The sequence below is a fragment of the Microbacterium sp. B35-30 genome, assembly GCF_010634855.1.
GTDB lineage: Bacteria > Actinomycetota > Actinomycetes > Actinomycetales > Microbacteriaceae > Microbacterium.
Genome location: NZ_MWLQ01000012.1, coordinates 57,106 through 113,705 on the forward strand (window position 1 = coordinate 57,106; position 56,600 = coordinate 113,705).

Below are 56,600 nucleotides of genomic sequence, written 5' to 3' on the forward strand. Positions count from 1 at the left end.
CGCCTGCGGCGCATCCTCGACGAGCTCGTGCTGCCCGACACCGTCGACGAGTGGTTCCTCTGCGGACCGTTCGAGCTGGTGCAGCTCTGCCGCGACACCCTCGCCGACATAGGGATCGACCCCGCGCACGTGCGCTACGAGCTGTTCACCACCGGTGAGGGCGAGCGCGCCGAGCCGTCGGCCGGTCGCCCGGTGGTCGTCGCCCCGGACGAGCCCGTGCGTCGCATCGAGTTCACCCTCGACGGCCAGTCGCAGGCGGTCGACAGCCCGGTCGCCGCGCACGAGTCGATCCTCAACGCGGCGCTGCGCGTGCGGCCAGATGTTCCCTTCGCCTGCGCGGGCGGGGTCTGCGGCACGTGCCGCGCCAGGCTGCTGGAGGGGTCGGTCACGATGACCGAGAACTACGCGCTCGAGCCCGAAGAACTCGAACGCGGGTACGTGCTCACCTGCCAATCCCACCCGACGACCGATACCGTCGTCGTCGACTACGACGTCTAGCCTTTTCGAACGCGGAGGATCGAGATGATCGAGCTGTCCATCACCGGCGATGTCGCCGAGGTCGTGCTGAACGCCCCCGAGAAGCTCAACGCCCTCTCGCTGCGGGCGCTGGGCGAGATGGATGCCGCCTACCGCAGCGCCGAGGAGTCCGGCGTGCGGGCGCTGCTGCTGCGGGCCGAAGGCCGGGCCTTCTGCGCCGGGCGCGACATCGCCGGCGTCGACCCCGAGACCGACGATGTGCCCCAGTATCTTGCCGGCGTCGAGACGCTCATGCGGCGGATCGCCGCGTTCCCCGCTCCGACGTTCGCCGCCGTTCACGGCGCATGCCTCGGAGTGGGGCTGGGGCTCGCCATCGCGACCGATGTGGTCTACGTCGCCGACGACGCCAAGATCGGGTCGCCGTTCGCGAGCCTCGGAGCGATGCTCGATTCCGGCGGCCACGCCCTGCTCTACGAGCGACTGGGTGCCCACCGGGCGCTCGACCTCATCTACACCGGCGACATGCTGAGCGGCGCCGAGGCGGTCGCGGCGGGTCTGTTCAGCCGCGCCCTGCCCGTCGAGGAGGTCTTCGACTTCGCGTGGCAGCGGGCGGTGGTGGCGGCATCCGGTCCGACCGCCGCGTTCCTGGCCTCGAAGCGCCTCATCGCCGGCCTCCGCGACGAGAGACTGTGGGATGCCGTCGCGCAGGAGGCCCGTGGACAGGAGGCGCTGCGCGCCACCGCCGACTACCGCGAGGGCTTCGCCGCGTTCCAGCAGAAGCGCAAGCCCGACTTCACGGGGGAGTGACGCGCACGGAGCGGTCGGCTTCTCGCCGAGGTCAGGAGTTCACGCGGATGATCTCGCGCTGATACGGCGCGACGATCTCGCCCGAGATGCGGCAGTCGAGTACCAGGAACGCGCGGGATGCCTCGGGCTCGGTCACCCACGTCGCGAGGCGTTCGAGGTCCTCGAGGCCGCGCACGACGACCCCCTCGGCGCCGACGCCCGCCGCGAGGGCGGCGAAGTCCACCTCTGGGATGCGCATGGGCGCCTCGGCGAGTCCCTTGAGGCCGTACAGGTGCACCTCGGCACCGTATGCCGCGTCGTTCCACACCACGGCGAGCCCGCGGCCGCGCGCGACACGGACGGCTGTCTCGAGGTCGGCGAGCGCCATGAGCCCGCCGCCGTCGCCCGTCGTCAGCACGACCGTGGCCGAGGGCTTCGCCAGTGCGGCACCGGGCACGGAGGGCCAGCCGAGTCCGATCGACTGGAAGGCCGTGCCGACCATCATCATGCGGTCGGGCGACGCGACGGGCCAGAACATGTTCGCCCAGCCGATGAAGTGACCGCCGTCCGATACCACGACGCGGTCCTTCGGCAGGAGCTCGCCGATGCGCGCGGCGACCGAGCGCGGGTCGAGCCGGCCGTCGGGGGCTATCCCGTCACCGACGTCGTGCCCGCGTGCCGCGGCCACGTCGACCGCCTCGCGCCAGTCGGTCGGCTCGGCCGCGATCTTCCGCACTTCGTGCGTGATCGCCTGGGCGACCAGGCGCGCGTCGCCGCGCACATACCCGCCGACGTGCGGGTGGGTGGCCGTCGGCGCGATGTCCACCTGGAAGATGCGCGTGCCGGGCGAGAACAGATCTCCGAAGCGCATCGTGAACTGGTTGAGAGACGCCCCGAACACCACCGCGACGTCGGCCTCGCGCACGTGTTCCATCGCGCTCTCCGCCCCGAAGCCGCCGGTCACCCCGAGGTCGAAGTCGCTGTTCGGAAAGACGCCGCGCCCGAGCGCCGTCGAGGCGGTGAGAGCTCCGGTGGCGTCGGCGAGGGCGCCGAGCGCCTCGCCGGCGCCCGAGATCCACGCCCCGCGGCCCGCGAGCAGGAACGGCCGACGGGCGCCGGCGAGCGCCTCGGCGATCTCGCGCACCGCGGCGCGCGCGAACTCTCCGGTCGGGGCGACGGGATCGGGAAGCCGCGGCTCCGGCGCCCCGGGCACCGGGCCGGCGTCGCGGGCGGCGACGTCGTAGGGGATCGCGAGCACCGTCGGCACCCGGTAGGTGAGGGCGTGCTCGATGGCGATCACGGTCGTGGCCGCGGCATCCGCTCGCCCGACGGTATACGTGCGCGCACCGACGGCCGACGCGAGGGCGATCTGGTCGACGTCCCACGGGCGCGGGCCCGACGTCGGCTCGTCGCCGACCACGAGCACGAGCGGCACGTGCGCCTGCACGGCCTCGGCGAGAGCCGTGATGGTGTTGGTGAAGCCGGCGCCGTACGTCGCCGTTGCGGCCGCGAGACGCCCCGAGGCGCGGTGGTACGCGTCCGCGGCGACGACGCCGCCGGCCTCATGCCGCACCGCGGTGAACTGCACCTCGGTGGACCGCTCGAGCGCGTCGAGGAAATACGCGTTGCCGTTGCCCATCACGCCGAAGACGTGGTCGATGTGGCGGGCGAGGGTGAGGGCGACGTGCGCGGAGACGGTGCTCATAGCCGGATTGGCGGGCATGGCGAAGCCTTTCGAGACAGGGACGGATGCTGAGGCCGTGTGTGTCTCGCGCGTGCGCGCTGCGTGCCCATTTTTCGAGCACCGGCGGGGTCATTCCCGTCGGACAGTCCGAGTATAGGACTTCCGCCAAGATGGGAGTCATGAAGACGATCCAGCTGCGCCGGTACACGCTCGTCGAGGGGGAGTACGACGCGTTCGTCTCCTGGTGGGGCGAATGGATGCCGAAGGTGCGGCCGGCGGCGGGCTTCGCGATCGAGTTCGCCTACGGCCTCCGCGAGACGAGCGAGTTCGTGTGGGCGGTCAGCGCCGAGGGCGACGAAGCGGCCTTCCTCGCGCTGGAGAAGGTGTACATGGCGTCGGACGCACGCGCCGAGGCCTTCGCCGGCGTCCCGCAGCGGGTGGCCGAGCACAACATCCGCTTCGTGCAGGAGTTCTTCCCCGGTCGTTGAGCGAGCGAAGCGAGACGAAACGCCACGAGCCTGGCGCAGAGCAGGGCTCGTCGTCAGTTCGCTGCGTTTCGTCTCGCTCTTTCCTCGCTCGCTCAACGACCGGCAGACCGACGCCCGTCCTTGAGTGAGCAAAGCGAGACCTGATGCCTCATCCGCCGAGCGCGTCGCGGATCGCGGTGGCCGACTCCCTCAGGCGCGCGGCGATCGCCTCGTCCGTGTGCGCGCTGGCGACGAACACGACGGCGATCGCCGCCGGCCCGCGCCCGCGCACGACCAGCGGCACGGCGACGGCCCGCAGGCTGGGGATCACCTCGTCGTGGCTCGTCGCGAAACCGCGGGCCGCGGCATCCCTCACCTCCGCCGCGAGCCCTTCCGACACCTCGTCCGGCCACGAGGATTCCGGCAGCAGCGACAGGATCGCCTTGCCCGGTGCGCCGCGCGTGATCGGATGCCGCGTACCGGGCCGCTGCGCGACGGGGTTCACGGCGTGACGCGGCTCCACGCTCGAGAGCGTCACGCACTCGTCGTGGTCGAGCACGGCGAGGAAGCACGTCACACCCAGGTCGCCGGCGACCGCGGTGAGCTCGGGGAGGGCCTCGGCCTGCAGATCGTGCGCCACGCCCGCGGCGAGGGCGGCCATCCGCGCACCGAGTTCGACACGACCGGCGGGGTCTCGCTCGACCAGCCCGTGATCCTCGAGCGTGCGCAGCAGCCGATAGGCGACCGAGCGGTGCACGTCGAGGCGCAGGGCGATCTCGTCGATCGACAGTGGGCCGCGCGCCTCGGCGAGCACTTCGAGGATCCGGATGCCGCGGCTCAGCGTCTGCGAGGCGGGAGCGATGCGGCCCCCCGTCCCCTGCCGAGACTTCACATATGTCATCGTGCGGGGTCCTTTCGCGGACATTCGTGAAGTATCGCGCCCCAGGGACAGGGCGGCCTTGCCGCGTCGACGCGGGTCGTATACGATCTGTTCAATAGTAGAACGGCGTGTTCGAATATAGAACACGACACCCCTGACCACAAGCCCTCGACACCGTCGTCCGAGGAGGACACCGATGCAGTTCCACCACCACGGCTACGTCTCGGGCGACCCGCGCGTGCAGGATGCCGCCGGGACCGGCATGGACCGCCCCGCCGACCTGCCCGACGAGATGGACGTGCTCGTCGTCGGCTCCGGTCCCGCGGGCATGCTGCTCGCCGCGCAGATGTCGCAGTTCCCCGGTGTCACGACGCGGATCATCGAGCGTCGCGACGGCAGGCTCGTGCTGGGCCAGGCCGACGGCATCCAGCCGCGCAGCGTCGAGACTTTCCAGGCGTTCGGGTTCGCGGAACGCATCGTCGCGGAGGCCTACAACATCGCCTGGATGAACTTCTGGGGGCCCGACCCCGAGAACCCGCGCAACATCGTGCGCACCGCGCGCACCGAGGACTACGCGTTCAAGATCAGCGAGTTCCCGCACCTCATCGTCAACCAGGCGCGCGTGCTCGACTACTTCGCCGAGGCGGCGGCCAAGGGGCCCGGGCGGATCGTGCCCGACTACGGCATCGAGTTCGTCGGCCTCACCGTGGATGAAGAGCGCGAGCACCCGGTCGAGGTGCGCGTCAAGTACGTGACGGGGGAGCGCGCCGGCGAGGAGCGCACCGTGCGCGCCAAGTACGTCGTCGGCTCCGACGGGGCTCGCAGCGGTGTGCGCGAGGCGATCGGCCGCAAGCACGTCGGGCAGTTCGCGGCCCACGCGTGGGGGGTCATGGACGTGCTCGTCAACACCGACTTCCCCGACTGGCGCACCAAGTGCGCGATCAACTCCACCGCCGGGAACATCCTGCACATCCCGCGGGAGGGCGGCTACCTCAGCCGCATGTACATCGATCTGGGAGAGGTGGCCGCCGACGACGACCACCGCGTGCGCCAGACCCCGATCGACGAGATCATCCGCCGGGCGAACGAGATCCTCCACCCGTACTCGCTCGACGTGAAGCAGGTCGCCTGGCACAGCGTGTACGAGGTCGGCCATCGCGTCACCGACAAGTTCGACGACGTCGACCCCGACCAGAGCCACGCCCCGCGAGTCTTCCTCACCGGCGACGCCTGCCACACGCACAGCGCGAAGGCCGGGCAGGGCATGAACGTCTCGATGCAGGACGGCTTCAACCTCGGCTGGAAACTCGGGCACGTTCTCACCGGCCTCAGTCCCGCGTCACTGCTCGAGACGTACTCCGCCGAGCGGCAGCCGGTGGCGCAGCAGCTCATCGACTTCGACCGGGAGTGGTCGGCCCTCATGGCACGCAAGCCCGAGGAGATCTCCGACCCGCAGGAGCTCGCCACGTTCTACCTCGGCACGGCCGAGTTCCCGTCCGGCTTCATGACGCAGTACGGCCCGTCGATGATCGTGACGGATGCCGCGCACCAGCAGCTCGCCGAAGGCTTCCCGCTGGGCAAGCGCTTCAAGTCCGTCGAGGTGGTGCGCGTATGCGACGGGAACCCGATCCACCTCGGGCACCACGCGCGCGCAGACGGGCGCTGGCGGGTCTATGCCTTTGCGGACACCGCGGCCGGGGCCTTCGCCGACGCGCCGAGCGCGGGCGAGGCATCCGTCCTCTCGGACTGGGCCGCCTTCATGGCGTCGCCCGAGTCGCCCGTCCTCCGGTTCACGCCGGAAGGCGCCGACATCGACGCGGTGCTCGACGTGAAGGTCGTCTATCAGCAGCGCCACGAAGATGTGGATCTCACGCGGGTGCCCCAGCTCTTCCTGCCGAAGACGGGACCGCTCGGACTCACCGACTGGGAGAAGGTCTATGCGGCCGCCCCGAGCGCGTGGACGACCGACGACATCTTCGAGGAGCGCGGGCTGTCGCGCGACGGCGTGGTCGTGGTCGTGCGCCCCGATCAGTACGTCGCCGGGGTCTTCCCGCTCGAGGCGACGGACGAGCTGTCCGCCTTCTTCGCGCGGTCGTTCCTGCCTCAGCGGCAGCCGGCGACCATCGCCGGCTGAGCGCCCTCCGCGACGGCGAAAGAACCTCTTCCGCTGTACATGACGTATATCGGCCGCCGCGGCGGCGACGGGCAGAATTGGCCCGGTAGACATCGACACAAACGGATGCCGCAGGCAGCCCGCATCCGGAACCGACAAGGGAGTCCCCGTGACCACGACGATCACCGAAACCCGTGAGAGCGAACTGCTCGCGTCCGTGCCCGACGGTCTGTTCATCGGCGGCCAGTGGCGCCCGGCATCCGGCGACAAGACGCTGAAGGTCTACGACCCCAGCAACGGCGAGGTCGTCAAAGAGATCGCGAACGCGTCGCCCGAGGACGGCAAAGCCGCGCTCGACGCGGCCGTGGAGGCGTTCCCGGCGTGGGCCGCGACGCCGGCGCGCGAGCGGGCCGAGATCCTGCGTCGCGCCTTCGACCTGCTGCAGGAGCGCAAGGAGGACTTCGCGCTGCTGATGACGATCGAGATGGGCAAGCCGCTGGCCGAGGCACGCGGCGAGGTCGCTTACGGCGGCGAGTTCCTGCGCTGGTTCAGCGAAGAGACCGCTCGCGTGCAGGGCCGCTACGGCGCGAACCCCGAGGGCACCGGCCGCATGATCGTGTCGCAGCATCCCGTCGGTCCGTGCTTCCTCATCACGCCCTGGAACTTCCCGCTCGCGATGGCCACGCGCAAGATCGCACCGGCGCTCGCCGCCGGCTGCACCGTGGTGATCAAGCCCGCTGAGCTGACGCCGCTGACGACCCTGTTCTTCGCGAAGCTCCTCGAGGATGCCGGCCTGCCGAAGGGCGTCGTCAACGTCTTCACCACGTCGACCTCGGGTGCGGTATCCGAGCCGATCATCCGCGACCCGCGCCTGCGCAAGCTGTCGTTCACCGGCTCGACGCAGGTCGGTCAGCGTCTGCTCGAGCAAGCCTCGCAGGGCGTGCTGCGCACCTCGATGGAGCTCGGCGGCAACGCCCCGTTCGTCGTCTTCGACGATGCCGACCTCGACAAGGCGGTCGACGGCGCGATGCTCGCGAAGTTCCGCAACATCGGTCAGGCCTGCACCGCGGCCAACCGCTTCATCGTGCACCGCTCCGTCGCCGACGAGTTCGCGCGGCGGGTGACCGAGCGCGTCAACGGCTTCACGATCGGTCGCGGCACCGAGGACGGCGTGACCATCGGCCCGCTCATCGACGACCGCGCCGTCGCCAAGGCGTCGCAGCTCGTGCAGGATGCCGTCGACCGTGGCGCCAAGGTCGCCACCGGCGGCAACGAGGTCGAGGGGCCGGGCACGTTCTACGAGCCCACCGTCGTCACCGACGTGCAGCCGGGCTCCGACATCCTGCGCGAGGAGATCTTCGGGCCGGTGCTCGCCATCATCCCGTTCGACACCGAGGACGACGCGGTGCGCCTCGCGAACGACACCGAGTACGGCCTCGTCTCGTACGTCTTCACCGAGAGCCTCTCTCGCGGGCAGCGGATGATCGAGCGCCTCGAGACCGGCATGATGGGCCTCAACATGGGGGTCGTCTCCAACGCCGCCGCTCCTTTCGGCGGCTGGAAGATGTCGGGCCTGGGGCGCGAGGGCGGCGCCGAGGGCATCCACGAATACCTGCAGACGAAGTACACCCTGACCCCGAACCCGTTCTGAGTCCCCGCCTGAATCGATGACATGAGATGAGCGGATGCCCGGGAGGGGGCATCCGCTCATCTTTTCTGCCGCGGGGAGATCGGCGTGAGGCTGGGCGTCGGCCCGGTCGGTGTGTGGAGTGGCTGCCGCGTTCGGCGGGCTGCGGTCGGCGCACACGGGATAATGGACGCATGTCCTCCTCCGTAGAACGCCGCTCCAATCCGACTGCATGGGCCGCGTTCTGGTTCGCCCTCGCCGGCCTCGTGCTCATGCCGATCCCACTGTTCATCGGGCTGATCGTGGGCGGCGGCCTTTCCATCGTCGCCGCGGTCCTCGCGGTGATCGGCCTCCTCAAGGGCCTCGCGCGGGGCGGCAAGGGCATCGCTCCTGTCGTGTTCGCTGCAATCTTCATCGCGCTCACGTGGGGCGGCATCTCACTCGGCGGCGGCACCATCTGGTAGGTCGGCCCCGCCACCCCGGTGAAGTTCGCTCTGCGGGCCCGGGGGCCCAGGGTGGTGCATCCATGGAGTCGATCCGTTCCGCGGGCCGATCCCAGCGATCAGCCGCGCGCGTGGCGTCAACGCACCAGAATCGTCGAGCTAACCCACAAACCGGATGATGTCCGCGGTGGCATCTGCCAGTGCAGGAAAATGCCGGTGTGAACCGCTCGGTGGGATCGAGCTGTTCACGCTCCAGACGGTCATCCCCGCGGCGATACCGGCCGATACTCCGGAGTCTGAGTCTTCGATGACGAGGCAGCGAGCGGGGTCGACCTGAAGTGCGGTCGCTGCTGCGAGGTACGGCTCAGGGTGGGGCTTACCGCGAGTCGTGGATTCCGCGTCGACGATCACCGGAGGGATGGGCAGCTTCAAACGCCGGAATCGGCCTTCCACCCGCCGACGGAGGTTGGCCGTGACCAGAGCCCAGCTGCCGGCCTCCATGTCTCGCAGCAACCGGCCGGCGCCGGCGAACGCCCGGTAGTCACCCCCACGAACGTCATCGTCCTCGAGCCGCTGGAACTGCTCGAGCGCTTCCGCGCGTTCCTGATGTGGCAGGAAGCGCGCAACTGTTTCGGCGGGACGCGATCGCAGCGCGAGTGCGTAGACCTGCTCGCCGTCCAGCCCGAACAGATCGGCCCAGCGCGCCCAGATCCGCCGCTGATTCGCGACGGCATCTACGAGCGTGCCATCGACGTCGAAGAGCACCGCAGTTCGGTCCGGACCTGGCATACCGCGCAACTCTAACGCCTAGATCTCGAACGGTGTGCAGTACTGTCGAGATCGCCTCTGGTGAAGGGAACCGACGTGGAGGTTGTCGACGGCCCGCATGTAGAACATCGGAATTCGCGCCCCACTTTGGGGATGCGAAAGCGCACCCCATTTCGCGGGATGCTCGCGGAACGCGATCGCCTACTCGCCGAGCTCATCGACTGGATGCAGGCTCGCGGTGTCCAGCCGGTCGGTTCGTTCTACCTGCGGCTGCACACCGTCGACATGGCCGGCGAGATGGACATCGAGGTCGGCGCCTTCGCGACAGCCCCGGGTGGCGAGAAGGTCATGCGAGGCGCGATGCCCGCCGGCGACTACGTCGTGCTGCGGTACATCAACCACTCGATGCGCGCGCACCGGCTCCTCTTCGAATGGGCCGAAGCGCAGCAGATCCGATTCGACGTCGACGAATCGGGTGCAGGCACCAGGTGGGCCGGGCGATTCGAGATGTATGTCACCGATCCGCGCACCGAGCCGCGCAAGACCCGCTGGGAGACAGAACTCGCCTTCCTCACACGCTGAGGTTCGCTGCTCGAAGAGGTCGGTAGACCTGCTCGCGAGCCTGTCGAACTGTCGGCTGTCGCGGTGACTCCCTAAGCGGAGGGGTCGTCGAGGAATCCGACGACCACATCGCGGACCAAGTCAGTTCGCGCCAGCCCGAAGAAATGGGTCGTGCCCGGAAACACCGCGAGCTGAGACGCCGGAACACCGACGAAATCGCCATTCACGTCGCCGCCGCGGAGGCGCAGAAACTCAACCGCATGCTCGAGAGAGACCATGTCGGCGTCGCCCACGGTGATGAGCGTCGGCGCCGCGATCGCGCGAAGCTCCGCTTCCGTGCGATCAGGGAACCCGCCCTCGTACGTCGCGCCGAGCTTGTCGAGCAGCACTTGGAGATGCTGCAGGTCGGGGTGTGGCGACTTCGCGAGATAGGCGGCTTCCATCGGCGTGCCGGCGATCATGTCAACGGTCATCGCGCCCACCGCATCCGCGTTCTCAGATCCGCGCATGCCGGATGCGGCGAACGACGTCGACGAGACGATGAGCCGCCTGACCCGTTCCGGGTGGTCGATGGCCAGGTCGAGCGCGACGGCCCCGCCGACACTGAAACCGAAGATGTCCGCACGCCCGATACCAAGGTGGTCGAGCACGCCCAGCACATCTTCGGCGAAAGCGGCGGCAGAGAACGGCCGGTCGATGTCGTTCGTGCGCCCGTGCCCCTGGAAGTCCACCGCCACAACTCCCCGCCCGACCGCGAGGTCGGGGATGAGCGCGCCGAACTGCTGCTCGATGTCGAACAGGCCGCCGTGCAGCAGCACCAGCGGTGTGCCGTCGGCGACATCGCCATGGACCTCGTAGTACATGCGAAGCTGACCGAGCTCTACGTAGCCGGTCTCGGGCCTGGGGGCGGAGGATGTCTGGTCCGTCATGCAAGTACCGTCGCAGAGACCGGCCGGCACATCAACTCCCGCTCGCCCTCGCGGTCACTTGTCGATGGAGACCATGTTGGCCTCGTCGTGTCGCTCACCAGCAGCGGGTTCGAGCGCGGTCAGGCGGTCGGCCTGGTCCGCCGTGAGTTCCACCGTGCCGGCGGCGGTGTTCTCCTCGACGCGCGCCACGCGCCGAGTGCCCGGGATGGGGGCGATGTCGTCGCCACGGGTGAGAATCCACGCCAGCGCCGTCTGCGCGGGAGTCGCGCCGATCTCAGCACCGATCGCACGGACCTCATCCACGAGGCGAAGATTGCGCTCGAAGTTCGCGCCCACGAACCGCGGGTTGGTCTTGCGCCAGTCATCGTCGGGAATGTCGGCTGCCGATCGGATCTGCCCCGTCAGCAGACCGTGTCCGAGAGGCGAGTAGGGGACGAAGCCGATGCCGAGCTCGCGGAGCACCGGCAGGATCTCCGCTTCCACGTCGCGAGTCCACAGCGAGTACTCGGTCTGCAGCGCCGAAACCCGCTGCACGGCGTGTGCCCGGCGAATGGTCTGGACGGATGCTTCGGAGAGACCGAAGTGCCGCACCTTGCCTTCGGCGATCAGGTCGGCGACCGCGCTCGCGGTCTCCTCGATGGGCGTGTTCGGGTCGACGCGGTGCTGGTAGTACAGATCGATATGGTCGGTGCCGAGACGCCGCAGGGAGCCCTCGACCGCGGCTTTCACGTTCGCAGGTGTGCTGTCGGTGACGCCCGGTCCGCCGCCGGAGTGGGAGACGAGCCCGAACTTGGTGGCGATCTTCACCTCATCGCGGCGGCCACGGATGGCCTGGCCGACGATCTCCTCACTGAGGTAGGGGCCGTAGATCTCGGCGGTGTCGATGTGGGTGACGCCCAGGTCGAGGGCGCGGTGGATGGCACGGATGGACTCGTCGTTGTCGAGACCGCCACCGGTCGTGTAGGTGCCGGCCATCGTCATAGCGCCGAGCCCGATGCGGGATACTTCGAGGCTGCCGAGGTGTGCGTTCTTCATGGGTGTTCTCCGTTCCGGACGGTCTAGGCCTGTGAGGTGGGCATGGCCCACAGTTCGTAGTGGTTCGAGTCAACGCTTCTTCGCCAGAGTGAGCGTGGCCCTACCTATGGGTGCCCCCACAGGGACCCCTTATGCGCCCGGGAGTCGGCGTAGTTTCGGTGGCATGGAAGCCTCGGACGCGATCAGCGAGTTTCTCACCACGCGGCGCGCGAGGCTCACGCCGGCGCAGGTGGGGCTCCCGGACTTCGGCGGTCGCCGACGGGTTCCGGGGCTGCGCCGTGAGGAAGTCGCGCTGGTGGCGGGAATGAGCGCGGAGTACTACAAACGCCTCGAAAGGGGCAACGCCGCAGGCGTCTCCGAAGCAGTCATCGACGGTGTCAGCCGCGCCCTGCAACTCGACGAAGCCGAACACGCCCACTTGTACGACCTGATCCGCGCCGCCAACGCGCGCGCTCACCCGCAGCAACGAGTGAGGACCACCCGCAAGACGCAGCTCACATCCGGCATGAGGCAGACCATCGACGCCATGTCGACGGTACCGGTCTTCATGCAGAACGGCCGTCTTGACGCTGTCGCCACCAACCGGCTCGGGGCAGCTCTCTTCTCGGAGATGCTCGACGGCGCCCGCCCGCCGGTCAACGCCGCGCGATTCATCTTCCTCGAACCGCGCGCTCAGACCTTCTACCGGGAATGGGAAGCGCAGGCCCGCCAGATCGTGGCGGTGCTTCGTGCCGAAGCGGGCCGCTCGCCCTACGACCGTCAGCTGACGGACCTTGTGGGCGAATTGTCCACGCGCAGCGATCTGTTCAGAAGGCTCTGGGGAGCCCACGACGTCCGCGACCACCGCACCGGCCTGAAACTCGTCCACCATCCCGCGGTCGGCGACCTGGACCTCACTTTCCAAGCAATGGACCTCGCGTCAGACCGCGGACTCCAGATGATCGTGTTCTCCGCCGAACCCGGATCGGCTACCCACGAACGCCTCCAACTACTCGCCAACATGGCCGAAACAGCCATACCGAACGCGCCCGTTTGAGTGGCGTCTGCCGAAACGTGCCCCGCGCGCTTCAGCGCCTGGTTATGGTTGCTCGAGTGATCAGTGATCGCCTGTTGCGAGAGATGGCAGCTGAGCTCGTGGGCGTGCCCGGCGTGCGGGCAGTGGCTCTCGGCGGGAGCCGTGCCCGCGGAACCCACCGTCCCGACTCCGACGTCGATCCCGGCCTCTACTACGACCGGGCACTGCTCGATGTCGATGCTCTCGCGGCTCTCGCGCGACGATGGGTCGGAGGTCGAGTCGACATCGCGCCGCCCGGGGGTTGGGGGCCGTGGGTCGACGGCGGCGGGTGGCTTTCGGTCGACGGCGTCGACGTGGACTGGATTCTTCGCGATGTCGACCGCGTCCGCGAACAGTGTGAGCGCGCACGGGCAGGGGAGTTCGCGTTCTTCGCACAACCCGGTCACCCTTTCGGGTTCCTCGACGTCGCTTACGCCGGCGAAGTCGCGAACGCCCTGCCACTCGAGGATCCCGACGGCATCCTGGCGGGCATGAGAGCGCTGCTCACGCCGTTCCCTGCGGCGCTGCAATCAGCGTTTCTCCGCAGCCTCTGGCAGGTGGACTTCCTGTTGGACGGCGCGGCGAAGGGAGCGAAGCGAGGTGACGTCGCGTACGTGGCGCTCTGCGCGTCTCACGCCGTCATGCTCATCGCGCACGCGTGGCATGCTGCGGCCGGTGAGTGGGCTGTCAACGAGAAGGGACTCGTCCTCGACGTCGCCCGTCTCGCCATAGACTCACGGGGATTCACGGGATCCGCAACGGACATCCTTCAGAAGCTGGGGAGTGAACCCGGGCAACTCAGCCTCGCCGTTCGTCTGCTCCGCGAGCTTCCCCGACCCGACTCCGCGGCCCGGTGACGGACCCGACTCCGTCAGAGAATTCACCCTTCGGATCCTCGCCAGCGCGTGGGCTGCGCAATAGGATCACAGCACCCTGACCCAGAGTCCGGAAGCGACCGGCCGGTCGCTTTCGGAGATCAACCGAAGGAGAGATCGATGGGTACGCAGAACCTCGCACTGGTAGTCGGCTCGTACGACGACACGGCCTCCGCGGCGGACGATTACCAAGCCCTCCGAAGCGGCCAGGACGCCGGCGGGTACGAGATCATCGGCGCCGTGGTGCTCGTCCGTGACAAGGACGGCAAGGTCCAAGTGAGGGAGCACGGCGACAAGTCCGTAGGACACGGTGTGGCGTGGGGCGCGGGTGCCGGAGTGGTGGTCGGCCTGTTCGCGCCGCCGCTGCTGGCGGCAACCGCGGTCGGGGCCGGCATCGGTGCGATCCTCGGAAAGATCAAGAAGAACCGCGAGGAGAAGCAGTTCGGCGTCGATGTCGACGAGTACCTCGCGCCCGGGACCTCCGCCGTCGTGGCGGTCGTCGACGACAAGTGGGCCGACAACGTCGAGAAGGCCCTGACCAGGGCCGACAAGCGCATCAGCAAGGCGATCGACTCCGACGATTACGAGAAGCTGCGCAAGGCGATCGAGGAGTCGGCGGACGACGTCGTCGAGCAGATCAACTCCTGAGCTGCTGATGGGCCCGGTGCGCGAGCGCCGGGCCCCTCTGCCGCCACCTCACGCGAGATCACGGCCGTGGCCACCAGCGGGCTCAGAGCCTCACGACGCCTGCTGTCGGGGGTGTGCGATTCACAACCAGCCGTTGTCGGTTGCGATCCGGACGGCCTCGGCGCGCGAGGCCGCACCGAGCTTGCCGATGGCCGCTGACAGGTGGTTGCGCACGGTGCCCTCGCTCAGGAAGGTGGCCGCGGCGATGACGGCCGATGACCCGCCCCCGGCGGCCGCTGCCAGTACCTCCGTCTCCCGCTCGGTGAGCGGTGAAGCGCCGATACTGAGGCTGGCAGCGGCCAGCATCGGGTCGACCACTCGCAGTCCCGCGGAGACACGCCGGATGGCGTCCACCAATCGGTCGGCCGAGGCGTCCTTCACCATGAACCCGACGGCTCCCGCCTCCATCGCGCGCCGCAGATAGCCAGGGCGACCGAAGGTCGTCAAGACGATCACCTTCGCCGCGGCGTCGGCGGCCACGATCGCCGCCGTGGCGTCGATGCCGTCTCTGCAGTCGTCGGCGCCGGGCATCTGCACGTCCATGAGCACGACGTCGGGAGCGAACTCGACGGCTCGGCGGACCGCGTCCGGCGCGCTGTGGGCCAGGGCGACCACCTCCAGGTCGCGCTCGGTGCGCAGCAGTGCGGCGAGCGCCTCGGCGATGATCGCCTGGTCGTCGGCGATGAGCACCCTGATCATGGCGCGCTCCGGTTCGGTTGTGGCGACGAAGTGAGGTCGGCGCGGACCGACGTGCCGCCCCCGGGTGCGGCCGCGATCTCGATCACGCCGCCGGCGGTGGCGACCCGTTCCGCCAGCCCCTTCAGCCCGTGCCCCGCCCGCTCCTTACCCGGTCCGACGCCGTCGTCGCGCACTTCGACGCGGTGCTCGTCCACGTCGATGACGCACCACGTCGCCTCCGCGTGCCGGACCACGTTGGTGACCGACTCGCGAACCACGTACCCGAACAGCTCGCTGACGGCATCGGATAACGCCGGAAGTGCCGCGGGCGTGCGGGCATCGATGCCGGCCGCGAGCAGCACCGACCGCGCGCTGGCGATCTCGGTGGCGAGCCGGATCTCATTCAGTCCCGACACGGTGGCGCGGACATCGCTCAGAGCCTGGCGGGCGATCGCCTCGACGGCAGCCATCTCCTCCTTCGCCGCGGAGGGTTCCGTGTCGGCGAGGCGGGCCGCCAGCGACGACTTGATCGTGATGGCCGTGAGCGAGTGGCCGAGGATGTCGTGCAGGTCGCGGCTGATACGGGCCCGTTCGGCGGCCACCGTGAGCATCGCCACCCTGGTCTGGCTGCGCTCCAGCATGCGTCTGATCCGGCTGCTCTCCAACCAACCCGCTATCCCGAGCCCCACGCCGAGGGACAGCGCGGCGATGAGGACCGGCATCCATAGCCCGCCCAGCAGCCCGGCCAGGCTGAGCGCCAGCGCCCAGCCGAGGAGGGCGAAGCGGGCCTGGTGCCACGGAATGAGGGTGGCCGTCAATATCGCGGGGTAGGCCCCGAAGTTGGCGAACTCCCATCCCCACAGCAGCGCCCCGCTGACCACGAAGCCCGTGAACCCGGCGACGTAGCACGAGCGGAGCCAGAGCGGGGCGTCGGTCGTCCAGGCTCCGCCGACATAGGCCGTGGCGAAGACGACGAGGTAGCCCGCCCGCAGGCCGAGCCCGACCGGACCCACCCCGACGGCGATGGTCGGGATTGCGAAGACGAGGAAGACGATGCCGACCAGGTAGGTCAGGAAGAGGTTCGGCCGCACCCGACGCCAGCGATACGGCAGGTCGGTCGGACCGCCGGGGAGCGCCCACGGCGCGGCCTCGGGATCGTCCCCCGGCCCGAAGGGCGCGGGCTGAAGCAGGCCGTTGAGGATGGATCGAGCCATGGCACCTCCTCGTGCTCAGCGCTTGCTGGTGGCCGCGGCTCGACGATAGCCGAGCGCACCCACGGCTGTCAGGACGATCGACCATGCCAGGAGCACCCAGATCGCACTCGAGGGGAAGTCGGCGTCGGGGAGGAAGGGGAAGCGGCCGAGTTCTCCCAGCCAGTATGTGGGGAGGACGGGCGCCACCGCCGCCATGACCGGCGGCATGGCATCGACCGGGAACCACAGGCCACCGAGCAGCGAAAGGGCGAGGAGCAGCATGGTCGTCACGCCCTGGACGGCCTCCGCCTTGACCCATACCCCGACCACCATGCCCAGCACCGTCATCGGCAGAAGGCCGATCCAGAGCAGGCCCAGCGAGGCGAGCCACTGGCCGGCGGTGGCGGAGACCCCGCCGATGGCTGCGCCGGCGATGAAGACGAGGAGCAGCGCGGGGAGAACGAGGAACATGGTCACGGCCGCTCGGGCCCACAGGAAGTCGCGCGGCGGCACGCTCGTGATCATCAATTGGCGAAACCAGCCGGACCGACGCTCGAGCGCGAGCTGTGCGCCCCCGCTCATCGCCGCGCCGAGGCTGCCGTACGCGGCCATCGAGACCATGATCATCGTCGAGGCGAGCCCGGCTTCGGACTCGCCGCCGTAGATGGTTGAGAAGATCAGATACAGCGTCACGGGCATGATGACGGTGAACACCACGAAGGTGACGTTCCTCGCTGTGAGCGAGGCACTGTGCAGCGCGTAATGGAGTGCCGGTGGCAGCCCGGTCGCGCGGCTGGTTCGGCGCCGGTCAGTGAACACGGTCATGAGATTGCTCCTCGGTCGGCGTCGGGCGTGGTGGTGAGTGCGAGGAAGGCGTCCTCGAGCGTGGCGGCGGTGACCTCGACGTCGCGGGCGCGATCATCGCGGAGGAGGGCGCGCAGCGTGCGATCGGATTCAGTGGTGTGCAGGTGCCATCGGGCCCCGACCCTCACGATCGCGACGACGCAGGGCAGCGCTCGCAGGGAGGCCGAGTCGATGCCGCCGGCTGCGAGCGTGATGGTGCGCCCCGCGACGCGCGAGCGGATCTGGTCAACGGTTCCCTGGGCCACGACCCGGCCGTGGGCGAGCACGATGATCCGATCGGCGAAGGCATCGGCTTCGTCGAGGTAGTGGGTTGTGAACAGGACCGTCCGCCCGGCGTCGGCGAATTCGCGCATCGAACGCCAGAAATCACGGCGCGCCTCGACATCCATCCCGACGGTGGGCTCGTCGAGGATCAGCAGGTCGGGGTCGGGCAGCAGTGCCAGCGCGTATCGCAGGCGCTGAGCCTGACCGCCGGACAGCCGGTCCGTCCTCGTCTTGAGAAATCCGCCGAGGCCGGCACGTTCGACGACCTCACGCACGGCGAGCGGCCGGGCGTGCAGACCGGACATCAATTCGAGGATGTCGATCACCCGGGTGTCGGCGAGCAGCGCGCCCACCTGAAGCATCGCCCCGACCCGACCCGTGCGAACCGCAGTGAGCGGGTCGAGGCCGAAGACCGTGGCGGAGCCGGCGTCCGGTTTCGCCAGACCGAGGATCAACTCGGCAGCAGTCGACTTGCCTGCGCCGTTGGGGCCCAGAACGGCGACGATCTCACCGCGCTCGACGCGCATGGTGAGATCGTCGACCGCCCGTACGGCACCGTAGGACTTCGCCAGGCTCGAAAGCTGAACGGCGGCGACCTGGTCGTTCGAACCGGGCGCCGAGCGGGTGAGCCGGGCCGGATGGATGAGGTGCGTCTCGTACATGCCACCAGCCTCGCCGTGGCCGCGTCGTACTGCCTCAGCCCCGCGTCACGACCTGACGATGACATCTGTCACCGATGCAGTGGCCGGCGACTCTCCCGGAAGGGACAGGGCGCCAAGTAGCGGGCGAGGTCCGCACCGAGCCGACCGCGTCACGGACCGACCGCGCGGCTCGATAGAGTGCGTTCCATGACAACGGACGTGAGCCTGTACATCGGCCCGGAGACGGTTTACAAGAAGTTCCGGTTCACCGATGAGAAGGCGTGGGAAGCCGTTCGTTCGCAGATCCTCACCGCCATGAACGCGGGCAAGGGCACGATCGAGATCCCGTGGAAGGGCGACAGGATCGTCTACGTGTACAGCCCCTACCTCATGGTGACGTGGGTCGAGAAGGATACGGAGTAGCAGCAGTAGCGGCGGCCGCAGCCGCTTCTACGCCGGCTCGGTGGCGCGGACGAGTCCGCAGTTCACACACGACCACGCAACGAGAAAGCGCTCATCGTCGAGGATCTCGAAGCGCAGGGGATCGCCGCAGGTCGGGCAGACTCTCGGGTCCACAGCATCCGACTTCATTCCGTCAGCTTACGGACGAGAGCCGCGGCCCGGGACGTCCAAGGCCGAAGCTCTCCCGGCCTAGCCGCAGTTCGGACGGCAGCCGCGCTGCGTGACGGCGTCCACCAGCACCGTGCCGATGTCGGTCGGCTGCAGCGCCTGATACGCCGCACCGTCGGTCGCAGCGGCGATCTGCTCCAGGGCGGCCTGGTCGGTGTCGGGCCCGTAGCCGATCGCGATGACGGCGACGGGTTTCGCCGGATCACGCAGCGCTTCGAGCTGCGTGAGCAGCGCCGGCAGGTCGAGGCCGTCATCGTCCTCGTTGTACCCGTCGGTGTTGAGCAGGACCAGGTTGATCTGACCGGGGACATACGTGTCGCGCATGTACTGCACCGCTGCCAGCACGCTGTCGTACAGCCCCGTCCCGCCGCCGACGAGGCTGTCGAGCCCGTTCGCCGTGTCGATCGTGCGCTGTTTATGAGCCGGATCGCCCAGCGGACCGAACGGGACGATCTCCTGCCAGTCCTGGCCGCCGATCCGCCGGCTGGAGAACACCCACGTGGCGAGCGACGAGTCGGCCGAGAGTGAGTTGACAGCGCGGACAGCGGCCTGTTCGAACAGGTCGATGCGCCGCATGTCGGCCGTCGCCGGCTGGAGCATGGATCCCGAGACGTCGTTGAGGGAGAGCATCCGCGACGGCGCAGTGAGAATCTGCCAGGTACGGAGCACCTCTGCCTGGTTCGCGCTGTCGCTCGGCTCGGCTGCCGCACCGGGGTCCTCGGCAGCCTCCGCGGTGGAGCCCGGAGCAGCGTTGCCCTCCGCATCGCGCAGCCCGTATTCGGCGAGTTGGTCGCCGGCGTCCGCGATCGCTGCGGCGAGCGCGTCCACGGCCATGAGCGTGTCACCCGAGGCGTCGGCGAGCGTCACGAGCGGCACGCTCACCGCCGGCTTCACGTCGGCGGGGTAGACCGGCACCAGGGGAGTCGCCGCGTCGTCGCCCTGCTCCAGCACCGCCTGTTCGGTCGTCATGGCGATGGTCGGCGTCGTTGAGACCGCTGCCGCGGCCAGCGCGTCGGCCGCGGTGGGAACGACGCCGGTGTCGAGGGCGAGTGCGAGCGCGGTGAACGTCCGTGCGTCTCCGCCGAGCGCGGTCTGCAGGGCGAGCAGCGCGGCAGAGCTCGCAGCGACTGTCGCCGGATCCGGCAGTACGGCGGCGACCGTGCGTCCGGCGAGGGTCGCGAAGCCCGCGCCCTCCGTCTGCAGCGCCGTCGCGGTGGGTTCGGTGGCCGCGAAGACGACCGGGGTGGTGGCTACGGTGGCGCCGACCACGAGGTCCGCTGCGTCGACGCCCGTCAGTTCCGCCTGGCCGGTCGCCCGCGCCGGCCACATCGCGGAGTCGGGGACCCAGACGTCGAAGTCCGGCGCCGACCCCGCAGCCAACGCGGCCGCCGTGACGGCGCTGTCCTCGGCGCGGACCGTGACGTCCGGGCAGTCGGACCCGGATCCCGGCAGGTCGGCGACGATCGCCTCGAGCGCTCCGGCGACCGCGGGATCCGAGGTGATGCGAAGGGCCGACGGCAGACACTCGCCCGCCGCCGGCGGCGCCGTCTCGGGTTCGTCCGCGGCGCCGCGCAGGAACAGGATGCCGAGCACGACCGCAATCGCGACGGCCAGCGTCAGGATGACGGCCAGGAGGATCAGCGAGCGCTTCCGGTGCTGCGCGGCACGCGCGGCCGCGCGCGTGGGGGCGTTGTCGCCGGCGGGCGTGTTCGGCTGCATTCGAACCACATGCACTCCGATGGACGGCGGGTGGGGGCCCGCGTGCGGGGATACGACGTCGTATCGAGAAATACGGCATCGTACGTTGGGGGGACTTCAGTGGAGTATAGGCGACGGCGGAGAAGAGCCGAAACGGACCGTGCGCCTGGTCGCCGGTGCTCCCGGCAAGACATTATCGGAGCTGTCTGCCCAGCGATTCGAGGAGGCCGCGGGTGCCTTCTTCGCGATTGGGGCCGTCGGCCCAGAACTGGTCGAAGAAGACACCGTGCTCGGCATGGGTGAGCCGGGTGCCATCGGGGATCTGCTCGAATTCGAACGCCGCCACCGAGGTCGACATGTGGGCGCCGTCCAGCCACATGTCGTAGGTCGTGACGATGCGGACGTGCTCGACGATGTCGGTGTAGACGGCCTCATACCGGGACACCGGGCCACCGTGGAACTTCGCCTCGTCGACATCGCGCCCGCCGACGCGGAAGTCGAACGCCCACTCGCGGGGCTCGAAGGTGTCGCCGTCTCCGATCCAGTTGCGCTTCTGCTCTTCGTCGGCGAACGCACGCCAGACTCTTTCGACGGGGACGGGATAGTCACGGGTGAGGGTGAACCCGGCGTGGGCGAGTCGGCGCTCGATCGTCATCGCTGCCCCTCTCGGGTGAAGGTGACGTGGATCGTCCCGCTTTCGGCGACCTCCGTGGTCACGCGGTGCGTGTGCTCGAGGCCGCGGAGGTCGTCCCACACGCGGTTGCCCCGGGCGAGCACGATCGGCGCGATCGTGACGTGCAGATCGTCGACGAGGCCGGCGCGCAGGAACTCCTGGGCGGTGCGCACACCGCCCCCGACCCGGACATCGAGTCCGCCGGCGGCGGCCGTGGCCTCCGCGAGCACGTCCTCGATGGCGCCGCCGCGGAAGTGGAACGTCGTGCCGCCGTCCATCGTGATCGACGGGCGGGGCGCCGAGTGGGTGAGCACGTAGACCGGGTAGCCGAACGGCGGTTCGTCCCCCCACCAGCCCTTCCAGTCCGGGTCGCCGGGGTTCGCGTGCAGGCCGAACATGGCCGCGCCCATGATCTCTGCGCCGACGCCTGAGAAATACGCCGAGGCATAAGAATCGTCGATGCCGGTCGTCCCCGCGCCGGTCGTGTCGCCGAGGACCTTCTGCCGGAACGTGCGAGTCGCTGCGTATGCCGTCGTGAGGGGTCCCCAATCCTCACCCATCGGATTGTCAGAGGACGGATCGGGCGCGGCGGTGTAGCCATCGAGCGATGCGAACAGGCCGATGCGGACGCGGGTCATGCGAGGTCTCCTTTGGTGATTGCGCGGGCGAGATGGATGCCGAGGCGGTCCGCCTGACGTTCGGCGGACGTTCGCTGGTCGCCGAGCCAGAGATGGAGGACGTCGAGCGCGCCGGGTCGCAGGCTCACGGTGCGCACTCGTCCCTGCTTGTTCGACGTCACCACTCGCGCGTCTTCGAGGACGCGCAGGTGCTGAAGCAGCGAGGGCAACGTCATCGAAACCAGTCCCAGGAGGTCCGACACGACCGCTGGGGACTTCGCGAGCCGCTCCACCACCATCCGTCGAGTGGGATCCGCGAGCGCGCGCAGCACCGCATCCAGCTCGTCGGAATAGTTAGGCATATGCCTAACTATTGCGCGTCTGGGGCGGCACGTCAAGAGAAGGAGATGAGCGGATGCGGCCGGCACCGGCATCCGCTCATCTCCTCGTCGGTCGGGTCAGAGAACGACCAGGAATCCGAGCACGGCGCTCGCCGCCGAGAGCACGGCGAGGACGATCGACGGCGTCGCCGACTCCTTGCGGCGGACGTGGACGGCGATCGCGCCGATCATCACGATGGCCAGTGCGGTGGCGGCGATCGGGGTGAGGATCGGGGCGATGCCCGTGAGGAGCGGGAGGATCAGGCCGATGCCGCCGATCACCTCCGCGGCGCCGATGAGCTTGACCGTCGGGTCGGTGAAGTCGTCGGCCCAGGCCATGCCGCTCGCAACGAGGGTGGGCCTCGGACGGGCGATCTTCATGGTGCCGGCGGCGATGAATGCGAGGGCGAGCAGGCCGTTGAGGATCCAGAGGGTGATGATCATCAGTACTCCAGGGGAAGAATCGTGGGGTCTGTTACTGTTTGTAAGCAACCTCATGATGCGTCACGCGAAGGACGGGTGCAAAAGGCACATGGGTGTGAGTAGGTGACATCGGATGGCGAAGACACTCACCGTCGAGGTCGCGGGCGATCCCGCCCCGACCGGATACGAGCGTTCGTGCGAGGGTGACCCGGCGGGCACAGACCACGGTCGCGCGATCCGCGACGTGCTCGACCGCATCGGAGACAAGTGGTCGCTGCTTGTGGTCAGCACCCTGCGCCGCGAGCGGCTGCGGTTCACCGAACTGCAGCGCCACATCCCGGGTATCTCGCAGCGCATGCTGACCCTGACGCTGCGCCAGCTCGAGCGCGACGGGCTCATCACGCGAACGGTGCACGCCGAGGTGCCCCCGCGGGTCGAGTACGAGCTGACCGAACTCGGCGGAACACTCATCCAGCTCGCGATGGCGCTCGCCGACTGGGCGATCGAGAACCAGCCCCGCGTCGAGGAGTCCCGCGCGGCATACGACGCGGCGCACCAGCGCTGACGCCGGCGATCGAGGCAGCCGACGTCCCCGGTCTGCGCCATGATGGGCGCATGATCCGCACGCCCCCTCCAGCGGCCGGAGCTTCCCGCAGCGCAGGCGCGGCCTCGACCATCCGCCACGAGCGCCTTCGCTCGCACCGCCTGAGCGCACCGGCGCCCACCATCGCGGAGGCCGCACGGCACATGCTCGCGACGCAGGCGCAGGAGTTCTGGGGCGGGCGGTGGGCGATCGCAGCGCGCACGACCGGCCGCACCACCATCCGCGACGTCGACGCCGCGTTCGACCGTGGTGAGATCGTGCGCTCGTGGACGATGCGGGGCACCATCCACCTCATCCCCGCCGAAGACCTCGCCTGGGTCCTGTCGATCACGGCCGATCGACAGCGCCGCCAGGCGGCGGCGGTGCACCGGGCCGAGGGCATCGACGACACGGAGCTGGACCGGGCCGAGGCGGCGGTGCGCGCCGCGCTCGGCGGCGGCAATCGCCTCACGCGCAAGGAGACGTTCGAGGTGCTCGAGCGGGCCGGCGTGTCGACGGTCAAGCAGCGCGGCTATCACCTGCTCGTCGCGCTCTCGCTGCGCGGCGTCATCTGCCAGGGGCCCGTCGTGGCGCGCGAGAGCGGCCCGACCCGCGAGCAGTACCTCGTGCTGACCGACGACTGGATCGTCGAGGTCGCCACACCTCACGACTCTCTCGCGGAGTTCTTCGCCCGCTTCATCCAGTCCCACGGGCCCGCGGGAGCACGGGACTTCGCCTGGTGGACGGGGCTGCCTCTGGGGGTGGCACGTTCCGCGGCGGAGGCGGCATCCGATCGGCTCACCCTCGTCGCGGACGAACCGGAGCCCCAGTATGTCGCCGCGACGGCGCCGCCCCGGCGCGTCGCCTCGGCACCCGAGGTCGTCGCCCTCCCGCCGTTCGAGGAGTACTACATCTCGTACGCCGATCGCACGGTGGCCTGCGCGCCGGAGTTCCTGAAGGCGATAGGTCCGTCGATGAACGGGATCGTGCGGCCCATCATCGTCGCGCGCGGCGAGATCGTAGGCGTGTGGACGCATTCGGTCGCCGTCGGCCGCCACGCCGACGACCCCATTCCCGAGCTGTTCACGACGGATGCCTCCACCGACGCGGAAGTCGCCGCCGCGCTGGACCGCTACCGCGACTTCATCACCGCTGACCCGCGCAGCTGAACCCGCTAACGCACAAAAAGGCACACATCGGCGCTGCGGCTGTTCTGGATAGGAGCCTGAAGGTGGGCTGATTCTCCGGGCGGTTTCCCGAGAAAGACGATCATCCGGCTCCCTGAACACCTGAACCGCACGGGTGATGTGTGGAATTGTGCGTTTGTGCCCCGATTCATTGCGTCTCCGGGCCGCGTCTTCTTCACTGGTCGCATCCACGCGTTCAACGGAGAGGCGTTCTCATGGACAGGCCACAGATCACCCGACGTGCTGCCCTTCTGGTCGGCGGAGTCATCGCTGTCGCAACCGTGCTGGGCAGCGTGCCCGCCACGGCGTCGGCGTCGCCGTTGCCCACGGCGGTATCCGCCCTGCCACAGATCGACGATCTCGGGCCCGCGGTCGTCCAGTTCTCGCTGATGAGCTCGGTGACCATCGGCGACACGCTGTATGTGGGATCGCGCAACGTGGAGCCCGCGCGGATCGTCGCCGTCCACGTGCCGACCGGCAAGGTGACCGCGGTCACCTACCTCGACACGGGCCACTCCCTGCAGGCCATGGCCGCCGACCCCACGGGGCGGTACGTCTACGCCGGGGTGCTGCAGAACGCCGCCGGGCCTCAGCCGAATCTCTACCGATGGGATGTCACCACGCCCCAGGAGCCAGCCGTCCCGATCGGTCGGATCGGCAACCGCAATGTGCGGGCCATCGCCGTCGCCCCCGATGGCCACGTGTTCGCGGTCGGAGACGGCGGTCCCACCCCGCCGCCACTGTGGGAGTACGATGCCGGAACCGGTCTGGTGACGGACCTCGGTTCCCCCGACCCGTCGGCGACCGGCGCGCGGGCGGTGGCCGCCACCGACACGACGGTCTTCTACGGAGGAGGAACGCTCTTCGGCGGCGGCGCCGCGAGGGCCGGCCTTTACGCCTACGATCGCGCGACCGGCGCCTCTACCAACATCACCCCGGCGGAGATGCAGAACGATCCGAGCATCCGCGAACTGGCGGTCTTCGACGACACGCTCATGGTGGGATCGGCTGCATCGACCGAGCAGTCGAAGGTCGCCGCGATGGACCTCGGCGACTTCACGAGCTATTCGATAGCGACCTCGATCGGCAAGACCGCCAAGAAGTTCGCGATGATCGGCGACACGGTGTACTTCGCCAACGAGGCCGGCGTGATGTCGTACGCCCCCGCTTCGGGGGCGATCGAACAGCTCTCGTTCGACGGACCCTCCCTCGGCGAGATCTGGGGGGTCGACGACAGGGGCGACAAGCTGGTCGTCACCTCCGCATTCGGTTTCGTGGCCGAGATCGATCCGGCCGCGGGAACGTCCGTCATCACCGATCTCGTCACGGCCGGCGCACCCACCTCGCCGCAGGCGGCCATGGGCTTGGCGGCCGGGCTCGGCTCGGTGTACGTCGGAGGGACCGGCGCCATCGCGCACCACGACCTCGCGGCCGGATCCGTCGACTACCTGCGCGCGCCGGGGGAGGCCAAAGACGCCATCTCCGTCGACGGCGTTCTCATCACGGGCCAGTACAGCTCGCAGGGCATCTGGCGATACGACCCCACCGACGGTCTTCCGCTCAGCCAGGTGGCCGACTTCCCGGGCGAGCAGAACCGCCCGCAGGACGTGCACTGGGACGACGTGAACAAGCTCGCGCTGGTCGGGGTGCAGTCCGACACCGTCGGAGGCGGCTCGCTGTGGACGTACGACCCGGCGACCGGCCAGTCCGACATGCTGCTCAACCCGATCGACGCCCAGCAGTACGTTCGCGCCGTCACCACGCGTGACGGCGTGGCGTACCTCGGTGGCGGCCTCCAGAACGCGGACGGTCCCGGCACCGTCGTCGCGGTCGACCCCGTCAGCGGCGAGGAGGCCTGGCGGATCGCCCCGCTCCCCGGCGCAGGCGTCTCTGCGCTCGCGGTGCAGGGGGATCACCTGTACGGATTGACCCGCAAGGGCGGCTTCTTCGTCGTCGACCTGGTGCAGCGCACCGTCGTGCACACCGCGGACGTCAGCTCGGTCAGCAGCGGGTTCGCGGCTCTCGTGACCAACCGCGGCGTCGTCTACGGCGTGTCTGACACGGACGTGTTCCGGTTCCACCCGGCCACCTTCGCGGTCACCGAGGTCGTCCCCGACATCAATGGCGCCTGGTACAGCGGTGCGCACATCACCAACGACGAGCTCGGCAACCTCTACACGCTGCAGGGTCGGAACCTGGTGCGGATCGACGATCGGCCGATCCCCGTGGACGTCGTGGCGGAGGCCCGCTGCCTCGGTTCGAAGGCGCACGTCATTGTGAGCGCGACGAACGACGGGCCGGAGCCGATCGCGCTGGCGATCACGACACCGTACGGCGAGAAGGCATTCGCCTCGGTGGCTCCCGGAAAGAGCGCCACGGCGACGTTCCACACGCGCGCGACGAGCGCGCCGTCCGGTGCGGTGACGGTGCGGGCGGCCCGCGCGTCGGACGGTTTGGAGACGTCCAACCCGGCGGTCTTCGAGGCCGTCATGTGCCGCTGATCGCTGTTCGAGGGGGACCCGACACGAGGAGAGTCCGCCACACAGGCGCGGTGGACGAGAGAGAGGATCATCGATGACCACCCAGCTCACTCGACGGCAGATGCTGATCGGCACCGCGTGCACCGTCGCGATCGCGATGACACTGCGGCCGGGCGATGCCGCCCTGGCGCAGCCACGCGCTGCGCTCGGACTCGGCGAGGTGCGCATCCGCGACCTCGGTCCGGGTGTGGTGCAGTTCCCGCTGATGAGCAGTCTCGTCGTGGGGAACACGCTCTACATCGGGTCGCGTAATCTGCAGCCGGCCCGCGTGATCGGCTTCGATCTGACCAGCCGCACGGTCACCAGCCGCACGGATCTCGACTCCGGGTACGCGGTCCAGGCGATGGTCGCCTCGCCGGACGGGACGGCGCTGTACATCGGCACTCTCCGCAAGGACGACGACACCGGCGCGAGCGTGCACAGGTGGGACCTCACCACGCCCGCCCTGCCCGCGACACCGCTGGCCACGACCGGCGACCGGGATGTGCGTGCCATCGCCGTCGCCCCGGACGGCAGGATCTACGTCGCCGGCGGCGGTGAGCCGCCGAAGGCGCCGTCGCTCTGGGAGGTCGACCCCGTGACCGGTGCGGCCACCAACTGGGGAACTCCCGACCCCGGGGCCACGATCTCCCAGGCCGTGGCAGCAACCGCGTCGACCGTGTACTTCGGAACCGGGTCCACGCTCGCCGGCGGCGCCGGCAGCACCGCGAAGCTCTTCGCCTTCGATCGCAGCACCCGTCTGTTCGCCGACGTCCTGCCGCGCGAGGTCGCGGCCGCCGTCTCGGTCACCTCGCTGTCGGTGCTGGACGATCTGCTCGGCGTCGGACTCAAGGGACCCGGCAAGTCGCTCCTGCTGAACCTTGCCGCACCGTCGACCTACGAGGTCATCCCGCAGACCGGGGTGCAGCTCCGCCGACGGGGAGACGACATCTACTACGTGAAGGCGCCGAGCGTCATGGCCTACTCCCGGGTCACCAAGAAGATCACCAACCTCCAGACGCGCGACCTCGCCATGCTCTGGGGTCTCGATCTCGCGGGTGATCGCCTGGTCGGGGCATCCGAGTATGGGTTCGTCGCCGAAGTGGACCCCGCGACGCGCACCAGCACGATCACGGAGCTGCTGGACGTCGGCGCTCCCGCTGACCCGCAGGCGGTGATGGGCATCGCCGCCGGTGCCGGCTCGGTGTACGTCGGCGGCACCGGCGCCATCAGCCGGCTCGATCTCGCAACGGGGACGGTCTCGCGCATACGACTGGCGGGTGAGGCGAAGGACGGCGTGATCGTCGACGGCGTCCTCTACACCGGGCAGTACAACTCCCAGGGGATCTGGCGATACGACCCCGCGTCGGGCCATCCGCCCGCACAGGTGGTCGCCCCCACGGCCGGCCAGAACCGCCCGCTGGATGTGTGCTGGGATGCCGTGAACGGGCTGGTTCTGCTCGGTGCGCAGAACGACACCGGGGGTGGTGGCTCCGTCACGACCTACGACCCCGTGAGCTCAGCTCACACCACCACGGTGAATCCGATCGACGCGCGGCAGATGGTGCGCGCCGTCGCGACGGCGGACGGGGTCGCCTACCTCGGCGGTGACAATCTCTACACGGGCGGCCCGCGAAGCACCGTCGTCGCGTGGGACCCCGTCGCCCATGCGGAGCTGTGGCGCGTCGATCCGGGGCTCCCCACGGGAATCGCCGCGCTCGCGACCGATGGCCGTCACCTGTTCGCTCTCGGGAGACGGGCGAGCGGACTCGTGGTCATCGACCTTCAGAGCCGGATGGTCGTGCGCGTGGTGGACGTCAGTGGCGTCGCGACCGACTTCGGCGCACTGAACTACTTCGACGGCACGGTCTATGGTGTGTCCGACACGACGCTCTTCCGGGTTGACGCCGGCACTCAGCAGCTGTCGACCGTCGTCGCCGACATCGACGGCGGCTGGTACAGCGGACCGCACCTCGACATCGACGAGAACGGCGTCATCTACACGATGCGAGGGCTCAACCTCGTCGCCGTCCAGGACGGTGCAAGGCCGGGCCTCATCGACGTCGATGTGCTCGTGGAGCCGCGCCCCCTCGGCACGACGGTGCACCTCCGGGTGAAGGTGGCGAATCGTGAGGAGGGTGCGCTCGCGGTGACGATCACGACGCCCTACGGCCAGAAGACGTTCCCGGACGTCGCCGCCGGCCGAAACGCCGTCGCGAGCTTCCCCTGCCGCACCGGTTCGATTCCCGCGGGTACCGTCCGCGTCGAGGCGACACGCGCCGCCGACGGGGCGAGCACCGTGCGCACGGTGCCCTATGACGCCACCAGCTCCGGGTGAGCACGAGCTCCGAGTGAGTCACGGCCGGGCCTCATCGACGATGAGGCCCGGCCGTCGATCTTGATCCCGCTCGGTCAGCGCGGATCGTCTGCGACGGCACGAAGGACCCGCAGGTGGTCGCGGGCAGTGATCGCCGCACCCACGACCCCGGCATCCTCTCCGCACCGTGCCGAGAGGACGAACGGGCGTCGATGGAACGAGAGCAGCTGATCCAGCTGCGACCGCAGCGGACCGATCAGAGCCTCACCGGCCTGCGCGAGGCCACCGCCCACGACGATCGCGTGCGGGGCGAACGCCGCAACCAGGCGGGCGATACCTTGCGCGAGCGCCGTCACCGCATCAGCCCAGACCGCCGCAGCGAGTCGGTCGCCGCGCTGCGCGGCGTCGAGCACCTCGCGCGCTCCGCGAACCGGGTGTCCGGAGGCGGCCGCGTAGCGGCGGACGATAGAGGATGCCGAGGCGATGGTCTCGAGGCATCCCACCGCTCCGCATGGGCAGCGCTCTCCCGCGGGGTCCGCGACGGCGTGTCCGATCTCACCGGCGTACCCGCCTCCCGAATAGGGGACTCCGTCGATGACGAGTGCGCCGCAGACCCCGGTGCCGATGGCGACGACGACCGCCGACGCGTGTCCGTACGCGGCGCCGATGCGACTCTCGGCGAGCGCCGCGGCTCGCACATCGTGCCGCACGGCGACCGGGAGGCCGAGCTCGTCCTCGAGGAGCTGCCGAAGGGGCACGTCCTGCCAGCCCAGGTTCGACGCGTACCGGACCACACCGCTCGACTCGTCGACGAGGCCCGGCACACCCACGCCGACGGACCGCAGCCGCAGTGCGAAGCCGTCTCTCCCGCCGTGCGCGCGTGCGAGCTCGGCGATCGTGGCGACCACCGCCTCAGCTCCTCGCGGGGTCGGGGTTCGTCGGACCGCATCGATGCGACCGTCACGGTCGACCGCCGTGGATTTGATGTGGGTGCCGCCGATGTCGAATGCGAGCACGGCGTCGCCCCCGCCGAGAAGTCGGACGGGCGGTGCGGAGCTGCGGGACATGGGGAGTCCTTCGTTCGGTGCCGCCGATCGACGCGCGACCGGGTGGCGGGGTCAGGCGGTGATGGCGAAGCGCTCGGGCGCGAGCTCGTGAGCGAGCGGGCGACCTGTGGTCAGCCGGCGCAGTTCTTCCAGGACCGAGCCGGCCAGCCGGCCGAGCTCGGTGCCGAGCGATCCCGCGATGTGTGGCGTCAGCAGCACGCGGTCGGACGTGTACAGCGGATGGCCGGGCGGAAGCACCTCGGGAACCGTGACGTCGAGCACGGCGTACAGTTCGCGATCGACGACGCGCGCGGTCAGCGCATCCTGATCGATGATCTCGCCGCGTGCCGTGTTGATGAGCGTCGCGCCGTGACGCAGCAGCGCGATGCGCCGTGCGTCGATCATGTTGTCGGTCGCCGGCAGCGACGGGGCATGGACGGACACGACATCCGAGCTGGCGAGGAGCTCGTCGAGCTCGAGGGATGCGACGCCCAGGGTCGCGGCATCCATCTCAGAGAGGAAGGGGTCGTACACGACGACCTCCAGGGAGTACGAACGCAGCAGTTCGAGTACCCGGCGTCCGATCGTCGAGGCGCCGACGATGCCCACGCGCTTGCGGAAGTTGCCCATGTCGGGGAAGTCGGCGTCCGGCTGCACGTCGTCCTGCAGCTCGCGATAGCGGGCGGCGACCGGAAGCACGGCCTTGTTGGCGAGGACGATCATCGCGACGGTGTACTCGGCGACGGGGATCGCGTTGGCGACGGCGGCCGAGCTCACTCGGATCCCGCGTGCCAGCACGTCCTCGGTGAGGTACGGCTTGACCGATCCGGCCGAGTGCAGGATCGCCTCCAGTTTCGGCGTGGCCGCGAGCATGTCGGCATCGATCTCGGGCGCTCCCCAGCCGGTCACCAGCACATCGACCTCCGCGAGCGTGCGGCGTGCGGCATCCGACCGGAACTCGTGCAGGAATCCGGCGACATCGGCGACCTCGGCGAACTCGGCCACGCGCTCCGGCGGGTACATGCGGGGCCGCACCGACTCTGACATCGCGAACGCGATCCGCTTGCGAGCGCTCACTTGACACTCCCCGCCGACAGGCCCGACCGCCAGAAGCGCTGCAGCAGGACGAACGCGATCACCAGAGGCAGGATCGAGATGAACGACCCGGCGATCACCAGCGTCGAGAACTCGGGGTTCTGCTGCACCTGGCTCTGCCACAGGGCGATGCCGACGCTCGAGGGGAAGAGGTCGCGGTTCTGCAGCATGATGAGCGGCAGCATGAAGTTGTTCCAGATGCCCACGAACTGGAAGAGGGCGATGGTCACGAAGCCCGGCGTCAGCATGGGCAGTCCGATCCGCAGGAACGTGCGCACCGTGCCGGCACCGTCGACGCGGGCCGCCTCGAGGGTCTCGTCGGGGATGTAGCCGGCGCTGAACACACGTGCGAGGTAGACGCTGAACGGGTTGCAGAGCGTGGGGATGACGACGGCCCAGATCGTGTTGGTGAGACCGACAGAGGCCGCGAGCAGGTACAGCGGGATCACCGTGGCGGTGTTCGGGATGAGCACGCCCACCAGCACCAGGCCGTACCACGTGCCCTTGCCGCGGAACTCGAACTTGTCGAACGCGTACCCGGCCATCAGGGCGATGAACCCGCCGACGACGGCGCCGACGCCGGCATAGAGGATGCTGTTGACGAGCCAGCGCACGAAGATGCCGCCGTCCTGCGTGAACAGCTGCTCCATGTTCGCCAGGAACGCGCCGCCGAACGCGAACACTTCGCCCGAGTAGAGGCCGGTCGCGTCCTTCGTCGCCGCGAACACGAGCCACAGCAGCGGCAGGATCATGTAGGCGCAGCCGACCAGCAGCAGCCCGTTGACCCCCGCGATCGCGGGGAGGCGGCGGAGGATCTTCTTGCGGGTCCGCGGCGGTTCGGCCTGCGCGCGGACGGGAGCGGATCCCGCGGTCTGTGCCGCCGGCGGCGTGGCGAGTACGGCGCTCATCGCGTGCGCTCCTTCGACGTGAATCGGGTGACGGCCCACGACAGCAGACCTGCCAGGAGCGCGAGGATGATCGAGGCAGCGGCGGCCTGCGGCAGGTTGTTGCGGTTGAAGGCGGCGTCGTAGGCCCACATGTTCGGGACCCACGTGCTCGTGACCGCGGTCGTCGCCGACGACAGGATCTTGGGCTCGGTGAACAGCTGCAGCGAGCCGATGACGGTGAACAGCAGCGCGACGCCGAGCGCCGGCCACACCAGCGGAGTCTTGATCGAGAAGGCGGTGCGGATCTCTCCGGCGCCGTCGACGCGGGCGGCTTCGAGAACCTCGCGCGGCACCGTCTGGAGGGCGGTGAACAGGATGATGACGTTGTAGCCCGCCCACTCCCACACCGCGATGTTCACCATCGAGGGGAGCACGAGCTGCACCGAGAGGAAGTCGATCTCTATCCCGCCGGCGGCGAGCGCCTTGACGATCGGGCTCACACCCGGGGTGTAGAGGTACGCCCAGATGAGGGCGGCGATCACTCCGGGAACGGCGTGGGGGAGGAAGAGCAGAAGCTGGAACGCCCGCCGGGCGTAGGTGACGGCGGCGTCCAGCAGCAGCGCGAGCACCAGCGCTGTGATCAGCAGCGTCGGCACGTAGAGCAGGCAGTAGATCGCGAGGCGTCCGAAGCCTTCGAGGAAGGCACGGTCCGACAGCACGGCGAGGTAGTTGCCGATGCCGACGAAGTCGACGGTCGCATCGCCGAAGCCGAGCCCGCTGCGCTTCTCGGCGAACAGGCTCAGGCCGATCGCGTAAACGACGGGGGCGATCATGGTGACCGCGAAGAGGGTGAAGAACGGGATCAGGAAGATCGCCGCGGATCGGCCGCCCGTACCCGGGATGCTGCGCCGGCGGGTCGCTGAGCGGCCGGAGCGAATCTGGAGCGACATGTGCGCAACCCTTCGAGAGGGGGCCCCGGCCGGGCGGGCTCGCCCGACCGGGGCCCTGCGGGACTACTCGGAGATCTCGAGGCCGAGCGACGTCAGACCGTCGACCGTCGCGGCCTGGGTCTGCTCGAGCGCGTCGGTGAGCGTCGGGGCGGTGGCCACGGCATCCTTCAGCGCGGTGCTGGTGATGTCGTAACTCGGTCCCCACGCCCACGGACCGAGGTTCTCGGACGCGTCGTCGAAGACGGCGTAGATGTCGTTCGCGTAGTAGTCGACCGGAGCGACGGATGCCGCGACCTCGTTGAGACCCGGATACGCGAGGTAGGCGGTGCCCACGGCGCCGCGCGCCTCGACAGCCTCCGGTGTCGTCGTCAGCCACTCCAGGAAGACGGCGGCGGCCGCGGCGTTCTCGGTGTTCTCGGTGATCGCGAAGCTCGTGCCGCCGCTCAGGGCGCCGCTGGGCTCGCCGTCCCATGTCGGGGGGACTGCGGCGATCCACTTGCCGGCCTGGCCCGCACCCTCGGTACGGGTCTTGAGTCCGGATGCGCTCCAGGAGCCGCCGACCCACCCGTTGATGACACCGCTGCCGAGATCGGCGGTCCACTCATCGCTGAAGCCGAGCTGCGCCTTGACGAGGTCCTCGTCGATGAGGCGCTGCCAGTAATCGGCCACCTCCACCGACGCGTCTCCGTCGATCGCGACCTTCCAGCGGTCGTCGTCGACGCTGAACCACTGGGCGCCGGCCTGCCATGACAAGGGCGCCAGCTGCGGCTCGTTGGTGAAGAAGCTCGTCAGGTATGCGTCCGGGTTCACGGCCTTGACGGCGCGCGCGGCGTCCTCGAACTCGTCCCACGTGGTCGGGACCTCGACACCCGCGGCGTCGAGCACGTCCTGGCGGTACCACATCACGAGCGGCGGTGCGTCGTACGGCAGCGCGTAGGACGCATCGGCGAAGCTGACGAGTTCGCGCACCTGCGGGTCGTACGCCTCGAGCACGTCCTTCGCGACGAGGTCGTCGACCGCGACGAGCTGGTCCGAGGCGACGAAGCCCGGGAGCCGGTCGTACTCGATGCCCGCGACGTCCGGGCCGGTGCCCGATTCGATCGCGGCGGAGAGCTTGGTGTATCCGCCGTTCGCGCCGTTCGGGATCTCTTCGAACGTGACGGTGATGTCCTCCTGGCTCGCGTTGAACGCCGCGGCCACGTCGGCCATGCCGCTCAGCGACGACCAGAACGTGACCTCGCCGGTGACGGGGCCGGAAGGAGTGGATGCCGAGGGCTCGGGGGCGGTGGACGAGCAGCCGGCGATGAGCGCGCCGGCGCTCAGCAGCGCGGCGGCGGCGACTGTGGTTCGACGCAGGGACATGATCGGGTTCTCCTTTGAATCTTCAAACCTGTGCGAACCGATCCTGCGCCGCTGCGGCGCCTCAGCCAAGCGAAATGCGCTCAAACGCACAAAGGCGCACATCTCTTCACGTGCGCACGGTGGAGTCCCGCACGACGAGGCTGGGCAGCAGAGTCATCCGCACGATCGTGTGCGGTGCGCCCTCCGGCTGACGGAGGCGGTCCACGCACAGCCGCACAGCCGCATGGCCGAGCTCATGCTTCGGAGGCGCGACAGCCGTAAGGGGTACGGCGGCCAGCGCCGAGATCTCGTCGTCGTAGGCGACGACCGCGAAGTCGTCGGGGATGCGCAGCCCTCGCTCGATGACCAGATCGGTGAGAGCCATCGAGTCCGCGTCACCCAGGATCACGGCGGCGGTGACCTCCTGCTCGATGCAGTCGTCGAGCAGGGCGTCCAGCTCGGCGATCGTCACGTTCTCGCCGATGCGCGGGGTGGTCAAGTCGCGGCGCAGCGCATAGCCGTCACCGTTCAGCCGACGCATCGCGCGGTCGAAGCCGTCGTGGAGGCTCGCCACCGTCGCCGCGGGCCTGGCGGCCAGCGCGATCCGCCGGTGGCCCTGATCCATGAGGTGGCGCACCGCCATCTCCGCGCCGTAGACGTGGTCGGAGCGCACCCACTCGAACCGCCCCGCGGTGCTCTCCTCGACGGAGCGCTCGACGAGCACGACCGGGATCCGCGCGGATTCCAGCAGGTCGCGCAGAGGCGAGACCTCGTCCCGGATGGAGTCGTGCGGCGTGATCATCAACGCGTCCACGCCCCCGGCGATCAGCCGCTCGGCCTGGCGCAGCTCCTCCGCCGGCGAATAGTTTGTCGCACCCACCACGAGCCGGCAGTTGAGCTCGCGCGCCGCTTGGCTGGCGCCCCGGATGACCTCCGGGAAGTAGTAGTTCGCGGTCGGCACGATCATGCCGATCGTCGCCACCGGCCGAGTGACTGCCGGTACCCGATCCGCTCCTGCGCGCTCCTGCTGCGCGGCCACCGCGGGTGAGGTGGCGCCGCCGTGGACGCGGACCACGAGGCCTCGCTGCTCGAGTTCGAGCAGGTCCCGGCGCAGCGTCATCGCCGAGACGCCGAGGCGTCGCGCGAATCCGGCGTTCTCGAGCGACCCGCGCAGCTCCAGTTCACGCAGGATCGCGTCGTGGCGTGCGGCTGCGACCATGTTCGGCTCCGGTCCATTTCTCATCGGTGCGAACGAACGAACGCACAAATGCGAACGTAGCAGATCGTGGTGCGCCGCCGAAGGGGCCCAGCTCGTACTCAGGCGTGGCGGTCGAGGAAGTCGTAGACCTCGTTGTCGTCCACGCCGGGGAAGGCGCCGCGGGGGAGTGGCGAGAACATCTGCATGTGCACGCGCGCGCTCGGCCAGGCCTTGCCCGACCAGCGCTCCGAGACGTCGGAGGCGACGCGGCGGCAGCATGACTCGTCGGGGCAGGTGGAGGTGGCGCGCTTCTGCGTCTCGCGTCCGCGGAACCACCGCGCGTCATCGAACGGCACGCCCACGGTGATGGAGAATTCGCCGTCGGACGTGCTGCCCGTCTGAGTGGAGCACCAGAACGTGCCGGCAGGGGTGTCGGTGTACTGGTAGTGCTCGGTGGTGCGGTTCTGCTCAGAGAAGGCGGCCCGCGCCGAGAACCTGCGGCAGGCGATCTGCCCGTCGACAGCGCCGGTCACGTCCATCGGCAGCGGCAGGTCGTCGTTCTCGTACACGCGGGTGATCGCGCCGGACCCGTCGACCCGGAGGAAGTGCAGACGGATGCCGAGATGCTGCGTGGCGAGGTTCGTCAGCCGCATCCCCGCCGCCTCGTGGGTCACGCCGAACGCGTCGCGGAAGTCCTCGACGGCGAGGTTGCGGTCCTTCTTCGCCTGCTGCAGGAACGCGACCGACGCGGTCTCGGGCATGAGGCAGCACGCGGCGTAGTAGTTGATCTCGAGGCGCTGCTGCAGGAAGTCGGCGTAGTCGGTGGGCCGCTTGTGGCCGAGCAGGCGGTGCGCCATCGCCTGCAGGGCCATCGACCGCAGGCCGTGACCGCCGGGGATGGATGCCGGGGGCAGATAGATGCGGCCGTGCTCGAGGTCGGTCACCGAGCGGGTCGAGTGCGGCAGGTCGTTGACGTAGAGGAGCTCGAAGCCCAGCTTCTCGGCCATGATGCTGACGGTGCGGTGCGTGAGGGCGCCCGAGACGTGCCCGGCCGCCTTCAGCTGCTTCTCGGCGAGCTTCTCGATGTCGGGCAGGTAGTTGTCGCGCTCGCGCATCATGAGCCGCAACTCGGTGTTGGCCCGACGCGCCTCTTCCGGAGTGGCTATCGCCTCGCGCTCTCGGCGCTGCAGCTCACGGTGCAGGCCCAGGATGGACTCGATCGTGTCGTCGCTCATGCCCTTCGACACCTTGATCGGCGGGACGCCGAGCTGACGGAAAACCGAGCTGGTCTGCGCCCGCTCGAGCTCGATCTCGAGCGCCGCACGACGATTGGGCGGCTCGGTCGACAGCAGGTCGCCGACATCCACGCCGGTCGCCGTCGCGATCCCCTGCAGGAGCGAGAGCTTCGGCTCGCGCTTGCCGTTCTCGATGAGGCTGAGCTGGCTCCCTGCGACGCCGACCACCGCTCCCAGCTCATCCAGCGTGTAGCCATGGGCGAGACGCTGATGACGGATGCGGTGGCCCAGGGTCGACAGTTCCAGGGAGGTCGGCGGCATTCCTTGATGCTAGCGAAAGAATCGCAACTCTTGACACCGGATTTCGTGGGAAGAGGCATCCATCACGGTCGAAAGTAGAGGAAGAGCACGAATCTGCATCGTCGAAACCATCTGACGGTCGAATCAACGAGGAGCGACACCATGGCCCTTGCCGACATCTTCACCCGGACCGAAGGCTCTGGACCCGCACGTCCCACCGCCGCCCCCAGCGGCACCGTGCGGACGTATGGCGAACTGCCGACCGTTCAGGGCGAGGGTATGGTCGCACTGCGCGCCTGGGTCGACGAGATCGCCGCGCTCACCCGTCCCGCGCGCGTGCACTGGGTGGAGGGCTCTCGCGCCGAGAACGACGCCCTGCTGCGCGAGATGGTCGACGAGGGCAAGCTCATCAAGCTCAACCCCGAGTGGCGCCCCGGCTCCTACCTCGCGCGCTCGCACCCCAGCGACGTCGCCCGCACCGAGGCGCGCACCTTCATCGCCTCCGAGCGCGAAGAGGACGCCGGCCCCACCAACAACTGGGCCGCGCCCGACGAGATCCGCGCCACGATCACGCCGCTGTTCGAGGGGTCGATGGTCGGCCGCACGATGTACGTCGTGCCGTTCTCGATGGGCCCGGTCGGCGGTCCGCTGTCGCACATCGGCGTTCAGGTCACCGACAGCGCCTACGCCGTCACCTCGATCGGCATCATGACGCGCGTGGGCACCGAGGTGCTGCGCGAGATCGCCGGCGGCGCCCCGTGGGTCAAGACGGTGCATTCCGTCGGCGCCCCGCTGCAGCCGGGGGAGAAGGATGTCGCGTGGCCGTGCAACGACGAGAAGTACATCGTGCACTTCCCCGACACCCTCGAGGTCTGGTCGTACGGATCGGGCTACGGGGGCAACGCGATCCTCGCCAAGAAGTGCTTCGCCCTGCGTATCGCGTCAGTGATCGGCCGCAACGAGGGGTGGTTGGCCGAGCACATGCTGCTCATCCGGGTGATCGACCCCGCTGGGCGCGCCTACCACCTCGCCGCGGCGTTCCCGTCGGCGTGCGGCAAGACGAACCTCGCGATGCTCCGCCCGACGATTCCCGGCTGGCGCGTCGAGACCCTCGGCGACGACATCGCGTGGCTTCGTCCGGGTGAGGACGGCCGCCTGTGGGCGATCAACCCCGAGGCGGGCTTCTTCGGCGTCGCGCCGGGCACCGGCGCCTCCACCAACGTGACGGCGGTCGAGACGCTCTGGGGCAACACGATCTTCACGAACGTCGCGCTCCGGCCCGACGGCGATGTCTGGTGGGAAGGGCTCACCGACGAGCCGCCGGCAGAGCTCACCGACTGGGAGGGCAAGCCGTGGACGCCGGCATCCGGTCGTCCCGCCGCCCACCCGAACTCGCGGTTCACCGTCGCCGCCGCGCAGTGCCCCCAGATCGCCGACGACTGGGACGCCCCGCAGGGCGTGCCGCTCGACGCCATCCTGTTCGGCGGGCGGCGCGCCACCAACGTGCCGCTCGTCGTCGAGGCGACCGACTGGACGCACGGCGTGTTCATGGGCTCGAACGTGTCGTCCGAGCGCACCGCCGCCGCCGAGGGCACCGTCGGAGAGCTCCGCCGCGACCCGTTCGCGATGCTGCCCTTCTGCGGCTACAACATGGCCGACTACTTCGCCCACTGGCTCAAGGTCGGGCAGAAGCTGCGGTTCGATCGTGCGCCCCGGGTCTTCCAGGTGAACTGGTTCCGCAAGGGCTCGGACGGGCGCTTCCTGTGGCCCGGCTTCGGCGACAACTCGCGCGTGATCGACTGGATCATCCGGCGCATCGAGGGCGAGGTCGGCGCCGTCGAGAGCCCGATCGGCCGCCTGCCGCGCACGGAGGACCTCGACATCTCGGACCTGGACGTCTCGCAGGACGACCTCGACGAGCTGTTCGCGGTCGACCCGCAGCTGTGGCTGCAGGAGGCCGACCTCACCGAGGAGTTCTACCGCACCTTCGAGGGACGCGTTCCGGCCCCGCTGTGGGCCGAGCTCGCCGCCCTGCGCTACCGCCTGCAGCGCGCCTGATCCCAGACCGGCGCTCGCTTCGTCTTCTTGGCAGAACGGGCGGGCGCCTGCACGACCCGCGGTTTCTTCACACCGACCGGTCGCACCGGATGCCCCGGCCCCACCTGTGCGGGGCCGGGGCATCCTTCATCCGTCTGCCTCTCAGACCAGCAGCTGGTGCTTCGCGAGGTCGCGATAGAGCGGCGTGGTCTGCACGAGCTCCGAATGCGTGCCCTGCCCCACGACCTGGCCGTGATCCATCACGACGATGTGGTCGCTGTCGACGACGGTCGAGAGGCGATGCGCGATCACGATGAGCGTGCGGCCGGCGGCGACCGCGTCGATCGCCTCGCGCATGCGCTGCTCGTTGAGCCCGTCGAGCGACGAGGTCGACTCGTCGAGCAGCAGGATGGGGGGAGCGGCCAGCAGGGCCCGCGCGATCGCGAGGCGCTGGCGCTCGCCGCCCGAGAGCATGACGCCGGCCTCCCCGACGGGCGCATCCACGCCGAGCGGGTTGCGGTCGAGGACGTCGCCGAGATTCACGGCGCGCAGCACCGCCTCGCACTCGGAGTCGGATGCCTCGGGCGACGCCAGACGCAGATTGTCGCCGATCGTGCCGGCCAGCGTCGGGGCGTCCTGCTCGACATAGCCGAGCTGCGCGCGCAGCGCGTCGCGGTCGAACGCCCGCACGTCGGTGCCGTCCAGCAGGATCGCTCCGCCCGTCGGATCGTAGAAGCGCTCGATGAGCGCCAGGGTGGTGCTCTTTCCGGCGCCCGAGGGGCCGACGAGCGCGACGCGCGCGCCGCGCGGCACCGAGAACGACACGCCCCGCAGCACGCCGGCATCGGCGGAGACGGATGCCGCGGCATCCGTCCGTCCGTCGCCGTCCGCCGTCGCACCGGCGTCGCTGACGACGATGGCGGAGGTGTCGACGTGGGCGCTCTCGAGCACCGCGCGCGCCTCGGACTCGGCCTTGCGGCGCGCCTCGACGACGTTCTCGGGGTAGCGGAACCGCACATCGCGGAACTCGATCGCCGCCGCCGTGGCGGCGCCTGCCGGTCGCTGAGCCTGTCCAAGGGCCGACACAGCGGCGACCCGCGCGGCGACGGCGGCGTCGTCCTGCGACTCGGTCGGAAGGTCGAGCACCTCCTGGATGCGACCGAGGGCACCGAGCGCCTGGCTCACCGACGTGATGGCGCCGAAGAACGAGCCGAGCGGGGCGATGAGCATGAAGAGGAACATGATGAAGGTCACGAGGCTCGCGATCGAGAGCGCCCCGGTCGCGACACGGAAGCCGCCGAGGCCGATCACGACGAGCAGCGAGACCTGCAGCGCGATGCCGGCGATCGGCACGACGAGCGCCGACACCTTGGCGATGCGGACGCCCACGGTGTAGGCATCCGTCGCCTGCGCAGTGACCGACTCGACCTCGCGCTCCGTCGCACCGGACGCGCGCACGGTGCGGATCGACCCCACCGCGCGCTCGACGCCCGAGGCGAGTGCGCCCACCTTCTCCTGCTGCTCAGTGGACGCGGTGCGGATGCGGCCGCTCAGGGTCACGACTCCGAGCACCGAGATGCCGATCACGAGCACGATGATGCCCAGCAGCACCGGATCGATGAGCGCCATCATCACCAGAGCGCCGGCGAACAGCAGCGCGTTGCCGATGGAGTCTGCGAGGCCCTGGGTGAGCGCGGCGTAGAGGAGGGTGGTGTCGCTGCCGACCCGCGACACGATGTCGCCGGTGCGACGCGCGTCGAACTCGCTGATCGGGAGATGCAGGATGCGGGCGATGAGCCGGCGTCGGCTGGAATACACGACGGCGGTGCCCGTGCGCTGCAGCAGGTAGTGCTGCCAGCCCGAGATGAGCGACGAGAGCAGCACGAACCCGACGAGCGCCCAGATCAGCAGGCCGAGATCGAGGTTCTCCTGCACCCGCGTGATGACCTCGCCGACGAGCAGCGGCTGCACCAGCGACGTAGCCGCGCTCAGGATGCTGAGCACGACCACCACCGCGAGCGTGCGCTTGTGCTCGAAGAGGTACGGCAGCAGCTGCCCGAAGCTGGCGCGCGGACCCTCGTCGGGCTTGCCGCGACGCCCGCGGCCGCGCGGGGCGCGAGGGGGGGACGCCGCAGGTGGTGCGGCGGCGGGGGCTTCGTCGAGTTCGGCGGAGGGCATGGGTGTACCTCGTTCGTGAAAAGGGCTTACCTTCGACCGTACTTCTTGTGGACGGCCTGTCTGCTCACGCCCAGGGCGCTCGCGATCGCCTGCCACGAGAAGCCGAGGTTGCGGGCCTTCCGCACCTGCACCTCTTCGGCGCGCGCGAGCTCGCGGCGCACCTCGGCGAGACGGTGGAGCTCGGCAAGCGGTTCGCGTGCGTCCGCGGCGCCGATCAGGGTGCGCAGGTCGTCTCCGCTCATCGCGTCGCCTCTCATGGTGGGCGGATGCCGCGGGTCGCGGCATCCGTCGTCAACCTTAGTTGACGGCTCTCACCTCGTCAACTCACGTTGACGTTTGCCGGCGCTCGACGTGGGCTGCGAGACTTCGCAAATGTCGCGCTGCAGGGCCGATTCGGTGACATATGCGAAGTCTCGCGGCCCGTGAGGGGGGATCCTGCGCCATGTCGGGACCGGGCGTTAGGGTGGTCCGGTGCCTGCGCCCGTCATCACCGCCGAGAACCTCGTCAAGGCCTACAAGGTCAAGGGGAAGCCCGACTTCCTCGCCGTCGACGGGCTGTCGTTCGAAGTGGCGCCCGGCGAGTCGTTCGGCCTGCTCGGTCCGAACGGCGCCGGCAAGTCCACGACCATGAAGATGGTCGGCGCCGTCTCGACCCGCACCAGCGGTGAGCTGTCCATCCTCGGACTCGACCCCGACCGGTACGGGCCCGAGATCCGCTCGCGCCTCGGGGTGGTGCCGCAGCAGGACAACCTCGACGGCGAGCTCAACGCGCGCGAGAACCTCTACATCTACGGGCGCTACTTCGGCCTTCCCGGCAAGGTGTGCCACCAGAAAGCCGACGAGCTGCTGGCGTTCGCCCAGCTCGAAGACAAGGCGAAGAGCAAGGTCGAGCAGCTCTCGGGCGGCATGAAGCGGCGCCTCACGATCGCGCGCGGGCTGATCAACGACCCGCGCATCCTGCTGCTCGACGAGCCGACCACGGGCCTCGACCCGCAGGCGCGCCACGTGCTGTGGGACCGCCTGTTCCGCCTCAAGGAGCGCGGCACGACGCTCGTGCTCACGACGCATTACATGGACGAGGCCGAGCAGTTGTGCGACCGGCTCATCGTCGTCGACAAGGGCCGCATCATGGCCGAGGGCACGCCTGCGTCCCTCATCCGGGAGCACTCCAGCCGCGAGGTGCTCGAGGTGCGGTTCGGCTCGGATCGCAACGAGCAGGTGGCGCCGCAGCTCGAGGGCATCGGCGAGCGCGTCGAGGTGCTGCCCGACCGCATCCTGGTCTACGCCCGCGACGGTGAGGCAGTGCTCGAAGCCGTGACTCAGCGCGGCCTCACCCCGATCACGTCGCTCGTGCGCCGCTCCAGCCTCGAGGACGTCTTCCTGCGCCTCACCGGAAGGTCGCTGATCGAATGACCGCGGTTCCGGAAGACGCTCACCCCTCGGGGGAGCCGGTCGAGTCAAGGATGCCGCTTCCCGGTGCGTCCGGCGGCCCCGGCGGGTCCGGCGGGCAGGCATCGGCGACCGTCACGCAGCTGTCGCTCGACGAGCTGCGCGCCGAGGCGATGCAGTGGGGCCGCAAGCCCCGTGCATTCGGCACGTTCTACGTCACCGAGCACATGGTGCGGGCGATGCGCGCGTACGGCTGGACCATCGTGGTCGGCGCCCTCGGGCAGCCGATCCTGTACCTGCTGGGTCTCGCCGTCGGCCTCGCCGCGCTCATCGACGCGCCCATCGTGCAGAACGGCGTCGAGGTGTCGTACCTCGTCTTCGTGGCGCCCGCCCTGCTCATGACCGCGGCGATCTCGGTGGCGTCCGAGGAGTTCTCGTACCCGGTGATCGCCGGGTTCAAGTGGCGCCGGTACTTCTTCGGCTTCAGCGCCACCGGGCTGTCGCCGGGCCAGATCGCGGGCGGCGTCGTGACCGGGGCGTCCGCGCGCATCGTGGTCGTCGTCCTGGCCTACTACCTGTTCCTCTGGCTGTTCCAGGCGGTGCCCGACCCCGCGACCGGCTGGCTCACCATCCCCATCGGCCTGCTCGCGGGGCTCGCCTTCGGCATCCCGTACATGGCGTACGCCGCGTCGATCACCGATGACAAGGGCCAGGTCGCGATGGTGCAGCGCTTCATCTTCATGCCCATGTTCCTGTTCTCGGGCACCTTCTACCCGCTGGCCACGCTGCCGCTGTGGCTGCAGTGGATCGGATGGGTCTCGCCGCTGTGGCACGCGACCGAGCTCGGGCGCATCGCCACCTACGGCATGCCGGCCGAGCCGTTCGCCATCATGATCCACATCACCTACCTGCTGGTGCTGTCGATCGGTGCGTACCTGATCGGTCGGCGGGTCTTCCAGAGAAGGCTCGGCGCATGAGCGTCGCGACCGGAGCCGAGACCACGGTCAGGCGCGCCGGCGGCGTGCGTGCGCTGTGGGCGGGCAACCCGCAAGCCGTCGTGCAGCGCGGGGTCATCGCGGCGCGCTCCTCGAGCTGGGGCGTGGTGCTGTCGGGCTTCTTCGAGCCGGTGTTCTATCTCGCCTCGATGGGGATCGGCCTGGGCGCCCTCATCGGCGACGTGCAGACCTCGAGCGGGATCGAGGTGCCGTACGCGGCCTTCATCGCCCCTGCCCTCCTCGCCGTCTCGGCGATGAACGGCGCGATCTACGACTCGACGTGGAACGTGTTCTTCCGGCTCAACTACGGCAAGCTCTACGAGGGCATGCTGGCCACCTCGCTCGGCCCGCTGGACGTCGCCCTCGGCGAGATCCTCTACGCGCTGCTGCGCGGCCTGCTCTACGCGACCGGGTTCATGGTCATCATGCAGATCCTCGGGCTCAACCTCGCGTGGACCGCGATCCTGGCGCTTCCGGCGGTGATGCTCATCGCCTTCGGCTTCGCCAGCGTCGGCATGGCGGTCACGAGCTACATGAAGACGTTCCAGCAGATGGACTGGATCAACTTCGTGCTGCTGCCGATGTTCCTCTTCTCAGCGACGCTCTACCCGATCACCATCTACCCCGAATGGGTGCAGCACATCATCATGGCGTTCCCGCTGTGGCACGGGGTCGAGCTGGTGCGCGGGTTGACCACCGGCATCCTGACTCCTGCGATGTGGTGGCACGTGCTCTACTACGTCGTCATGATCGCGATCGGCCTGGTGTTCACGACGAAGCGCCTGCGCGCGCTGTTCCTCGACTGACACCGGCCACGGACGACGGATGCCGCAGCCCACGCGGGCTGAGGCATCCGTGGTTCGTGCAGGGCCGAGGTCAGAGCGAGCCGGTCGCTCCCACCCCCAGGTCGGCGTCGTAGTCGATGTCCTTCGTCTCGGGCGCCAGGATCAGCGCGATGAAGGTCAGCACGCTCATCGCCGAGAGGTAGAGGCCCACCAGCACGGGGCTTCCGCCGGCGGAGGCCCACAGCCACACCGCGACGATCGGCGCGAGCGCGGCGCCGAGGATCGACGACACGTTGTACGAGATCGCCGAGCCGGAGTACCGCACGTTCGTCGGGAAGAGCTCCGGGAGCACCGCGCCCATCGGGCCGAAGGTCGAGCCCATCAGCATGAAACCGAACACGAGGAACGCCTGCACGAGTGCGCCGGTGAACTTCGGGTCGACCTGCGGCAGCAGGAAGATGTTGAACGTGAGACCGAACACGATGATGAGTCCGGTCACCCACAGCAGCAGGCGTCGGCGTCCGATCGCGTCGGCGATCGGTCCCGACAGCAGCGTGAAGATGCCGAAGAACACGACGCCGATGATCTGCATCACCACGAAGTCGGTGTAGCCGAAGCCGAGGCCCGGGTAGAACTGCGCGGCGAAGGCGGTGGCGTCGAACGGGTTGCCCGCGGCTTCTGCGGCGGCCTGCGCGGCGGCCGAAGCGGTCTCGAGGTCGGCGGCCTTGGTGCCGTAGGACAGCGTGAAGTTCGTCATCAGGTAGAACAGCACGTACGTCGCCAGCATGATGAACGTGCCCAGGATCAGGTGCCACCAGTGGTGGCGCAGGACGGTCGCGAGCGGGAACTTGCGGATCGCGCCCTTTTCCTCGGCCTTCACGAAGGTCTCGGACTCGACCAGGCGCAGTCGCACCCACAGGCCGATGATGACCATGACGGCCGAGAACAGGAACGGCACGCGCCAGCCCCACGCGAGGAACTCCTCCGACCGCTGCCCGGCACCGTCGGGGTGGGGGAGCAGGTAGTTGATGGCGAGGAACACCGAGTTCGCGATGATGAAGCCGAGCGGCGCACCGAGCTGGGGGAACGTGCCGTACCAGGCACGCTTGCCCTTCGGGGCGTTCTCGGTCGCGACGAGTGCCGCACCCGACCACTCGCCGCCGAGCGCGAAGCCCTGCGCGAGGCGCAGCACGAGCAGCAGCACGGCCGCCCACACGCCGATCTCGTTGTAGGTCGGAAGGCACCCGATGAGGAAGGTCGCGATGCCCATCGTGAGGAGCGAGGCGACCAGCGTCGCCTTGCGGCCGAAGCGATCGCCGAAGTGGCCGAAGACGATCGCGCCCAGCGGACGGGCGACCATCGCGGCACCGAACACGCTGAACGACAGCAGTAGCGACGTGGTGTCGTTGCCGGTGGGGAAGAACAGGATGGGGAAGACCAGGACGGCGGCGGTCGCGTAGACGTAGAAGTCGTAGAACTCGATCGTCGTGCCGACGAGGCTGGCCAGGATGACGCGGGAACGGGGATTGGCGGGGGCCGCGGGGGTGGCGGCCGTGGTCGGGGAGGAGGTCAATTTTCACCTGGGCATGCGCGGAGCGGGACATCCTGGTGGGATGCGGCGGTGGGCGTCCGCGTGGCGCAGGGTGACGCGTCAGGCGGCACTGCACTGGATCACCGTTGGCGCGGGCGTTGTCGCCCGGCACGAGCATCGAGTCTACTCCGGCGAATCGGCCGCGGCTCCGGATGCGGAAAGCGGATGCCGCGGCTCAGAGCCACGGCATCCGCTCGCACTTCTGCGGGGTGGTGTCAGCGCCAGATGACTGCGATGGCGGCGTTCGTGAGGGTCAGCACGCCGACCGCCCAGAACATCGCCGGCGGGAGCGCTCCGGTCTTGCGCTGGCGGCCCCGGCCGATGCCGAGGAGCGCGCCGATGATGAGCAGGATGACGAGCTTCACGCCGAGTTTGACGTAGTTGAGGTCGTACTCGATGCCCCACGGCGCGGCGAGGATGAGTCCGGCGACCGCGGCGAGGGCGAGACCCCAGTCCATCACGCGGGTGAAGCGCCGCTTGCCGTTCACCGCCTCCACCACCCAGGAGCCGAAGAGCACGGCGAAGCCGACCAGGTGAATGAGCACGACGACGTGACGGAGGGTTTCCATGCCATCAGTCTAGCTGAAGGTTCGCCGATCACCAGGGGCCCGGGTCGTTGATCGAGCGAGGAACGAGCGAGACGAAACGTCCGAGGCGTTTCGTCTCGCTTCGCTCGCTCAACGACCGACGAGCGTCAGCCGCGAAGCTCCCGCAGCACGACGGCGGTGCGGATCGCGGCATCCGCTGCTTCGTGACCCTTGTCTTCGATCGACCCGGGAAGGCCCGCGCGCGCGATGCCCTGCTCCTCGTCGTCCAGCGTCAGCACGCCGAAGCCGACGGGCTTGCCGGTGTCCAGCGCCACCCGCGTGAGGCCGTCGGTGGCCGCGTTCGAGACGAACTCGAAGTGGGGCGTGCCGCCGCGGATGATGACGCCCAGCGCCACCACCGCGTCGGCGCCGGCATCCAGCGCCGCCTTCGCGACGACGGGCAGCTCGAAGGATCCGGGCACCCGCACGATGCGGTGCGAGGCGCCCGCGGCCTTCACGGCGCGTTCGGCACCGGCGATGAGGCCGTCGGTGATGGTCTCGTGCCACGTCCCCGCGACCACGACGACGTCGAGTCCCGTGCCGTCGACGGTGCCGGTGGCCTGGGGTGAGCCCTTGCCGCTCATCGTTCTGCTCCCTCGTGCATGTGGGCGATCGCGTCGGCGAGGTCGGCCTCCGCGATGATGTGACCCATGCGGTCACGCTTCGTCGCCAGGTACTGGTGGTTGTTCGGGCCGACGCCGACCAGCAGGGGCACCTGCTCGACGATGTCGAGGCCGAGTTCGCGCAGCTGCTTCACCTTGTCGGTGTTGTTGGTCAGCAGGCGCACCCGCTCGATGCCGAGATCCGACAGGATGCCGGCGGCCGCCGCATAGTCCCGAGCGTCGGCGGGAAGGCCGAGCGCGAGGTTGGCGTCCACGGTGTCGAGTCCGCGCTCCTGCAGGGAGTACGCGCGCAGCTTGTTGATGAGCCCGATGCCGCGGCCCTCATGACCGCGCATATAGATGACGACGCCGCCGTCCTGCTCGATCGCGTCGAGCGCCGCCTCCAGCTGCGGACCGCACTCGCACTTGAGGGAGCCGAAGGCCTCGCCGGTCAGGCACTCGGAGTGCACCCGCACCAGCGGCGCGTCGCCCAGCTCGCCCGACACGACCGCGATGTGGTCGGTGCCCGTGACGCGGTCCTTGTACGCCAGGAACCGGAAGGCGCCGTGCGAGGTGGGCACGTTCGCCTCGGCACGCAGGCTCACGCGACGCTTGTGGGCGTTGCGGGTCGCGGGGTCGCAGGGGTCGTGCTCGTCCAGGTAGGCGGTGAGCAGCTCGATCGTGATGACCGGGATGTCGTACTCGGCGCCCAGCTCCTGGAGCCCCGGCAGCCGCATCATGCTGCCGTCGTCGGCGACGACCTCTCCGATCACGCCGACCGGCGCGAGTCCGGCGAGCTTCATGAGCTCGACGGCGGCCTCGGTGTGGCCGGCGCGCTCGCGCACGCCACCGTCGACGGCGCGCAGCGGCAGGATGTGGCCGGGACGGATCACGCTCGTGGGCTTCGACTCGGGATCGGCGAGCACGTTGAGCGTGTGCGCACGGTCGGTGGCGCTGATGCCGGTCGAGACCTTGTCCGCCGCGTCGACGCTGACCGTGTAGGCGGTGCCCCGCGCGTCTTCGTTGTTCTCGACCATCGGCGGCAGATCCAGGCGGTCAGCCCAGTCCGAGGGCATGGGGGCGCACAGGAACCCGCTCGTCCAGCGCACCGTCCACGCGACCCACTCGGGACTTGCGAGCTGAGCCGACAGGATGACGTCGCCCTCGTTCTCGCGGTTCTCATCGTCGGCGACGATGACCGGCCGTCCGGCGCGCAGCGCCTCGAGGGCCTCGGGGATCGTGGAAAGGCTCATTCCGAGCCTCCTTCCGTCGGTGCGGACGCGTCCGCGGGGAATGCGGTGTCGGCGGAGCCAGCCGCGGGCATGGCGGCCGGGAACGACAGCAGGCGCTGCACGTGGCGCGCGAGGATGTCGGTCTCGAGGTTGACGCGGTCGCCGGGCGCACGAGCGCCGAGGGTGGTGGCGGCGAGGGTCTCGGGGATGAGCGACACCTCGAACCATGCCTGCGCCGGGGTCCCGGAGCCTGTCGAAGGGGCGGGGCTCGCATCGCTGACCGTGAGCGAGACGCCGTCGACGGCGATCGACCCCTTGTCGACGACGAGCGGCGCCAGCTCCGCCGGAAGCGAGATGCGCAGCACCTGCCACTCAGCGCCGGGACGCACGTCGAGCACTTCGCCGGTGCCGTCGATGTGGCCCTGCACGATGTGCCCGCCGAGGCGGCCGTGGGCGGCCATCGCGCGCTCCAGGTTCACGACGCGACCGGGGGCGACGCCGTCGAGCGTCGACATGTCGAGCGTCTGCTTCATCACGTCTGCGGTGAACCAGTCGTCCCCCTGCCCGACGACGGTGAGGCACACACCGCTGACCGAGATCGAGTCGCCGTGTCCGGCATCCGACACCGACTTCGGTCCGCGAACCGTGAGGCGCACGCCGTCGCCCGACGGCTCCACGGCGGTGACCTCGCCGATCTCTTCGATGATTCCGGTGAACATCACTCGTCTCCTTCCGACGACGGGGTGCCCACGCGCCGGCGCTCTGCGCGCGGCGCGCCTGCGCCGGCGAGATCGGGCGTGGGATGGGCGACGAACAGCAGATCGTCGCCGAGTGGGGTGACGGATGCCACGGCCAGGCGCTGCGCTTCGCCGATGGTCGTGACGCCGATGTCGTGCAGCGCGAGTCGCTCGCCGCCGAGCAGAACGGGTGCGACGTAGACGAGCAGCTCGTCGGCGAGCCGCTCGCGCAGGAACGAGGCCGCGACGGTCGGACCGCCTTCGACGAACACCCGCTGCACGCCGCGTCTGCGCAGGTCTTCGAGTGCGGCGGCCAGGCCGCCTGACGCGGGGTCGCCCGGGTACTGGAGGAACGCGTGCGGGTGCCGGCGCAGCGCCGCGCCGGCGGGGACCGCCCGGGTGCCGACGACGACGGGCACCGGCTGGTGGGGCAGCAGGGATCCGTCGTCGTCCCGCGCGGTGAGCGCCGGGTCGTCGGCCAGCACGGTGCCGGTCCCCGCGATGATCGCATCGCTCTGGGCGCGCCGACGGTGCACGTCGGAGCGCGCCGCCGGTCCGGTGATCCACTGACTGGTGCCGTCGGAGGCCGCGGCCCGGCCGTCGAGGCTCTGGGCCCACTTGACGGTGACGTGGGGGCGTCCGAGCCGCTGGACGGTGAGCCACGAATCGAGGAGCGCCGTCGCCTCTTCGGCCAGGACTCCCGCCTCGACGTCGACGCCCGCGGCGCGCAGCCGACCGCCGCCACCCGAGGAGTGATCGCCCGGATCGGCGATGGCGTAGACGACCCGCGTCACGCCGGCTGCGATGAGGGCCTCGGAGCAGGGACCGGTGCGGCCGGTGTGGTTGCAGGGCTCGAGGGTCACGATCGCCGTCGCGCCGCGCGCCGCGCCCGGGGCGAGCTGCGACAGCGCGTCGACCTCGGCATGCGGCGTGCCGGCGCCCCGGTGCCAGCCCTCGGCGATGATCTCGCCGTCGGGCGTGAGCAGCACAGCGCCCACCTGCGGGTTGATACCGCGCGGACCGCGCAGCGCGTTCGCGAGCGCCCGACGCATCGCGTCCTGTTCCGCCGTGCCGGCCATCCGCCCCTCGTCTCGTGATCTCGAGGCTCCGGGGGCAGGGGAAGCGGCGACGCGCGCGGCGTCGCTGTGTGCTGCCTCCCATCCGGACTAGCGACCACGCTCCCGAAGGAACCACGTCGCATCACCGTCGGTTCCGGAATTCCACCGGATCGGCCAGGGCGTCATCCGAAACGGATGCTGAAGCCTTGGCTCGCGGACTGTCACCGCCGGTTCGGATTCTCACCGACCCCGGAGCACGTTGATGCTCTCGAGTGTAGTCAACGCGGCATCCGCCCAGACATTCCATGTCTGCGCATGAAGTGCCGGAGCGCGCATACGACCGGTGTCGCGCGTCCCGATGTCCCTGCGCGGACGTAGCCTGGGAGGGGATGGTGAGGCGATGAGCACGGTGGGTCCGATGCGGGCATTCGAAGAGCTGAAGGCGCGTCCGTATGCCGACGTGCTGATCATCGGCGGCGGCATCAACGGACTCGCCACCTTCCGCGATCTCGCACTGCAGGGCGTCGATGTCGCCCTCGTCGAGCGCGACGACTTCATCAGCGGCGCCTCCGCCGCGTCGTCGCACATGATCCACGGCGGCATCCGCTATCTCGAGAACGGCGAGTTCCGCCTCGTGCAGGAGGCCGTCACCGAGCGCAACGCCCTGCTGAAGACCGCGCCGCACTACGTGCGTCCGCTGCAGACGACCATCCCGATCTTCTCGATCTTCTCGGGTGTCCTCTCGGCGCCCCTGCGCTTCCTCCGTCACGGCGGGGGGAAGCACCGCGGGCGCGGAGCGGTGCTGATCAAGGTCGGGCTCGTGATCTACGACTCCTTCTCGCGCGGCGGCGGGCTGTTCGGAACGGCGACCGTGCCGCGGCACACGTTCCACGGACGCCGGCGATCGCTCGCTCAGCTGCCGCAGCTGAACCCCGACGTGAAGTACACCGCGACCTACTGGGACGCCTCGCTGCACGATCCCGAGCGCCTCGCGATCGACGTGCTGCGCGACGGGCGCTCGGCCGGCGGCGCCCGCGCCCGTGCGGCGAACTACACCGCAGCGGTGGGCGTCGAGGACGGCGGCGTGGTGCTGCGCGACGCCGTCACCGGCGAGAAGACGCGGTTCGCGGCATCCGTCATCGTCAACGCCAGCGGCCCGTGGACGGATGAGACCAATCTCGCACTGGGGGACCCCACCCGCTACATGGGCGGCACGAAGGGATCCCACATCGTGCTCGACCACCCGGAGCTGCTCGCGGCGACGGGCGGGAGAGAGCTGTTCTTCGAGAACGAAGACGGGCGCATCGTGCTCATCTACCCCCTCAAGGGGCGCGTGCTCGTCGGCACGACCGACCTCGAGCACGACATGGCGCAGCCGATCGTCTGCACTGAGGCCGAGGTCGACTACTTCATCGAGCTGATCGGGCAGGTGCTTCCCGCGATCCCGGTGGAGCGGGCGCAGATCGTCTACCGCTTCGCCGGGGTGCGGCCGCTGCCGGGCCACGGCGAGGTGTCGCCGGGCTTCGTCTCGCGCGACTACCGCGTCGAGTCGGCGCCGCTCGGCGACGGCGACGCCTCGGTGTCGGGGTCGTCAGCGTCACCGTCGGCTTCTCGCCGCACGAGCGCGACGGTGCTGAGCCTCGTCGGAGGCAAGTGGACGACGTTCCGGTCCTCGGCCGAGCACCTGGCCGACCGCGTCCTCGCGCTGCTGGCGATGCCGCGCCGCCGCTCGACCAGAGGTATGCCGATCGGCGGGGGCCGCGGCTATCCCACGACCGAACGCGCACGCCAGCAGTGGATCGCGGCGCACGCCATCGACGTGCCGACTGCGCGCGTCGCGACGCTGCTCGACCGCTACGGCACGGTGGCGGAGGCGGTGGTCGATGCCGTCGCCGCCGATCCCGATGACGCATCGCTGCGGTTCCTGCCCGACTACAGCTCGGGGGAGCTGCGCCACCTCGCGGCGACCGAGGATGTGGTCCATCTCGACGACATCCTGCTGCGGCGCACCAGCATCGCCTTCATCGGCGCGGCGACGGCCGAGGCGCTCGCCGAGGTGGCCGACGCGATCGCGCCGGTGCTCGGCTGGGATGCCGGCCGGGCGGCGGCGGAGGTCGTCCGTGCCCTCGACCGGGTCCACGCCGCGGACCCCGCGTGGTCCCCGGCGTCCGCGCGATAGCCTGACCGCACCCGCGCCCCGCGCGCGACCACCGCAGGCGCTGCCGCCCGCTGAGGAAGGAGACGACGGTGCCCGACCACGTGCTGTCCATCGATCAGGGCACGACATCCACCCGCGCGATCCTCTTCGATGCCGCAGGCGCCGTCGTCGCCGTCTCTCAGCGCGAGCACGAGCAGATCTTCCCCCGCGCGGGGCAGGTGGAGCACGACCCTGTGGAGATCTGGACGAACACCGAATGGGTGATCGCCTCATGTCTGTCGCGCGCCGGGATCAGCGCGGCCGACGTCGCCGGCATCGGCGTCACCAACCAGCGCGAGACGGCGATCGTGTGGGAGAAGCGCACCGGCCGGCCCGTGCACAACGCGCTCGTCTGGCAGGACACGCGCACTCAGCCGCGCATCGATGAGATGACCAAGGTCGGCGGCCCCGACCGGTTCGCGGACACGACGGGATTGCCGCTGGCGACGTACTTCTCGGCGTCGAAGGTCGAATGGATCCTCGACCACGTCCCCGGTGCGCGCGCGGCGGCCGAGGCCGGTGACCTGCTGTTCGGCACACCCGACACCTGGGTGGTGTGGAACCTCACGGGCGGCGCCCGCGGCGGGATCCACGTCACCGACGTCACGAACGCATCGCGCACGCTCCTGATGGACCTGCGCACGCTCGACTGGTCCGACGAGCTCCTGTCGACCTGGCGCATCCCGCGGGCGATGATGCCCGGCATCCGTTCCTCGTCCGACGTCGTCGGGCACTCGCAGCTGCCGTCGGTGCTCGACGGCGTGCCGATCGCGGGCATCCTCGGTGACCAGCAGGCGGCGACGTTCGGGCAGGCGGCGTTCGACGCGGGCGAGTCGAAGAACACGTACGGCACCGGCAACTTCCTCCTCGTGAACACCGGGACCGAGATCGTGCGCTCGCGCAGCGGCCTCATCACCACGGTCGGCTACCGGATCGGCGACGAGCCCGCGCGGTACGCGCTCGAGGGCTCGATCGCGGTGACCGGATCGCTCGTCCAGTGGCTGCGCGACAACCTCGGCATCATCCAGCGCTCGGAAGACGTCGAGACGCTGGCCGCGACGGTCGACGACAACGGCGGCGCCTACTTCGTGCCCGCGTTCTCGGGGCTGTTCGCCCCGTACTGGCGGCCGGACGCGCGCGGCGCGCTGGTCGGCCTCACGCGGTACGTGAACAAGGCGCACATCGCGCGCGCCGCCCTCGAATCCACGGCGTTCCAGACCCGCGACGTCATCGAGGCGGTCGTCGGCGACACCGGCCGCACGCTCGAGGAGCTGCGCGTCGACGGCGGCATGACGCGCGACGACCTGCTCATGCAGTTCCAGGCCGACATCCTCGGCATCCCCGTCGTGCGTCCGAAGGTCGTGGAGACGACCGCCCTCGGCGCGGCCTACGCGGCCGGGCTCGCGACGGGCGTGTGGAGCGGCCTCGACGAGCTGCGGACCCACTGGCAGGAGGACGTGCGCTTCGAACCGCGGATGCCGGAGGACGAGCGCGAGCGACGGTTCCGGCAGTGGCGCAAAGCCGTGTCGAAGTCCCTGGACTGGGTCGACGATGACGCGCGGATCCTCATGGACACGATCGGCGACTGAGTCTCCGGGGTGCGGCAGGCTGCGCGGGGGCAGGCTGCGAGCACCGCATGAGGGCGCAGTGGTAGCGTCGCGCGCGTGCAGCAGGAACCGCCGGAGAGGCTCGAGGGAGACCGGAGCCCCTCGAAACGGGCGACCGGCACGGCGGGCGACCGCGATACGTTCGATGACCTGCGCTCGCGCATCGTCGCGGGCGACTACCCGGTGGGGACGCGTCTGCCCAGCGAGCTCGAGCTCGCGGCGCACTACGGCGTCTCCCGCACGTCGGTGCGCACGGCGCTCGCCCTGCTCTCGCGCCGAGGACTCATCGAGTCGCGCCCGGGCACCGGCTGGTTCGTCCAGCCTGGACAGACCCAGGGCTTCGACCGGATGCGGTCGTTCACGCAATGGGCGACGAGCCGCGGCCGCAGTCCCGGCGGCATGATCTTCTCGCGTCGATGGCGGCGTGCGACGGCCCGCGAAGCGCGGATGCTCGACATCGGCACGGGAGTGGAGGTGCTCCATTTCACCCGCATCCGCACGCTCGACGGGCGGCCGGTGATGGTGGAGCGCTCCACGTGGGCACCGTGGGTCACCGGACTCATCGAGACGCTGCCGGACGACGTGGTCTCCACGACGCGTGCACTCGCGGACGGCGGTATCGCGGTCGCGTTCGGGAACCACCGCATCGAGGCCGTGGCGGCGTCGAGCGAGGACGCACGTCTGCTCCGCGTACGCCGGTCGAGTCCGCTCCTGCAGGTGCAGCGCGAGACGTTCGGTTCCAACGGGCGGCCCATCGAGTTCGGCGAAGACCGCTACGTACCCCACACGATCGCCTTCGAGGCCCAGGCGGCCGGCGTGGCGGAGCAGCCGCGCACCGCGCCCGGCCTCTGAGGCGGTGCCTGTTCGACCCACTGTGCGCAGTGGGTCGGCGAGATCGTCGCATCGGGGCGTGAGTCCGCCGGATTGTCCGAGGCCGTTCACCTCGCCGACACCTGGGGCCCGTTACGTGGCGTTGTTCCGCTTCCGGACTCTCGAAGGACGCCGCCGTGTCGAACTCACCCGCTTCCCACCGCTCGCACATCCATCCCTGGATGGCGCGGGTCGTCGCCACCGTCGCGACCGCCGCCGTGCTCGCTTCCGGGATGACGGTGCCCGCCCAGGCCGCCGTCGACCCGGAATCGCTCACGCTCGAGCAGCTGCGGGAGCCGCTTCCGGCTGCCGACCTGCTCGATGTCGAGTTCGCGGACGGCACGGCCGTCGACCGCTCGCCGCGGGCGCGGGCACTCACGGCCGGGGCGGCGGCGACCGTCGCCGACGACGAGGAGGTCGGTTCTCAGGTCGCGGTGGGCGCTGCCGGAGCGCAGTCGGCGTGGCAGACCCCGCTGTGGTCCGACGCGGACTACGCCGCTCTCGCCGACGACTTCGCCGTCGAGGCCACCTTCCGCATCGATACGCCGATTGCCGGCTCCGACGTGGTCGCCGTTGTGAGCGGCCAGGAGGAGGGCGGAATCGGCCTCGACGCGCACGCCGCGGACGATGCCGGGTACACGCTCCAGCTGGCGACGGCCGGTGGGCCCGCCGCGGATCTCGAGTACGGCCGTTGGTACCACGTCGTCGGCTTCTTCGACGGATCGCGGTCCGGTCTCTACGTGGACGGCGCGCTCGCAGCGGCCGTGGACACCGCCTCGTTCGACGTCACGCCGAGCGCCGACGGTGCGCACTCCGTGGTCATCGGAGGCGACGTCACCGCGGACGGCGCAGTCAGCAGCACGTTCGGCGGGCGCCTCAAGAGCACGGCGATCTACAGCCGGTCGCTCTCCGAGCTGGACGTCTACCGGCTGTCGAGGCTGAGCCTCACGTCGCTCGACACGGTGGCACCCCTCGTCGAGGTCGCCGGCGACGTTCCGGCGACGGCGACGCTCGGCGAGCTTCTCACCGTGCCCGGCGCCGAAGCTCTCGACGACACCGGCGCCGACGCCGAGGTGGTCGTCACGGTCGGCGGACCGGACGACATCGAATCCGCTATCACGCCCAACGGCGACGGCACGTACAGCTTCATCCCGTCGCTGGACGGCACGTACACGCTCTCCTATTCCGCGGTGGACGAGGCGGGACACATCGCTCGCGAGCCTTTCACCATCACGGTGGGCGACGGCAGCATGCCCCCGGCCGCAGAGGCTGAGGCTGAGCCCGAGGCGGGGCCGGCGACCGAGGCCGGTGCTCTTGCCACCGACCCGCAGACGTCGGCCGACGCCGACGCCGACGCCGATGTCACGTTCGCGGCGATCGGCGACATCCATGACAGCTGGAGCGAACTGGGCGAGGCCTACGACTTCTGGGACGCGCAGGGCGTCGACGCCACGCTCTTCGTCGGCGATCTCACCAACAGCGCCACCGCGTCGGAGTTCCAGGGACTCAAGGACACGATCGACTCGAAGGCCGGCTACGGCATCCAGCTCGTCGCCGCGCTCGGCAATCACGATGTGAGTTCGCTCGGCTCGTACGACCTCTTCACCAACTCGACCGGCGGCCAGGCGCC

Annotated in this window: 52 protein-coding genes (2 of these 52 only partly in view); 23 read left to right on the top strand and 29 right to left on the bottom strand. The window is 69.7% G+C overall.

The genetic code is table 11. The features are described 5' to 3' along the window. Both paaE and B2K11_RS07235 read left to right on the top strand, forming a co-directional pair. On the top strand, positions 1-498 hold the end of the coding sequence (gene paaE / locus B2K11_RS07230; protein ID WP_163617595.1) for a 1,2-phenylacetyl-CoA epoxidase subunit PaaE. Its footprint begins 723 nt before the window's first position; 498 of the gene's 1,221 nt are visible here — the last part of the coding sequence; the start codon falls outside the window, past its left edge; the stop codon is at positions 496-498. A 24-nt stretch (positions 499-522) separates the two neighbouring features. Beyond that, entirely contained in the window at positions 523-1,284 is a 762-nt protein-coding gene (locus B2K11_RS07235; RefSeq protein WP_163617596.1) for an enoyl-CoA hydratase-related protein, read from the top strand. A gap of 31 nt (positions 1,285-1,315) precedes the next feature. Here B2K11_RS07235 and B2K11_RS07240 read toward each other — a convergent pair whose 3' ends face one another. Beyond that, positions 1,316-2,968: a thiamine pyrophosphate-binding protein gene (locus B2K11_RS07240; protein ID WP_163617597.1), complete on the bottom strand. Its 1,653-nt coding sequence runs from the start codon at positions 2,966-2,968 to the stop codon at positions 1,316-1,318. Between the two features lie 158 nt (positions 2,969-3,126). Here B2K11_RS07240 and B2K11_RS07245 point away from each other — a divergent pair, with 158 nt between their 5' ends. Further along, positions 3,127-3,435 (top strand): hypothetical protein, encoded by a 309-nt coding sequence (locus tag B2K11_RS07245; RefSeq protein ID WP_163617598.1) that lies wholly within the window; start codon positions 3,127-3,129, stop codon positions 3,433-3,435. Between the two features lie 148 nt (positions 3,436-3,583). Here B2K11_RS07245 and B2K11_RS07250 read toward each other — a convergent pair whose 3' ends face one another. After that, positions 3,584-4,315, bottom strand: coding sequence for an IclR family transcriptional regulator (locus B2K11_RS07250; protein WP_163617599.1), 732 nt, complete (start codon positions 4,313-4,315; stop codon positions 3,584-3,586). 175 nt (positions 4,316-4,490) lie between these two features. On the opposite strand from B2K11_RS07250, the gene B2K11_RS07255 reads away from it, so the two are divergent. From B2K11_RS07255 to B2K11_RS07265, 3 genes are all read left to right on the top strand, one after another. Next, positions 4,491-6,428, top strand: a complete 1,938-nt coding sequence (locus B2K11_RS07255; protein ID WP_163617600.1) for an FAD-binding monooxygenase — start codon at positions 4,491-4,493, stop codon at positions 6,426-6,428. Between the two features lie 160 nt (positions 6,429-6,588). Beyond that, positions 6,589-8,058, top strand: coding sequence for an NAD-dependent succinate-semialdehyde dehydrogenase (locus B2K11_RS07260; RefSeq protein WP_163617652.1), 1,470 nt, complete (start codon positions 6,589-6,591; stop codon positions 8,056-8,058). Positions 8,059-8,228: 170 nt separating this feature from the next. Further along, positions 8,229-8,498, top strand: coding sequence for a hypothetical protein (locus tag B2K11_RS07265; protein ID WP_163617601.1), 270 nt, complete (start codon positions 8,229-8,231; stop codon positions 8,496-8,498). 138 nt (positions 8,499-8,636) lie between these two features. Here B2K11_RS07265 and B2K11_RS07270 read toward each other — a convergent pair whose 3' ends face one another. Beyond that, entirely contained in the window at positions 8,637-9,242 is a 606-nt protein-coding gene (locus tag B2K11_RS07270) for an HAD-IA family hydrolase (RefSeq protein WP_204260038.1), read from the bottom strand. A gap of 99 nt (positions 9,243-9,341) precedes the next feature. Here B2K11_RS07270 and B2K11_RS07275 point away from each other — a divergent pair, with 99 nt between their 5' ends. Next, entirely contained in the window at positions 9,342-9,827 is a 486-nt protein-coding gene (locus tag B2K11_RS07275) for a GyrI-like domain-containing protein (RefSeq protein ID WP_345770761.1), read from the top strand. 71 nt (positions 9,828-9,898) lie between these two features. Here the strand turns inward: B2K11_RS07275 and B2K11_RS07280 are convergent, their stop codons facing one another. Next, positions 9,899-10,735, bottom strand: coding sequence for an alpha/beta fold hydrolase (locus B2K11_RS07280; protein WP_163617604.1), 837 nt, complete (start codon positions 10,733-10,735; stop codon positions 9,899-9,901). A gap of 54 nt (positions 10,736-10,789) precedes the next feature. After that, positions 10,790-11,770, bottom strand: coding sequence for an aldo/keto reductase (locus B2K11_RS07285; protein ID WP_163617605.1), 981 nt, complete (start codon positions 11,768-11,770; stop codon positions 10,790-10,792). 163 nt (positions 11,771-11,933) lie between these two features. Between B2K11_RS07285 and B2K11_RS07290 the strand changes: the two genes are divergently transcribed. The 3 genes from B2K11_RS07290 (at position 11,934) to B2K11_RS07300 (ending at position 14,347) form a co-directional block, all read left to right on the top strand. After that, the gene (locus B2K11_RS07290; protein WP_163617606.1) at positions 11,934-12,806 is read left to right on the top strand and encodes a helix-turn-helix transcriptional regulator; all 873 of its coding nucleotides are present in this window, start codon (positions 11,934-11,936) and stop codon (positions 12,804-12,806) included. A gap of 83 nt (positions 12,807-12,889) precedes the next feature. Then, complete coding sequence (locus B2K11_RS07295; protein WP_239525820.1) at positions 12,890-13,681, top strand: nucleotidyltransferase domain-containing protein; 792 nt, start codon at positions 12,890-12,892, stop codon at positions 13,679-13,681. 138 nt (positions 13,682-13,819) lie between these two features. Continuing rightward, on the top strand, positions 13,820-14,347 hold the full coding sequence (locus B2K11_RS07300) for a DUF1269 domain-containing protein (protein ID WP_163617608.1): 528 nt from the start codon (positions 13,820-13,822) through the stop codon (positions 14,345-14,347). Positions 14,348-14,467: 120 nt separating this feature from the next. On the opposite strand, the gene B2K11_RS07305 is transcribed toward B2K11_RS07300, so the two are convergent. From B2K11_RS07305 to B2K11_RS07320, 4 genes are read right to left on the bottom strand one after another with little or no spacing between them, the layout of a single operon-like run. Beyond that, on the bottom strand, positions 14,468-15,085 hold the full coding sequence (locus B2K11_RS07305; protein ID WP_163617609.1) for a response regulator transcription factor: 618 nt from the start codon (positions 15,083-15,085) through the stop codon (positions 14,468-14,470). Then, positions 15,082-16,278, bottom strand: a complete 1,197-nt coding sequence (locus B2K11_RS07310) for a sensor histidine kinase (protein WP_163617610.1) — start codon at positions 16,276-16,278, stop codon at positions 15,082-15,084. Before B2K11_RS07310 ends, B2K11_RS07305 begins: the two co-directional genes overlap by 4 nt. Before the next feature lie 15 nt (positions 16,279-16,293). Continuing rightward, positions 16,294-17,082: an ABC transporter permease gene (locus B2K11_RS07315; protein ID WP_163617611.1), complete on the bottom strand. Its 789-nt coding sequence runs from the start codon at positions 17,080-17,082 to the stop codon at positions 16,294-16,296. Then, positions 17,079-18,047, bottom strand: coding sequence for an ABC transporter ATP-binding protein (locus B2K11_RS07320; RefSeq protein ID WP_163617612.1), 969 nt, complete (start codon positions 18,045-18,047; stop codon positions 17,079-17,081). Before B2K11_RS07320 ends, B2K11_RS07315 begins: the two co-directional genes overlap by 4 nt. A 186-nt stretch (positions 18,048-18,233) precedes the next feature. On the opposite strand from B2K11_RS07320, the gene B2K11_RS07325 reads away from it, so the two are divergent. Continuing rightward, on the top strand, positions 18,234-18,449 hold the full coding sequence (locus B2K11_RS07325; protein ID WP_163617613.1) for a hypothetical protein: 216 nt from the start codon (positions 18,234-18,236) through the stop codon (positions 18,447-18,449). Positions 18,450-18,677: 228 nt separating this feature from the next. Here the strand turns inward: B2K11_RS07325 and B2K11_RS07330 are convergent, their stop codons facing one another. The 5 genes from B2K11_RS07330 to B2K11_RS07350 form a co-directional block, all read right to left on the bottom strand. Then, a complete protein-coding gene (locus B2K11_RS07330; protein WP_163617614.1) occupies positions 18,678-20,375 on the bottom strand; it encodes a VWA domain-containing protein in 1,698 nt (565 codons plus the stop codon). 172 nt (positions 20,376-20,547) lie between these two features. Continuing rightward, positions 20,548-21,009: an SRPBCC domain-containing protein gene (locus B2K11_RS07335; protein WP_163617615.1), complete on the bottom strand. Its 462-nt coding sequence runs from the start codon at positions 21,007-21,009 to the stop codon at positions 20,548-20,550. After that, positions 21,006-21,665 carry a dihydrofolate reductase family protein gene (locus B2K11_RS07340; protein WP_163617616.1) on the bottom strand — a complete coding sequence of 220 codons (660 nt, stop codon included), beginning with the start codon at positions 21,663-21,665 and terminating at the stop codon, positions 21,006-21,008. Before B2K11_RS07340 ends, B2K11_RS07335 begins: the two co-directional genes overlap by 4 nt. After that, complete coding sequence (locus B2K11_RS07345) at positions 21,662-22,006, bottom strand: metalloregulator ArsR/SmtB family transcription factor (protein ID WP_163617617.1); 345 nt, start codon at positions 22,004-22,006, stop codon at positions 21,662-21,664. The genes B2K11_RS07340 and B2K11_RS07345 overlap by 4 nt, the downstream gene beginning before the upstream one ends. A 96-nt stretch (positions 22,007-22,102) precedes the next feature. Next, positions 22,103-22,468 carry a DoxX family protein gene (locus B2K11_RS07350; RefSeq protein WP_163617618.1) on the bottom strand — a complete coding sequence of 122 codons (366 nt, stop codon included), beginning with the start codon at positions 22,466-22,468 and terminating at the stop codon, positions 22,103-22,105. Between the two features lie 112 nt (positions 22,469-22,580). Here B2K11_RS07350 and B2K11_RS07355 point away from each other — a divergent pair, with 112 nt between their 5' ends. From B2K11_RS07355 to B2K11_RS07370, 4 genes are all read left to right on the top strand, one after another. Then, positions 22,581-23,012 (top strand): helix-turn-helix domain-containing protein, encoded by a 432-nt coding sequence (locus B2K11_RS07355; protein WP_163617619.1) that lies wholly within the window; start codon positions 22,581-22,583, stop codon positions 23,010-23,012. Positions 23,013-23,062: 50 nt separating this feature from the next. Further along, on the top strand, positions 23,063-24,199 hold the full coding sequence (locus B2K11_RS07360; RefSeq protein WP_163617620.1) for a winged helix DNA-binding domain-containing protein: 1,137 nt from the start codon (positions 23,063-23,065) through the stop codon (positions 24,197-24,199). Between the two features lie 233 nt (positions 24,200-24,432). Further along, the gene (locus B2K11_RS07365) at positions 24,433-26,718 is read left to right on the top strand and encodes a PQQ-binding-like beta-propeller repeat protein (protein ID WP_163617621.1); all 2,286 of its coding nucleotides are present in this window, start codon (positions 24,433-24,435) and stop codon (positions 26,716-26,718) included. Positions 26,719-26,791: 73 nt separating this feature from the next. Continuing rightward, positions 26,792-29,074, top strand: a complete 2,283-nt coding sequence (locus B2K11_RS07370) for a hypothetical protein (RefSeq protein ID WP_204260039.1) — start codon at positions 26,792-26,794, stop codon at positions 29,072-29,074. 74 nt (positions 29,075-29,148) lie between these two features. Here the strand turns inward: B2K11_RS07370 and B2K11_RS07375 are convergent, their stop codons facing one another. From B2K11_RS07375 to B2K11_RS07405, 7 genes are all read right to left on the bottom strand, one after another. Then, positions 29,149-30,120, bottom strand: a complete 972-nt coding sequence (locus B2K11_RS07375; protein ID WP_163617622.1) for an ROK family protein — start codon at positions 30,118-30,120, stop codon at positions 29,149-29,151. Positions 30,121-30,171: 51 nt separating this feature from the next. Then, positions 30,172-31,176: a hydroxyacid dehydrogenase gene (locus tag B2K11_RS07380; RefSeq protein ID WP_239525822.1), complete on the bottom strand. Its 1,005-nt coding sequence runs from the start codon at positions 31,174-31,176 to the stop codon at positions 30,172-30,174. Continuing rightward, complete coding sequence (locus B2K11_RS07385; protein WP_163617623.1) at positions 31,173-32,102, bottom strand: carbohydrate ABC transporter permease; 930 nt, start codon at positions 32,100-32,102, stop codon at positions 31,173-31,175. Before B2K11_RS07385 ends, B2K11_RS07380 begins: the two co-directional genes overlap by 4 nt. Further along, a complete protein-coding gene (locus tag B2K11_RS07390) occupies positions 32,099-33,031 on the bottom strand; it encodes a sugar ABC transporter permease (protein ID WP_163617624.1) in 933 nt (310 codons plus the stop codon). Before B2K11_RS07390 ends, B2K11_RS07385 begins: the two co-directional genes overlap by 4 nt. A 63-nt stretch (positions 33,032-33,094) precedes the next feature. Next, positions 33,095-34,393 (bottom strand): sugar ABC transporter substrate-binding protein, encoded by a 1,299-nt coding sequence (locus B2K11_RS07395; protein ID WP_163617625.1) that lies wholly within the window; start codon positions 34,391-34,393, stop codon positions 33,095-33,097. 106 nt (positions 34,394-34,499) lie between these two features. Then, positions 34,500-35,591 carry a substrate-binding domain-containing protein gene (locus B2K11_RS07400; RefSeq protein ID WP_163617626.1) on the bottom strand — a complete coding sequence of 364 codons (1,092 nt, stop codon included), beginning with the start codon at positions 35,589-35,591 and terminating at the stop codon, positions 34,500-34,502. A gap of 98 nt (positions 35,592-35,689) precedes the next feature. Then, positions 35,690-37,126, bottom strand: a complete 1,437-nt coding sequence (locus tag B2K11_RS07405; protein ID WP_163617627.1) for an XRE family transcriptional regulator — start codon at positions 37,124-37,126, stop codon at positions 35,690-35,692. Positions 37,127-37,267: 141 nt separating this feature from the next. Here B2K11_RS07405 and B2K11_RS07410 point away from each other — a divergent pair, with 141 nt between their 5' ends. Next, complete coding sequence (locus B2K11_RS07410; RefSeq protein WP_163617628.1) at positions 37,268-39,163, top strand: phosphoenolpyruvate carboxykinase (GTP); 1,896 nt, start codon at positions 37,268-37,270, stop codon at positions 39,161-39,163. A gap of 141 nt (positions 39,164-39,304) precedes the next feature. Here B2K11_RS07410 and B2K11_RS07415 read toward each other — a convergent pair whose 3' ends face one another. Together B2K11_RS07415 and B2K11_RS07420 are read right to left on the bottom strand one after the other, a co-directional pair. Then, a complete protein-coding gene (locus tag B2K11_RS07415; RefSeq protein WP_163617629.1) occupies positions 39,305-41,320 on the bottom strand; it encodes an ABC transporter ATP-binding protein in 2,016 nt (671 codons plus the stop codon). A gap of 26 nt (positions 41,321-41,346) precedes the next feature. Then, positions 41,347-41,562, bottom strand: coding sequence for an AsnC family protein (locus B2K11_RS07420; RefSeq protein ID WP_163617630.1), 216 nt, complete (start codon positions 41,560-41,562; stop codon positions 41,347-41,349). Positions 41,563-41,791: 229 nt separating this feature from the next. Between B2K11_RS07420 and B2K11_RS07425 the strand changes: the two genes are divergently transcribed. The 3 genes from B2K11_RS07425 to B2K11_RS07435 all read left to right on the top strand — a co-directional run bounded on the left by B2K11_RS07425 (position 41,792) and on the right by B2K11_RS07435 (position 44,510). Next, on the top strand, positions 41,792-42,733 hold the full coding sequence (locus tag B2K11_RS07425; RefSeq protein ID WP_163617631.1) for an ABC transporter ATP-binding protein: 942 nt from the start codon (positions 41,792-41,794) through the stop codon (positions 42,731-42,733). 149 nt (positions 42,734-42,882) lie between these two features. Beyond that, positions 42,883-43,686 carry an ABC transporter permease gene (locus B2K11_RS07430; RefSeq protein WP_239525837.1) on the top strand — a complete coding sequence of 268 codons (804 nt, stop codon included), beginning with the start codon at positions 42,883-42,885 and terminating at the stop codon, positions 43,684-43,686. Beyond that, a complete protein-coding gene (locus tag B2K11_RS07435; protein WP_163617632.1) occupies positions 43,683-44,510 on the top strand; it encodes an ABC transporter permease in 828 nt (275 codons plus the stop codon). The genes B2K11_RS07430 and B2K11_RS07435 overlap by 4 nt, the downstream gene beginning before the upstream one ends. Before the next feature lie 70 nt (positions 44,511-44,580). Here the strand turns inward: B2K11_RS07435 and B2K11_RS07440 are convergent, their stop codons facing one another. From B2K11_RS07440 to ribD, 6 genes are all read right to left on the bottom strand, one after another. Continuing rightward, complete coding sequence (locus B2K11_RS07440) at positions 44,581-46,062, bottom strand: MFS transporter (RefSeq protein WP_163617633.1); 1,482 nt, start codon at positions 46,060-46,062, stop codon at positions 44,581-44,583. Between the two features lie 233 nt (positions 46,063-46,295). Further along, positions 46,296-46,649, bottom strand: coding sequence for a Fe-S protein (locus tag B2K11_RS07445; protein ID WP_163617634.1), 354 nt, complete (start codon positions 46,647-46,649; stop codon positions 46,296-46,298). Between the two features lie 125 nt (positions 46,650-46,774). After that, on the bottom strand, positions 46,775-47,251 hold the full coding sequence (gene ribH / locus B2K11_RS07450) for a 6,7-dimethyl-8-ribityllumazine synthase (protein WP_163617635.1): 477 nt from the start codon (positions 47,249-47,251) through the stop codon (positions 46,775-46,777). Beyond that, positions 47,248-48,522: a GTP cyclohydrolase II gene (gene ribA / locus B2K11_RS07455; protein ID WP_163617636.1), complete on the bottom strand. Its 1,275-nt coding sequence runs from the start codon at positions 48,520-48,522 to the stop codon at positions 47,248-47,250. Before ribA ends, ribH begins: the two co-directional genes overlap by 4 nt. Next, a complete protein-coding gene (locus B2K11_RS07460) occupies positions 48,519-49,220 on the bottom strand; it encodes a riboflavin synthase (RefSeq protein WP_163617637.1) in 702 nt (233 codons plus the stop codon). Before B2K11_RS07460 ends, ribA begins: the two co-directional genes overlap by 4 nt. Then, entirely contained in the window at positions 49,220-50,317 is a 1,098-nt protein-coding gene (gene ribD, locus B2K11_RS07465) for a bifunctional diaminohydroxyphosphoribosylaminopyrimidine deaminase/5-amino-6-(5-phosphoribosylamino)uracil reductase RibD (protein WP_163617638.1), read from the bottom strand. Before ribD ends, B2K11_RS07460 begins: the two co-directional genes overlap by 1 nt. A 379-nt stretch (positions 50,318-50,696) precedes the next feature. On the opposite strand from ribD, the gene B2K11_RS07470 reads away from it, so the two are divergent. The 4 genes from B2K11_RS07470 to B2K11_RS07485 all read left to right on the top strand — a co-directional run. Further along, complete coding sequence (locus B2K11_RS07470) at positions 50,697-52,475, top strand: glycerol-3-phosphate dehydrogenase/oxidase (RefSeq protein ID WP_163617639.1); 1,779 nt, start codon at positions 50,697-50,699, stop codon at positions 52,473-52,475. Positions 52,476-52,543: 68 nt separating this feature from the next. Next, on the top strand, positions 52,544-54,082 hold the full coding sequence (gene glpK, locus B2K11_RS07475) for a glycerol kinase GlpK (protein ID WP_163617640.1): 1,539 nt from the start codon (positions 52,544-52,546) through the stop codon (positions 54,080-54,082). A 75-nt stretch (positions 54,083-54,157) separates the two neighbouring features. Continuing rightward, positions 54,158-54,952, top strand: a complete 795-nt coding sequence (locus tag B2K11_RS07480; RefSeq protein ID WP_163617641.1) for a GntR family transcriptional regulator — start codon at positions 54,158-54,160, stop codon at positions 54,950-54,952. Between the two features lie 155 nt (positions 54,953-55,107). Next, positions 55,108-56,600: the beginning of a LamG-like jellyroll fold domain-containing protein gene (locus tag B2K11_RS07485; protein ID WP_163617642.1), read on the top strand. It continues 4,447 nt past the right edge of the window; the window shows 1,493 of its 5,940 coding nt (coding positions 1-1,493); its start codon is at positions 55,108-55,110; its stop codon lies off the right edge, out of view.

Excerpts from the sequence above, each read along its gene's own strand:
- B2K11_RS07255 (WP_163617600.1), top strand. The coding sequence starts at position 4,491 with ATGCAGTTCCACCACCACGGCTACGTCTCGGGCGACCCGCGCGTGCAG.
- B2K11_RS07460 (WP_163617637.1), bottom strand. The coding sequence starts at position 49,220 with ATGTTCACCGGAATCATCGAAGAGATCGGCGAGGTCACCGCCGTGGAG.
- B2K11_RS07370 (WP_204260039.1), top strand. The coding sequence starts at position 26,792 with ATGACCACCCAGCTCACTCGACGGCAGATGCTGATCGGCACCGCGTGC.
- B2K11_RS07330 (WP_163617614.1), bottom strand. The coding sequence starts at position 20,375 with ATGCAGCCGAACACGCCCGCCGGCGACAACGCCCCCACGCGCGCGGCC.
- B2K11_RS07445 (WP_163617634.1), bottom strand. The coding sequence starts at position 46,649 with ATGGAAACCCTCCGTCACGTCGTCGTGCTCATTCACCTGGTCGGCTTC.
- B2K11_RS07240 (WP_163617597.1), bottom strand. The coding sequence starts at position 2,968 with ATGAGCACCGTCTCCGCGCACGTCGCCCTCACCCTCGCCCGCCACATC.
- ribH (WP_163617635.1), bottom strand. The coding sequence starts at position 47,251 with ATGAGCGGCAAGGGCTCACCCCAGGCCACCGGCACCGTCGACGGCACG.
- B2K11_RS07305 (WP_163617609.1), bottom strand. The coding sequence starts at position 15,085 with ATGATCAGGGTGCTCATCGCCGACGACCAGGCGATCATCGCCGAGGCG.
- B2K11_RS07290 (WP_163617606.1), top strand. The coding sequence starts at position 11,934 with ATGGAAGCCTCGGACGCGATCAGCGAGTTTCTCACCACGCGGCGCGCG.
- B2K11_RS07400 (WP_163617626.1), bottom strand. The coding sequence starts at position 35,591 with ATGGTCGCAGCCGCACGCCACGACGCGATCCTGCGTGAACTGGAGCTG.
- B2K11_RS07355 (WP_163617619.1), top strand. The coding sequence starts at position 22,581 with ATGGCGAAGACACTCACCGTCGAGGTCGCGGGCGATCCCGCCCCGACC.
- B2K11_RS07300 (WP_163617608.1), top strand. The coding sequence starts at position 13,820 with ATGGGTACGCAGAACCTCGCACTGGTAGTCGGCTCGTACGACGACACG.
- B2K11_RS07345 (WP_163617617.1), bottom strand. The coding sequence starts at position 22,006 with ATGCCTAACTATTCCGACGAGCTGGATGCGGTGCTGCGCGCGCTCGCG.
- B2K11_RS07385 (WP_163617623.1), bottom strand. The coding sequence starts at position 32,102 with ATGAGCGCCGTACTCGCCACGCCGCCGGCGGCACAGACCGCGGGATCC.
- B2K11_RS07430 (WP_239525837.1), top strand. The coding sequence starts at position 42,883 with ATGCAGTGGGGCCGCAAGCCCCGTGCATTCGGCACGTTCTACGTCACC.
- B2K11_RS07365 (WP_163617621.1), top strand. The coding sequence starts at position 24,433 with ATGGACAGGCCACAGATCACCCGACGTGCTGCCCTTCTGGTCGGCGGA.
- B2K11_RS07360 (WP_163617620.1), top strand. The coding sequence starts at position 23,063 with ATGATCCGCACGCCCCCTCCAGCGGCCGGAGCTTCCCGCAGCGCAGGC.
- B2K11_RS07295 (WP_239525820.1), top strand. The coding sequence starts at position 12,890 with ATGGCAGCTGAGCTCGTGGGCGTGCCCGGCGTGCGGGCAGTGGCTCTC.
- B2K11_RS07405 (WP_163617627.1), bottom strand. The coding sequence starts at position 37,126 with ATGCCGCCGACCTCCCTGGAACTGTCGACCCTGGGCCACCGCATCCGT.
- B2K11_RS07325 (WP_163617613.1), top strand. The coding sequence starts at position 18,234 with ATGACAACGGACGTGAGCCTGTACATCGGCCCGGAGACGGTTTACAAG.
- B2K11_RS07250 (WP_163617599.1), bottom strand. The coding sequence starts at position 4,315 with ATGACATATGTGAAGTCTCGGCAGGGGACGGGGGGCCGCATCGCTCCC.
- B2K11_RS07395 (WP_163617625.1), bottom strand. The coding sequence starts at position 34,393 with ATGTCCCTGCGTCGAACCACAGTCGCCGCCGCCGCGCTGCTGAGCGCC.
- B2K11_RS07245 (WP_163617598.1), top strand. The coding sequence starts at position 3,127 with ATGAAGACGATCCAGCTGCGCCGGTACACGCTCGTCGAGGGGGAGTAC.
- B2K11_RS07235 (WP_163617596.1), top strand. The coding sequence starts at position 523 with ATGATCGAGCTGTCCATCACCGGCGATGTCGCCGAGGTCGTGCTGAAC.
- ribA (WP_163617636.1), bottom strand. The coding sequence starts at position 48,522 with ATGAGCCTTTCCACGATCCCCGAGGCCCTCGAGGCGCTGCGCGCCGGA.
- B2K11_RS07390 (WP_163617624.1), bottom strand. The coding sequence starts at position 33,031 with ATGTCGCTCCAGATTCGCTCCGGCCGCTCAGCGACCCGCCGGCGCAGC.
- B2K11_RS07340 (WP_163617616.1), bottom strand. The coding sequence starts at position 21,665 with ATGACCCGCGTCCGCATCGGCCTGTTCGCATCGCTCGATGGCTACACC.
- B2K11_RS07265 (WP_163617601.1), top strand. The coding sequence starts at position 8,229 with ATGTCCTCCTCCGTAGAACGCCGCTCCAATCCGACTGCATGGGCCGCG.
- B2K11_RS07435 (WP_163617632.1), top strand. The coding sequence starts at position 43,683 with ATGAGCGTCGCGACCGGAGCCGAGACCACGGTCAGGCGCGCCGGCGGC.
- B2K11_RS07375 (WP_163617622.1), bottom strand. The coding sequence starts at position 30,120 with ATGTCCCGCAGCTCCGCACCGCCCGTCCGACTTCTCGGCGGGGGCGAC.
- B2K11_RS07350 (WP_163617618.1), bottom strand. The coding sequence starts at position 22,468 with ATGATCATCACCCTCTGGATCCTCAACGGCCTGCTCGCCCTCGCATTC.
- B2K11_RS07410 (WP_163617628.1), top strand. The coding sequence starts at position 37,268 with ATGGCCCTTGCCGACATCTTCACCCGGACCGAAGGCTCTGGACCCGCA.
- B2K11_RS07315 (WP_163617611.1), bottom strand. The coding sequence starts at position 17,082 with ATGACCGTGTTCACTGACCGGCGCCGAACCAGCCGCGCGACCGGGCTG.
- B2K11_RS07415 (WP_163617629.1), bottom strand. The coding sequence starts at position 41,320 with ATGCCCTCCGCCGAACTCGACGAAGCCCCCGCCGCCGCACCACCTGCG.
- ribD (WP_163617638.1), bottom strand. The coding sequence starts at position 50,317 with ATGGCCGGCACGGCGGAACAGGACGCGATGCGTCGGGCGCTCGCGAAC.
- B2K11_RS07470 (WP_163617639.1), top strand. The coding sequence starts at position 50,697 with ATGAGCACGGTGGGTCCGATGCGGGCATTCGAAGAGCTGAAGGCGCGT.
- B2K11_RS07280 (WP_163617604.1), bottom strand. The coding sequence starts at position 10,735 with ATGACGGACCAGACATCCTCCGCCCCCAGGCCCGAGACCGGCTACGTA.
- B2K11_RS07335 (WP_163617615.1), bottom strand. The coding sequence starts at position 21,009 with ATGACGATCGAGCGCCGACTCGCCCACGCCGGGTTCACCCTCACCCGT.
- B2K11_RS07285 (WP_163617605.1), bottom strand. The coding sequence starts at position 11,770 with ATGAAGAACGCACACCTCGGCAGCCTCGAAGTATCCCGCATCGGGCTC.
- B2K11_RS07310 (WP_163617610.1), bottom strand. The coding sequence starts at position 16,278 with ATGGCTCGATCCATCCTCAACGGCCTGCTTCAGCCCGCGCCCTTCGGG.
- B2K11_RS07420 (WP_163617630.1), bottom strand. The coding sequence starts at position 41,562 with ATGAGCGGAGACGACCTGCGCACCCTGATCGGCGCCGCGGACGCACGC.
- B2K11_RS07320 (WP_163617612.1), bottom strand. The coding sequence starts at position 18,047 with ATGTACGAGACGCACCTCATCCATCCGGCCCGGCTCACCCGCTCGGCG.